Source organism: Algoriphagus chordae (genome assembly GCF_003254055.1).
Lineage (GTDB): Bacteria > Bacteroidota > Bacteroidia > Cytophagales > Cyclobacteriaceae > Algoriphagus > Algoriphagus chordae.
On the sequence record NZ_QKZT01000018.1, the window covers coordinates 57,672 to 104,228 of the forward strand.

Here is a 46,557-nt window from a genome sequence, read left to right on the forward strand (position 1 = left end):
AATGATCTAGTCAGCTTTAGTTTCCTAGCCAGAATAATGGGTTATCAGGACAATGTAAAGCCAGGGCTTTATACCATTGCGCCCAAGATGACAAACTTGGAATTGGTCAGACTACTGAGATCAGGTAAACAAAGCCCAATTCGGGTCACCTTCAACAACGTGCGAACCAAGGAGGACTTGGCTGAGAAAATCACGGCAAACATGGAGATTTCGGGAGATCAATTTCTAGAGCTGCTTCAGGACTCTGTGTATATCAGAAAGTATGATTTCAATGAAGAGACCGTCATGAGCATGTTTATTCCAAACACCTATGAACTCTGGTGGAACACAAGTGCTGAGGCTCTCTTCGACAGAATGTACAAGGAATATGAGAGTTTCTGGACCGATGATCGTAAGCAAAAAGCAAGTACAATTGGCTTAAGCCAAAAAGAAGTAAGTACTCTAGCGAGTATCGTTCAGGCAGAGAGTCAGCAAAAAGCGGATGAGCGACCTATCATCGCAGGACTTTACTTAAACAGACTTAGGATAGGAATGCCACTACAAGCAGATCCAACCTTGGTTTTTGCTGTGGGAGATTTTGAGCTCAAACGCGTATTGAACGTCCACAAAGAAATTGAAAGTCCATATAATACTTATAAGCACTTAGGTCTGCCTCCTGGCCCGATCAATCTACCAGACATCAAGTCTCTAGACGCTGTTCTCAACCCAGATGACAATTCATACCTCTACATGTGTGCAAAAGAAGACTTCTCAGGCTACCATTCATTTGCAAGTTCCTTGGCTCAGCATAATGCAAATGCAAGACGCTACCAGGCAGCATTGAATCGAGCAAAAATCTACTAATCATGTACACCGCCGAAACCCAGATACGTGTTCGCTACGCTGAGACTGACCAAATGAGTTATGTCTATTATGGCAACTATGCGATGTATTTCGAAGTGGCGCGAGTGGAAGCTATGCGGAGCGTCGGCTTTTCTTACAAGGAAATGGAAGACGAAGGGGTAATGATGCCAGTCTTGGAAAGCCATTTCCGCTATCTTAAGCCTGGCAAATACGATGAGCTGCTCAGCATCAAAACTACTATCCCAAAGCTTCCTGGAGCTAGGATTCGATTTGAATACCAAGTATTCAATGAGCAGCAGGAAATGATCACAGATGGCTGGACAATACTTACTTTCCTCAAAAAAGACAGTCACCGTCCGACCAGACCTCCAGAGAATTTGTTAGCTTTATTGAAAGGGTATTTTCAAGAAGTAGGATAACGTGATCAAAACAAAAATCCTTAGGTTAGAAGTCAGGCTACTTTGGCAGGCTAGAAAGCTCAAGAAAATTCATTTCGGAGATCCAGATAAAAACCTATATGATGTAGGTAGAATTTTTTTGATTCAGCTGCAAAAGGATGACATCATCGAACGAGCAGGATCTATGGCTTTTAGCTATACTATTGCTCTTTTTCCGATGATCCTCTTTCTCCTAAACCTCGTGCCCTATTTACAGGATATTTTCCCCTATATCACCAACCAGAACATCCTCACATTTACCCGGGAGATTCTTCCAGAGGAGATTTACACACAATCCGAGGGTACTATCATGGATATTGTGTCCAAACCACGGCAAAGCTTGCTGTCCTTGGGTTTCTTTTTTGCCTTGTTTGCTTCCACTCAAGGTGTGGTTTCCATGATGAACTCATTCAACTCTGTATATCAAACCAAGGAAAATAGAGGCTTTCTACAAAGTCGAGGCATAGCAATCAGTATTGTAATTATCCTTGCGCTAACAGTGATTACAGCGAGTTCGGTGATGATCCTAGGCGGAATTATTATCCGCAGACTGGATGACATGCAAGTGTTCAACTCAGGCTTTATGATTTTCTTATTCTCTAGTCTGAAGTTTCTCATACTGCTGTTTATGTTTTACATCACCACCGCCTTCATCTTTAGGTTTGCCCCAGCAGTCCATGACAAATGGAAGTTCTTTTCTATTGGTGCCAAACTAGCGGGTTTATTGACCACCCTTGGCTTTTATGGTTTCACTTTTTACCTAAACAACTTTGCTAGCTACAATAGACTCTATGGATCCATAGGTACGTTGATTGCTTTAATGCTTTGGCTTCTTATCACCTCCATTATTATAATTGTATGTTTTGAGGTCAACGTAAGCTTGGACCTAGTGGATGAGAAGAAAAAGCGACTTGGCAGGTCAGAAATTGAGGAATTAGTAAAGGAAGAAAAAAAGATTATCGCTAAATAAACTGGGGCTAGGTCCGCCAAGAGCTAAGAAAAAAATCTCTAAATAGGTAAAATCCAGTTGTAGAAAGTAGAATTTTCAAATCTTTTAAAAATTAATCCAAAAGAAATCAGAAGGTTAGCACAAAAAGGCAAAATGTGTTTTGTAAAAGAATACATTTATCCTACTTTTGCAATCCTAATCGGGGACAAAACCTGATGACGACCTAGAGGAGTGGCAGAGTGGTCGAATGCGGCGGTCTTGAAAACCGTTGTACCGCGAGGTACCGGGGGTTCGAATCCCTCCTCCTCTGCACTACAAAACCCTAACTATCTGAAATATTGATAGTTAGGGTTTTATTTTTTTTACTTCAGTAGCGAATCTGAATCAATCTGAGTGTTTTCATCTCCTCTTCTCCCAACATCTCAACTTCCCCTTATTACCGGACTTGATCAATAGGTAATCTTCAGGAATCTCTGCGGCATCGCCACAGTAGGTAACGATTCTGGTACCTGCAGGCAATCTTTCAAACTTTGCACGGATCGACTTAATATAGGTATGATACTGCCTAAGTTCACACTACTATCCTTGTTCAGTTTATCTGTGAGATTAATGTTTTCTTCGAGGGAATTGAAAAAATAAAAGGAATCATAATCTCTGAAATCCAGCTTCACAAAATCTCCATGAATGAAATTCAGGTTCTGGAGTTTACATTTTCCCGCCAGTTTCCTTGAGAGCTGCACGAGGCTTTCTCGTTGTTCGACTCCTGTTACTGTTGAATCGGAAATAGCTGCAGCGATCAAGCAGAATTTGCCTGCTCCAGACCCAACATCTAACACGGAACACTGGCCTTTCTCATTCAAAAACGCCATTCCTTTCTTTGCCACATCCACAGGAGTCCAATGGGTGCCCGAAAGCTTTTTCATTTTGATAGGATAAAGCGCATCAAAGTCATCATCTTTTATCACTTTCAAGTCCATCGTAAAGTTGGATTAATAAATATAGAATATGGTAATACGGAATCTTGTCACTAGATAAATTCCTTAGACAGCTCCACATACTTTGACTGGCTCAGTAACCGAGCTCGGTGTCCGTGTAGATTTGATTTAGTGGAGGGGAGAAAAAGTGCGGCTCCTCCGCACTTTTTCTCCCCTCCTTGTCACCAGCTTACACTGGAGGCCGAGCCTGTCCGGCGACAGACGGGCTTGCCGAGGCCATTTCGCTAAATTTTTACTACTGGCAAAGAAGCGTATAATCTTTGTATAGAATTAATAGAAAGTACTCAATTTTACTCTTCAAGGCTAATAAATTGAAGACCAGAAAGTAATTATAGTACTAGCCAGCGAAGCAACAGTTCCTAATTTGAAATTCTCACTAATTGTACTTGAAATCCCAACAGTCAAAATAGGTTATAATGCAAAAATGATTTTCACGGTTGATTAACTCTTAACCGCGAAAATCATCTTGAATATTTCTATGATCGCTTTTGCCTGCTCATTTTTTTGGTAATGATCAAGTCTACAATCACAACACCGTGACTCAGTCAAGGTCAATCATCGACTTTGACGTATTCCAAAGTACCTGTCTGCTTGCTTGTGATCACCCGTTTTTTGGCGTCAAAGTAATCAACTGTGAAATCGACGGAACCGTATTTCATTTTAACAGTCAATTTTTTTCCATCATCAGATAATTTCCACTTGGCCTTCATCGAATCTCGAGGGGTAATCCCTTCGAACGAACCATTTGCCTTAAATACTTGGTAAGTATCTTCTGGAGTAGTCACTTTCCCATCCATGGTTTCTTTTACAAGCTTCCACTTGCCAACAAGCTCCTTAGAGGTTTGGGCTTGCACTGAAAACGAAGCCGCAAAGAATAATATCACTAATAAATAACGCATGCTTTTTTGATTTAAAGTTTAAGTTGGTAACCCTTTTACATAAATGTTGGCTCAAGTTATCAAAATACTTTAATTCCATCATATTTTAATTACAAATCAATCTTGAAATAACACCAAGTCCTAATATACTAGACTTTGACTTCCAGAAGCCTTTACTTTTCTCTGATCTTCATAAAAACATAGGTGAATCCAAAGCCTAGCAAGCCTAGCAAACAGGATAAAATCACCGCACCAACCAAATATTGATGGATTTGTAGATAAATCGTTTCAACAGATATGTCAGAAAAATCTGGAATTAACACTTTCTCTTTGACAAAAAAACCTCCAAAAAAGTAACTGGATATAATAATCAGAGGAATCATTGGCGGTAAAGAAATATTAGAAAACGTGACGACAATGACACGATTCAGCTTCAGAAGGCTGGCTACAAAAAATGCTGCAAACATCTGAAACCCCCATATAGGGAATACGCCAAAAAACAATCCTAAGCCTACAGCACCTGCCATATGTGTAGGATCGTCCTGATGTTTTTGGAATTCTCTTTTGATTTGCGTGAAAATGTTTTTTTCTCCCTTCGTGAAAAACAAGCGCTTGGGTGCATAGTAACCCAAAGCCAAAATCAACAAAACTATATTCAATACTGAAATCCTGCTGAAGTCTGTAAATGGTCTAAAGTGACTAACACGATCTTCAGGATAATTCACTGCTACTGGCACTTCCTTGATCGGAATTCCTGCCCATGCCAGGCGAACGATGACTTCAATCTCAAATTCGAACTTCTTGGTAAACCACCTTTTCTTAGCAATCGCTGCCAAAGGATATGCTCTAAAACCTGTTTGTGTGTCTGAAAGCTTAATTCCCGTATCCACCCAAAACCAGAAATTACTGAAGTTATTACCGAAACTGCTCTTCTTTGGAATCCCATCTTGAGCCATATTTCGCGAACCCATCAGCACAGTCTCCGTCTCCTGAAGCTGGATTTGCTCCATTAGGTCACTGATATTCTCTGGTTCATGCTGCCCATCGGAATCCAGCGTCACGGCATAATCATACCCTAAGTTGAACAAATGCTCAAAGCCTTTTCGCAAAGCATAGCCCTTTCCACGATTGTTCGGATAACTTATGTAATCCAAGTCAGGAAAGCTTGCCAAAATAGATTCAGTACTATCTGTCGAGCCATCATTTACCACCAATAAATCAGGGCAAATCGTCAATACTTCCGAAATCACTTCACGAAGTGTCGCCTCATTATTATAAGTAGGTATGATAATACAAACTCTATTTTCCATCAAACTGGGCTGTAAAGACATTTAATTCAATTCAGCTTTTAAGGTGAGGTTTCTGCTTTTCAGCGCTATGATCAGGGATTCCAACAATGAAACAGTCAGTTCTTGAGTGTCATGCAAGAGTACAATATCTGATCCTTTTATTTCCTGGCTCAGGTTTTCGAGCAATTTCTTAGGGTCACTTTTGACGGTATCAAAACTCCGCACAGACCAACCCACAGAGCTAAACCCACATTCCTTGAGCGCTGAGGCAATATTCGGGTTGGTCAGACCAAAGGGTGGTCTATACCAATTCCCTGCACTTGGAACCACCTTGAGTAATTCCTCATGTCCTTTAGCGATATCTGTCCTTGTTCGGAGTTTATTCCATAGCCCAATTTTAGAATCATGACTAAAAGAATGACTTCCTAGCAAATGTCCCTCTGCATGGATTCTCTGAACTAGTGCTTCATTGCCTTTTATTTTTTTTCCGATCAGGAAAAACATTGCTGTCGCACCCTGCTTATTCAAAATATCTAAAATCAATGGCGTGTTCAATGGATCAGGGCCATCATCAAAACTTAGTAAGACGTTATTTTCGCTTGTTTTGAATATAGACTCCACAAAAAACTGAGCACGAAGAAACATAGACATCCCAAACAAAAAGAGCACAAGACCCAAAGCCAATGCGATCAAATAATAGTTGGAAATCGAAGTCAGCAATATCCTGATCGCTGCCAAAATCGCTATCACTAAAACTACCTGAGTTTTACTCATGTACAAATAACGTTAATCCCATTCCAAACAAGCCTCGTATTTTCAAATAGAGTCTAAGTTCATTTTTATACCCGCCGCTTTCACCAAATAAAGCTTAAGCTGATAATGATCCTGATAGACATCTACCCAGCCTCCTAAACAATAATTTGCTTTGCCACTAGAAATCAACAAATCGGCTTCTAATGCCCATTCTTCAAAATTGAAATCTGGCCTCAACATAAGCAAATTTTCACCATACCATTTATTTTTGATGGCTATTTCACCCATCATTATATTCGGTAAGGTATAGACAAAGATCGCTGGACTAACCTTTGCCTCTTCGTTGATCAATTGCTGATGCTTGGCATCACTGTCCAAACTGGAAAGTCCATTGAAAAAACACAGGGCTACTTCATCTTCCTTGAAGCTGAAATTACTAGCGTTCAAGAGGTACTCTGCTCCTAGAAATGCAAGCTGGCAAAGCCTATCCATCTTGTAATACTTGGGATATGACGTTTCTAGAGGTTTAAAAGCTGACTTCAAGAACTCGGAAAAACTTTCGTCTACTGCAGCATACACAGATTCTCCATTGACAGTCACGACGCCATTTTCGATGCTACAGGAAGATATCTCTTGAATCGCCATATCCTATTGTTTTTCGATCAATATGGCTGCATTGCAACCCCCAAACCCCGAGGCTGTTTTTAGTGCCAATCCTATTTCAGTTTCTAGGTTTTCGGTCAGAACATTTAATGCTGTTTCTGTTCCAGGGGCTTCACAGCCTTTAGTCTTCAACAGTACATTCTGTCTCATACTTTGCATAGTCATGGCAACTTCCACCAGACTACTTGCCCCAAGAGTATGTCCAAAATAGCCTTTCAGACTATTCAGAGGTATGTTTTGTAAGCCATGTCGCGTAAATGCTTTTGCTTCCATTTCATCATTGAACAAAGTCGCTGTGCCATGGGCGGAAACAAACTGGATTTGATCAGCAGATTTACCACTGTATTTCAAAGCCTTCGAAACTGCTCGACAAAGACCTTCGCCAGTTCGGGAAGGCCCGGAAATATGATTTGCATCATTGCTCGTGGCCCCACCTAAGTATTGCAAAGGAGTAGTTTTGAAAATGGTTGGATCTTTAGAAAGAACTAAACTTGCTGCCGCTTCACCCAGATTCAATCCCTTTCGCTGCTTGTCGAAGGGTTTACATTGCTCCGAATCCAAGGCGAAAAAAGACTCAAAACCCAGACTAGTAAACTCAGATAGTGAATCTGCTCCAAGAACCAAGGCATGATCCACTTGATCTGCAGCGATCTTATCAGCTGCATAGATTAATGCTGCCAATCCTGATATACATGCACAGGAAATAACTTTTCCCTGACTTTCGAAAGGCAATTCCTTCTGAAGTTGTTGCATTAGGTGATGAGGATTAGCGCGAGCCAATTCTCCTTCTTTCAGGTAGTCTATATCTCCCTTGGTAGTGCTGAACATAAATAGCCAACGCTCATCCAATTGATGCTCAAACTGCAAGTCCTCTATACTGCCACGACAACTTTCTCCTGCAAATTCTTCTATCGGAGAGTCAGTAGAAAAGGAAGTATCGTCAAATTTTGCTGCGAATAGGTTTTTGATTCCAGGAAAAGGCTGCTCCAATTCCCGAAGACCAGTTTTACCATTCATAGCATTAGAAAAAGTCTCTTGCACTCCCCATCCGAGAGGAGAAATGATATTTTCAGCGCCCAAAAAAACACTTATTTTTCCAGCCATACCTGTTTTGCCTTCCAATCTTCAAAAACAGGTGGAGTGACTAATTGAAGCTCCATGTCTTCGTTCACAAAGACTTGAGTTGTTTCTCCCACTGCAGCAAGTTTCCCAGTAGTTTCGTTGAAAACAGTGTATTTGTAAATGACTTTGGCAGCTTGATTATATTGTAGTTGTGTCACCAATCTGGCCACATTCCCAAATTTCAGGACAGATTTAAACTTCAAACTGGTCTCTACAATTGGCAGAATCAACTTGTTGTCATACAAGTCATGATAAGACATGCCGTATTTCAAACCGAGGTTTTCACGTCCATCCTCAAAAAATTTAAGGTAATTTCCATGCCAAACGATCCCTAAAGAATCAACTTCAGAAAATCGAATATTAACTTGGATTACGTCTTCTATATATTTCACGGATTGACAACAATTTTCATTTCACATTCCAACAGCAACTCATCCAACAAGAAGCTATTTATCTTCTCTAGTACGGTTGTCTTCGTCATATTTCTTAATAATTAAAGTTGAATTAGTACCTCCAAACCCGAAGGAATTGGAGACGATTTTTGATAATTCAGCCTTCATTGGTTGTGCAATAATATTAAGTTCCGAAGAAACATCATCTGGATTATCAAAATTAATGTTTGGTGCGATGAAATCATTTTGCATCATCAGCAAGCAATACACTATCTCGCTAGCACCTGCCATCCAGCATTCATGGCCTGTCATAGATTTGGTTGAGCTGATTGGTGTTTTAGAACCAAACACTTCACGCAGCGCCATTCCTTCAAACCTATCTCCTACCGGAGTCGATGTAGCATGAGCATTCACATAATCAATTTCTTCGGCATTCATCCCTGCACCTTTCAGAGCCATTCGGATGGATCGAACCTGCCCATCCATATTAGGATTGGAAATATGCTCACCATTGGAAGAAAAGCCATAACCTACCACTTCTGCTAATATCGTAGCTCCTCGGGCTATGGCAGAATCATAACTTTCAATGATCAAAGTCGCCGCTCCTCCACTTGCCACCAATCCATCTCGATCTTTGTCAAAAGGCCGGCAGGAAGCTTTGGGATTATCTTCTCGAATAGAAAAAACTCCCAATCCATCAAAGCTACCAAATGCCATTGGATTCATTTCTTGCGCCCCACCGACTATAATCATGTCCTGAAGTCCAGCCTTGATCATTTGATAACCCAATCCTATAGCATGCGAACCTGAGGCACAAGCTGCACTGACAGTATAATTGATCCCACGAAGCTTATAGATCGTTGCCAAATTCATGGTGACCGTGCTATTCATTGATTGAAAAATCGATCCAGAACCTACGAGCGTCGTATCTCCCTTTTGACGAATGGTATCTGTAGCCTCTACCACCGCCCTAGATGAAGAATCATTTCCATAAATCACTCCAGCTTCATTCGCCTCAAAATAGGAAAGATCCAATCCAGCGATCTTCAAAGCTTCCTCTGTAGCTACCACGGCATATTTTGCCTCTTCACTAAGGGTATTTCGCTGTTTTCTATTCAACACGGATTTCAAGTCGGGTTCATCCACCATACCAGCCAGCCTGGATCGAAAACCCATTTCTTCTCTAACCGGATCAATGGAAATCCCGCTCAAGCCATTTTGCAAAGAATGCAAAACCTCATCTAGATTTTTTCCTATGCAGGAATAAATCCCCATGCCTGTAATCACGACTCTGCTCATGAAATCCCTCCATTTATATTGATTACCTCACCAGTGATGTAAGCAGCTTTTTCGGAAACAAGAAATGAAACCGTCCCAGCAACCTCCTCAGGTGTACCAAATCTATTCATTGGAATTAGCCTTTTCAATTCATCTTCTGGCAAATCTTTCGTCATATCTGTACTGATAAAACCAGGTGCTACTGCATTCACAGTAATTTTCCTCTTGGCAACTTCTTGTGCCAATGACTTGGTAAAGGCAATCATTCCGCCTTTTGACGCAGAATAATTCGTCTGTCCAGAGACACCTTTCACGCCCGCTAGCGAGGCTACATTGATGATTCGACCATATCTTTTTCTTACCATATGAGTTATCACTGCTTTGGTCACATTATAAGTACCGCGCAAATTGATGTCAATCACTGAATCGAAATCATCCTTTTCCATAAACACCAAGAGATTGTCTCTGGTGATGCCTGCATTGTTAACCAATACTTTGATCTGATCCTCTGGATGAGATTTGATCCAAGAGTTTATAGCTGCAGAGGTCTCCTCATAATTCTGCACCTTGAATTGCATCAACTCAGCCGTGCCCCCATTTGCTTCAATTGCAGCTACTGTTTGCAAACCCGCCTCTTCATTACTGGCGTAGTTAATCAGAATATGAAATCCATAATCCTGAGCCAAGGTGATGGCGATGGTTTTTCCAATTCCTCTGGAGGCTCCAGTGATCAAACAACAATCTCTCATTTTATATCCTTCCTTGTTATATGACAACTTAGCTTTTAATCTCGCTAAGCCATCGTAATTAGGGTAATATTCTTCTATCAGCCCTAGATCTTTTCTTACAAATTAATAAACCTTTGGAAGAAGCAAAAAGCTTCTCCTAGCTCCAGTACATACAGTCTATTGTACTTTCGCAAGTCACTAAATATTGCCCTGCATAGCTTTTTAGCTGATAATCAGACTAGATACGCTTTCTTACAACTCCAAAACAGACTTACTATCTCTAACCGCATTCTATTCCTCTGTAGATCTTAGCTGCATACAGTCATCTATTTTAAATAACAAAACTAGGATAATTAGTCAGTACGCTTGTCAGGATCACTTTTTTTTAAACGAATAATTGATCTAGTTTTAAAGACTTCCCTCAAGGAGTATCGAGCTTTTGCTTTGCATAACAGGAAATTTGACAGAAAGTTTAAATTTATTTTAAGAACAAAAACAAGTAAATACCAACATGAGAGGCATAGGAATTGACATCGTCGAAGTAGATAGAATGGCTCAAAAATGCCAAAAACCAGAATTTGTAAAAATGGTTTTCACGGCTGACGAAGAAGCTTATTGCTTGGCGCAAGGTAAATCGAACGAAAGCTTTGCCGCAAGATTTGCAGCAAAGGAAGCTTACATGAAAGCTATAGGTTTAGGCTGGACAAATGACGCCCAGTTCCATGATATCGAAGTTTATAACCTTCCCTCGGGGCAGCCAAAACTTAGATTACATGGAAATGGCAAACTGTTTTTTGAGAACGAAGGCTTCTCGGATATTCTATTGACACTTAGTCACACTAGCCAAACGGCAGTAGCTGTGGTGATTGTAGTTTGAAAATTACTAGTGAGCCTGGCCTAATTCTTCAGTTTCACTAAGCTATACAAATCAACCTTCTTTATAAACCAACATAACAGGCTTTCGCTGCCCTTCTGGAAACTGAAGTTTAAGAAGGGTACTCGCATCAATAAATTCCAGCTTCGGAGTAACACGCAATTTGGCACGTATATGGTCTTTGATGCTGACCAATAGTTCTTCTGATCTGATCTCGGTGGCGACACGGACTAGGATTTCATCTATTCCTAGTGCATTACTGGAGATTTCGATCTGGTAATTTTTAATCTCTTCAAAACCATTTAAGGCATTGTAAATAGCCTGAGGATAAAGCGTCGTTCCTTTATACTTGATCATGTGATTTTTTCGCCCAACCACAGGTCCCAGCCGCAAGGTATTTCTCCCACATGAACAGGGTTCTTTGTGTGCTCTCACCATATCACCCGTTTTGAAGCGCAACAATGGCATGCCTTCTAAGCCTAATGTAGTGACAGTGAGCTCCCCTACTTCGTTCTCAGGAACTTCTTGATTGTTTTCATCTAGCAACTCTACAATGATCAGCTCAGGATGGTGATGACCGCCTTGCTGAGCATTACACTCTGCAAAAGCAGTATTCATCTCCGTAGAGGCGTAAGTAGAATAGAGTTGAATTGGCCATTGGCTGGTAATCTTTTGGGCTAATGTGTTCAAAGAAAAATCTTCATTGCGCACAGGTTCTCCTATACAAATGACTCCTTTGACAGACACATTTTCGAGCTCAATGCCATTAGTTTTGGCATAATCAATAAGCTTTAGCAGAAATGAGGGTACAGAAATGAGGTAGTCGGGTTTGAACTTGAGAATGGAATCCCACTGAAGTTCAGGCACTCCTGCACCTACGCGGATGATCCCCGCACCTAATTTTCGAGCTCCCATGAAATAGGCTAAGCCTGCCATAAATCTCCTATCCATGGTCGTCATAAGTTGAAGCACATGACTTGATTCCACCCCCGAACAGGCTAAGGAAACAGCTTCGTTGTAGGCCAAACGATCCAAGTCTTTGTCAGTCAAAGCAAAAGTAACTGGATCACCCAAGGTGCCAGAAGTTGTCACATAATCGATAAGTTGACTATTGGGCACACAGATAAAATCATCATTGTGACGTTGCAAATCGGTTTTGGTAGTCACAGGAATTTTCTTCAAATCTTCCAAAGTTTGAATATCCTGTGGCTTGATCGCATCCTCGGCAAATAGCTTTTGATAAAAAGGAGATCTTTCGAACACATAAGAAATGGTTTCCCTAAGTTTCTCTTCCTGAAAAGCTTTTATGATTTCTGGCTTTGCTTTTTCTATTTCGGGAATCATTTACGCTTTAGTTTTTTAAGTTGTTTTTCAATGTTCTCCTTATCAGTTAGGGTTGTCACCTCCTTGGTCAAGGCCTCTTCGTAAGCCTTGATGGCTTCTTCAATATTGCCATTTTGCTGGTAATATTGCCCCCTAAGGTAATAAGCTTCCCAAAAATCAGGGTTAGACGCCTTCAATTGCTCAAGGATTTCAGGAGAAACTTCCTCCTTTTCTTCTATTGCTTTGGCTACTTCAGAACTGAGTAGCCTGTACTCTTGATATCTCTGATAGGCTTCTGTATAAATAAAAGGATCTTTTTCGATCAATAAACTTACATCCTGCAAAGAAGTTTTTGAGCTGTCGTTAGGAGCTTGTGCAAAAACCTTATTGAGGTCATAGGCGACAAAATCACCTAGTTGATAAGGATTGGACGAAACCCATACCAAGCCTTGAGCTGGCTTGAAAATCACCGCATGATGTGCCAAAAGTTGATTAAGCGCTTTTTCGTTACCATAACCAATTGCGCTATTTTCCAGCCCTTTGGTATTTCTCAGGATATCAGCGGCTATTTGGGGTGTTACCACAGGCTGTTCACCTAGCAGCTCCTCCAAACGCTCATAGCGGTACAGGGAATGGCTCTCAACAATATGTTTAGCATTGTGTTTATCGTCTGAATAGGCTTCACTTTGGAAGTGGTTCGTGCAAATCAACTGATTACTATTTGGCACCTCAAACACACCAAAATTGTCTGGTGAAGTCTCTATCAAAATAGCTCTATTATCAGAAGCAGACCCGATAAAAATAGACTCGGAGACAAATACCGAGCGTTTTTTGGCAATAGCGATGGCTTCTTCAATATTGGAGGCATACTGGAGTATTTCGCGAGTGACAATAGAAATGGGGGTTTTGGCTGACCAAGGAATGTCTGACTTTCCCGCGTTGATGGTCACGGTGAGCCCTTGCACATTCATCCCTGAAGTAATACCAATCATACCAGCCCAAGTGACAGACATGAATTTGTAACCATCTGTAGGATTCACAAAAGCTATTATCTTATTCTTAGAGAAATCGTCTCCAGCGTAAAAATCGAAATTTCGGCCAATAATCAAGCTGCCGTCCTCGGTTCTGTCTCCCCATGCTGCAAAGGACGAGCAGCCTACTAAGGCTAAATCCTGCAGCGCATGACCAATGTCGTGTGCTCCATGAAGGTACAGGCCTCTCATATAAGCAGGGGCTATATTATCATATTCATCTCCCGCATATTTGGACAGTCCATAGATTTCAGCTTTATATTCCTCGGGAATATGACGGTACATCTTGCGATTGTACCAAGCCAGGAATTTTCGAAGGAAATACTGCTTAAACTTAGAAGGGACAAGGGTTTCCACTTTTCCAAAAAAGGCATCTTCTTGATACTGCAGCAGTTCCTGAGTCAAGGATCCCATGACCAACCCTCTATGATAAGGGTCTCCAGAGACATAAAGCTCCCATTGTCCAGCTACATTTTTAGTAAGGAAATTATCAGCTACCGAAAATACAGAGTCGTTAAGCTCTTCTCTTTGTGGTAGCGTTTGATCATACGAGGTAATGTCTGGGCGGTCATGTAAGGATTTGGATACCCCACAAGAGAGCATCAAGCTCAAACTAAACAAGCAAAGCGTCCCAGAGAAAAGGTTTGTCAACTTTACCAAAGACCTATGTTTTTATTTCGTTTTCCACCTGTTTTATGGCCTTGATATGTTTGTAATCCAACCAGTCTTGGCCCTTCCATTTGCGCATCAAATTATCAAAATGACGCATGAAAAAAACGTTATATAACATGGATACAAAGACTTTTGGCTTACGGCTAAAAGCACGTATGGTCAACGAGAAACTGCCATCCAAATACTTGATATAATGCCAGAAACCGCTTGGTATATATAGCGCGTCACCATGTTCCATATTGGCCTCTATTCCATTTAAATATTTCAAACCAGGATATTTTTCAAAGTCCGGATTGTCCAAATCTATGGTTTCCAAGTTGTGTACGGAATGAGGAATTCGATACATGAACTTTGTTTGTTGTGGTGAAAACAACAGCACATTCTTATGACCATGAAAGTGAAAGTGAAACAGGTCGGATAAGTCCATATCGTAATGCGGCAAGACTTTAGAATTCATACTTCCAAAAAACATCACTGGAAGCCGCTTGAAAAATTTCATACCTAGATCAGGGTAGATAAAATCTTTGGCCAATTCCGGCATATTATCTAAAATATTATAAAAGAAAATACGCAGGTCTGTTGGGTCTTTTTTTAGAATTTCGATGTAATCATATAAGCGCATTTTGGTGGCAGGCTCTGCCGAATACTGTTTGCCTTTAGTGGTCTGATTATTATACAAAGGCACGATTTGATCTCCCGCGCGTTGCTGAATATAGTCAAGATTCCAGTTCTCAAAAGCCTTCCAGTCCTTGGTCAAATTCTTGATAAGAATCGGCTTTTGAGGCTTGTAATAGTCCCTAATAAAATCTTCCTTGGAAATAGAATCGACCACTGTGATCGGAGTAGTTTTAATTTTATCCATGTCAAGAATTGATTACTGTGTTTTCATAATTCAATATCTTATTGACTAAATAATCTCTACCTAAAATCTCGGAACAGGTATTTATCGCTCCAATGGTAACTCCTAGGACACCATGCATATTTAGACTTTGACCAGTAAAAAACAGGTTTGGTATCTTGGTTTTAGGTGAAATAATCGCGCGCATAGGATTTTCAATACCCTTCACATACCCATACATGGAACCACGATGTGAACCAATATAATCCCGATAGGACAAAGGAGTAGAAGTATAAACAGCTTTGATACAATCTCTAAGATCAGGAAACTTTTGTTCTAAAACATCTAAAAAGCGTTCAGTCTTAGCATGTTTAAATTCTTCATAAGTTTGCCCTCTCTCATTTTTATCAGCTGCAGTATTGAATGTACCTGCCCATGTTTCCACTTCCTCAAATCGCATATATGTCATGGCAATTAAGGATTCTCCAAAAGGCCCTTGTTCCTTTTTAACTCCCATGGAAGCCATATAACCCAAGGGCCAGTTTTCTTCAGTATAATCTAGGGCTGCCCAGGGACTATCTTCATCTTTCCAGTGGTAGAAGTTCTTGTTGTAATATGGAAAAGAATCGGGCTTTAGGACGATATAAATGCTAAAGGCACCGATGCCGTTGGAAATACTTTTAATTCGATTGATAAAAGATTTCCTAAAATATTTCTCCCCAACCATTTCTAAGGTCAGCTTAGGTTCTATGTTGGATATGAACATATTACCTTTTACTGTTTTTCCGTTTTTCAGACCTACCGAAATTATTTTATTATCGGTTAGGGAAAAGGTATCTACCTCATGTCGCTTGTATGCTTCGCCTCCATTTTCCTTTAATCTTTTCAGCAGAACTTTAGTAAGCTGGCTACCGCCGTTGATGCAACGATAGGAACTCTGGATATAAGAATTGACGCTTAATGCATGTACGTAAATAGGTGTCTCATTATCACCTGCATACAATATATTGGTGCCTGCCAATACCGCACGAAGTTTTTTGTTTTCAGTTAAGGAATCGATTAAGTCTTTGACTCCCAGCCTAAAGACATCTGAATTGAGATAACCTCCTTCACCGTATTTTAAATTGTATAGAGGAAAACTATCACAAACCGATTTCATGGTTTCAATATAGGCCTCAATGGCTTGACTGTCTTCTGGAAATTGTGCTATCAATTTACTTGCAAAAGCCTCATATCCTTGGGCATAGGCATATTCCCTCGGGTCATCGTCAAAGGTTACAATATCGAAACCATCCTTATCCAAGGCTTGCAATTTCAATTCGTTCATGATGCCCAAATAATTAAAAAAACTGTGAAGATTTTGCCCCTCACTCAGACCTCCGATGTAGTGTACTCCTGTATCAAAAATAACCTTGTCTCTGGAAAAGGTTTGTAGGTTACCCCCAAACTGTTGATTCTTCTCCAACAAGCAAACACTAAGGCCTTCCTGTGCTAGAAGATTCGCTGATACCAAGCCACCTAAGCCACTTCCTACAATGACCACATCATAGCTGTCCTTCATAGGTTATGGTTTTTTATATAGTTGCATTGTCTCATTTCCGAAAACCAATTTCATGTTAGATCGAAGTTGCTGTACCTCATCCAAAAATTCGCCTTGATGGATTAAAATTAACATTTTAAGCGGTTGTTTCAGGGATAACCCCGAATTTATCAAAGGATTGGAATCAAGGAAATTAAGGATAAGAATATCAGGTGCCGAATCTGAAAGACCATTCACATACTTAAGTTTGTAAGGCCCATTGGCTGTTACTGTGTGCTCTGCGATAGTCATTTTAGACTCATCTAGTACAAGAGAAGTTATATTTCGTAAAGGACCATCCAAAGCCAATAAATTATTGAGTTGTCCATAACTGTCGGTAAGATGTAGGATCCTGTCCGATTGCCCAACGTAAGGTAATATGGCAAAATAATTAGCGCTATTTTTCTTCAAATCTTGTTTCACGGTGTTGAAAACAGCATCTCCCTTGTAGCGAAACTCCTCCAAAACCATAGGATGGAAATAGCTTTCCGTTTCCAACTCATCTCTAAAGGCTTCAAATTCAGCCTTAAAATACTTGCTAATCCCCTTTGTTTTTTCGGAATAGCTGATCCCAAATCTAGCGTCATCAGGCTTTATTCGCTCCAATAACTTTATCGTTATGCTACCATCTTTGATGATAAAAGTACCTTTTGGAAGTACTTCAGAATTACCATGAATCAAGACAGGTAAAATATCCAAATTGAAGGTTTCGGCCAAAAGAAATGCGCCTTTGTGGAAGCGTCTCATTTGATGCGTATATGATCTCGTTCCTTCAGGAAAAACCGCAATTGAATAACCTTGATCAATTTTGGTCTTGAGATGATTCATACCCTTTTCTAAGCCATCAGAAACAGGATAAAAACCAGCCAGCTTCACAGCTTTGCCAAAAACTGGAGAATGGTAAACCCAATCACTCACCAAGAAAATGATTTTGGGATGAAGCATACCGATGGCCAGAATATCTAAAAAAGAGCTGTGATTAGCGATGATGACAACCGGGTTTTTAAAGCTTTCCTGGTATGGATTTAGTACTTTTTTGGAAACTAGCGGATTGGTGTACAGCACAGATTTCATAAACTTGGAGACCAAGTAATGAAATATCGGCATTTTCTTTTTCCCAGATACAGGAATAAGCGGAACTACCAGAACACTTATAATCGAGAGAGATAATCCAACTAATCCAAAGTATCCAAAAGACACACTAGAATGAATCAAATACCGCAAAGTGATCGGCCTTTTGCTGTGAGATCCTATCAGCAGTTTGAATAGCAAAGGCTGAATAGCAAAGGTGGTAATCATAGCAGAAAGTATCCCGATCACCGAAATCGTGGACACAGAATATAAGGCAGGATGCTTCGCGAAAATAAGCACCCCCATTCCCAAAATAGTGGTAATGACGGACAGGATAATAGATACTTTGTAGGATCTAAGAACATTCTCACCAGTTTGGTAATGACGAAGCATCCCATTGGTCACGAAAATGCTGTAATCTATGCCCAATCCAAAAATAAAGGTGGAAATGATAATATTGAAAATATTGAACTCCAATCCCAAAACACCCATAATACCAATGGTGAGTAGCCAGGTGAGGCAAATGGGAATAGCGGTAACCAAGGTAAGTGAGACACTTCTGTAAAACAACCAAAGCAATACCAGAATAACCACCAATGAGTATTGCATCAAATGATTGAAATCCTTTTTTAAGTGTCCAAGAAAACGCTCGCTAGTCTGCTGCCGATCAATAGTCACAGTATTAGATAGATCTTCGAATGCATTTTCTAACTGAGACACTTTGCTGTGCTCTATTTTTATCAAATTGCTGACGGTGGACATACCGTCTTTGGAACTGATTAGATCATTATTGTCAATCAGTTTTAAGGCAGAAAAGCCCGATGGATCAGCCGCCGTAAAAGCCGTATTCAAATGCTCATAAAACCCTTGGAAAGTGGTGGGCTTAAAACCTAAGGGCTGACTACTTTCTACTAAAAGATCTGCGATTGAATCTTTCTTACTTCTGGACCAAAAGCTATTCCACTGGGCGATTTTTTCCTTTTGAACTGCTTTAGATTTCACGATTCCTCCTACCGAATTGAATCGAAGGATTTTATCCTCTGCTTTCAATCCCTGTAGACGTTGAAAAACTTGATCATTTTTCCGCAATGCCTCTTCTTCGGTGTCCCCATAGGCCACCAAGTAGATCGATTTAGACTGGCTATTTGTCAGTTTATCCAGTTTGGCTTCGGCCTGTTTTAAATTCTCAGGCTCGAAGTTTAAGGAAGAAATATCCTTATTGAAAACTACACGATCATAGGTGAAAATGCTGATCCCAAAAAAAATCAACAAAAGCGCTACTAACCATTTGCTTTTATGAAAAGGATAAGCTGCCACCCTATCCAAAATAGTTTGCTGAGGCTCCGTACTGACTGTTTTCTTATAAACCTGAGGGATGAAAATCAATGCAAATAAGGAAGCTCCCAATACACTAATTGCTGCAAAAAGACCTAAATCCTGCAAGGCTTGAGAACTCAGAAAAAGCAAGCACAAAAAAGCTAGCGCAGTAGTGAGACTGCTCATCAATATTGGCTGGGTGATCTCCTTGTAAAGCTCCTTGATGTTATTGTTGCTACGAATATGGGTAAGGATATGTAGGGAGTAATCCAAGGTAATCCCCAATAAAACCGATCCAATTCCCAAGGAAATCGCGGATATTTCGCTTCTCACCAAACATAACACTGCCATGGCCAGAAGACCTCCAAAAAGTGTTGGGACAAAGAGAATAATAGGGATATATAACTTTCGATAGAAAACTATCAAGATAAGTAGTAGCAGAAATAGGGCTATACCTACCGTAAACTGGACATCTCTTTTTATTTGGTTAGCATTTGCAACGGCTACCAGTGTTGAACCAAAGGCTGATACAGACACTTTCCCTTGAAAGGTTTCGTTGACATGCCCAATGACACGATCTAATTCATTTACAAACAGCGTATTTTTCTTAGTTTCATTAGTTTCGGTTGCCAGTGAGAGAAACAACAGAATATGTTGCTTATCACTGCTCATCAAATAGCCGTTCTCTAAGATGAAATCACTGTTCAACCCACTTTGCTGTAGATTTTTTAAGGCCAAAAAAGTCAGACCTAAAGGATCTCTCAAAATAGTCTCTCGAGAGACTATACCACTAGGCGAAACCAGCGCATTATAATTAGCTTGGGTAAGAACATCAATACTATCCTTATTCAGTTTTTGACTAATTGTCTCATAGTCTTTGGCTTCAAGAAAAATGGGTAAATGCTCATAAACGAAATCCAAGGTATTGTCAATACTTTCCTCGTCTATTTTCCCTTGAATTTGGGCAATGTATTCAGGCTGAAGTATCGTCAAACTGTCTGTGAGCAGGTTGGCTGTTTCTACTAGATCATCTTCAGACGCCTCGCCCTCTTTGGAAATGTTGATGATGATCTTGTCGGCGAAGTTGACTGTATTTAGAACCTTGTGGTAAACTGCATTCTCCTTATCAACAGGGATGAGTTTGGTGATATCTTCTTCAAATTTTAGATTTTGCACATAAAATCCCAATCCCACAAAACAAGCCACAAAAGCCAGAAGACCCCAAAACTTGTGCGTTTTCAACCACTGGTAACTGTTGAAAAAAAAGTTATCCATTTTTAAATGAAGATTGTATGCTATTGAAAACCTTAAACGAAATATAGCCCAAAAAACCGAAACTGATAGCTGCTACAGCTAGATTGCATTTAGACAGATCAGCTCTGTCCTCAGTCCCAATTATAACAGGATTGTGGCAGTTCCAAAGTCCATCAAGGAGGGAAATCATAGGTTGATCATTCTGGTAGTTTGAAATCACTACAGAGGTCGTATAATCGTCAATAAGGTCTATTACTTGTGGGTTGTACACCGTGCTCTTAAGTTATCAGGCTTAAAAGCAAAAGTAGTGAAATTAAAATTTCAGTGACTCTTTTTCTGCCTCGGTAAAGGCATTAGACTGCATGATGTAATCTCCGATGTACTGCTTAAGACTTTCAGAAGCTATATGCTCAAAATTTTCTAGAAGGAAGGTTTTGTCCTCTTCTATCTCGTTTTTATACTTCATTACGCCAGGAGAGTTTTCCTGGACACTTAGCCTGATAAAGCGTATTTCTATAGCTTCAGGGTCAGTTTTCACAGCATGCTCTATAAACTCTACACCTTTTTTGAATGAGTCAACTTTGTTCTTTATGCCAGTTTCTATTTTTGAGTTGAGTGCTAGTGCGGCTCCTTTATACCCTACCATTACAGGACTATCCTCCTTGGTTACATTCTCCACAAGTGCATAAAAAGCTTCTATTTTAGCATCGTCTTGCCCCGCTTCATAATAGGCAACTCGTACCCCCTTCATGTCTTGCAAAGGAAGAAAGCATACTAAGAGGATATGTAATAAAGATCGTATCACCATAGTACTATTTGACGATGTATAAGGAAGAAAGTTTTAAGGCTAAGATTTCCAAGAAGCGTGTTTCACTTCGAACCTTATAACCTTCTTCGGTCTCAACTATACTTATATCTAAGGTCAAATCTGGTGTTTTTTCTGGGTTGATGAGTGCTAGGAACTTGATGTTGTTAGATGATTGCATAAAGAGTTTCTTTCCAACAACCTGCTCAGTCAATTCTTTAATAATATGCATCATACAAACGCCCGGCGTCACGGGATTTCCAGGAAAATGTCCCAGAAACACCTCGTGATCCTTGTTGATCGTGATCAAGGCTTTGGTTTGATTTCCCTCTGTACTGATGGAATTAAGGGTGTAAAAATTAGTCAACATGAATCTTATATATTGAAATAAATGAGAGCAAGCACCTGTATTTCAGCCTATTACTATAGCACTCAGAACAAACGGAAATATAAGCTATTCTAATGCGCAAACACCTGGTCTGAAATGGATTGGTTCACTTTCCTATTACTGAGTTTAATAATAGTGAAATCGCCTGAAGACTCAACCATTTTCACCTGGCTTACATAAGCTTCTTGATTGATAAAAATATGGAATTCACCTATGTATTTTTTCAATCTGTTGTCCTTGGGAACAAAAACAACTTCATACCCTTCTTCGGCTTTAAGATACGTTATCTCAAAATCCTTCTCCTGAAACATGTCGCCGGTGATGCTATTCACGATTAAGTCATCCAATTGCCCAAAACGTTTATTGGAACTCAGGTTAACATCACTTTTCTTACCATTTTCATCTATATAAAGCATCTGGTCTATAAATAAGACTGAATACTTTATGGGATCTATATATTCCCATTTGACCATATTTGGCTTTCTGAAGGCTAGCTTCCCCGATGATTCAACCGCATTGGAAAGGAATTCCATATGTTTGGTCTGAACAAAATCCAAGGTCATTGTTTGCGTCCTTTGAGCTTGTTCCTGAACCTTCTTTTTCAAACTCGCAGCCTCTGAAGTAGAAAGGGCTGTTTGCGCCTGAATGCCAGAAGCGATAAAGAATAAAAGGAAGAGCAACTTATGCATTGACTTTCAACATTTACGCAATAAGGTGAAGCTATGATTCTCACCCATATATTGATTGTATAGTAAGATGAATTCAAATCCAGAATCTTTCACCTGATTCAGTTTAACTGCTTTTGGTAAGGTTTGGGTTTTAAGAATCTTGTTGGCTAACCAAAACCCAAATGCTGAAGAACTGTGGTATTCTCCGCTTAGATGCTTGTAATACACCTGTTGGGTTTGCGCAAAGACTCCATCGGTCAAAAGCTCATAATAATCATCAAACTGCACATCTCCATTGTATCCGCAGATAATAGCATCGATCTCATCAACTGACAACTGATTATTTTTCAGAAATTCTTGTAGTTCAGAAGTCAACTCCTCTTTCTCAAGTGTATTGAAAATTGCAGTGTCAATTAATTCGGAATAACAATTCTCACTTTTTTCATTGCAAAGCAGAAAGAAATTGGCTCCTTCTCCGTAAACAACTCCCTTGGTCTTACTTTCCAGTAAAGCCTCCGAGGACACTTTTTCAGATTTAATGAGTTTGGCTACTTTGAAAAGTTCAGTAGTATGATCACCCAACTCATCAATCCCACCAACCAAGATATTGCTTGCTTCATCAGTTTTTAATTGCAACTCTGCATCCAATAAGGCGGATTCAAAAGACACCGAAGCTTGCACATAGGTGAAATTATAGCCTTTGCACTGAAGCTCTAAGGCAATTTGTCCCCCTACCGTATTGTGGGTAGATTGGATGAAAGAAGTGGGAGTCAAAAACTGCTCCTTATTGTCAATAATCGCACTCACAAATTTCTCTGAATCTTTCAAACAGCCTAGCCCCGTTCCTGTGATGATCGCATCCGGAACTTCTACACCTGCTCGACTTAGTGCCAACTTTGAAGCTACAATTCCCATTTTCACCCCCTTGGACATTCTTCTTGCAGCCGTGCGGGGAATGAAGTTTTTGTACTCAGGATCAATAGCCTGGAGAACATTATCCTCATAAGACTCCACTTGATCCAAAAAGACACTTTCATCTACTGTATGCTGAGCGGAAATGGAAGCTATGCTGTGGATGTAAACAGGTTTCATGCTTCTTTAGAAAAGATTAGAGTTGAGCAATTGCCACCAAAGCCAAGTGAGTTGGACATCACTTGCTTGAGTTCTTTGTGCTTAGCTTCGGTCTGTGGCTTAAGATCAAACTCCTTCATTGGCGTTTTAAAATTAAGATTGGGGAAAACCAAATTGTTCTGTAGCGCCAAGACCGAATAGACGGCTTCAATAGCACCAGCCGCAGCCAAGGTATGGCCAGTAAAGGCTTTGGTAGAACTGAAATTCGGAACTTTTTCACCAAAAACATTGAGAAATGCCTTGCCTTCAGACAGGTCATTATTCCCTGTTGCGGTGCCATGAGCATTTATATAATCTATACTGCTTGGCTCAGATCCAGCAATTTTCAATGCCTGCTGCATCGCCAAAGTTGCGCCTTCGCCATTTTCTGAAGAAGCTGTTTGATGGAAAGCATCATTAGCATTACCATAGCCCTTTACATAAGCCAATACTTTTTTGTTTTCGGCTTTTACTATCTCATCAGACTCCAAAACAAGAAATGCTGCTGCCTCACCTAGATTTAACCCTTTTCGATTTTCATCAAAAGGAGTATTGTAGGTGTCTGAAAGTATCATTAAGGTTTTAAAACCGTTGATCGTAAACTTGGATAAGCAGTCAGTTCCACCGACAATTACACGATCTAATTTGCCGGCTTTGATGAGTCTAGCTCCTAGCATTATTGCATTAGCAGCAGATGAACATGCCGTGCTGATGGTGGTCACAAACTGTTTTTTAACCCCAATTTGCTCAGCAATTTTTTTGGCAGAATCTCCCAAATGATGTGAGAGAATATACTTTTGACAGGCTGGATTTTCAAAATACTCGTAATAGAATTTCTCTGTCATATCCATACCTCCCACGCTCGTTGCCGACACCAATCCAGTTCGGCAAGATCCCATATCCTCAATACCGGCATTTTTAACTGCTTCTAAGGCTGCTATTGAGCCAAGAAGTGCCGTTCGTGAATAATTATTGTCACTAGGAAGGCCAAGTCTTTGAATGAACTCCTCGTTAGTTGTAGCAATTTCACCCACCATAATGTCGTTGTGGTGAACGGTGTCAATTTTTTGGATTCTAGAAATCCCAGTTTTTTCATGAATAAGGGATTCATAATTTTCTACAACATTGTTTCCAATAGCAGAAATAATCCCCATACCCGTTATACTAACGCCTCGACACATGCTAATTTGTAAAAATACTACTTCGTTCTGTGCTCAGAAATATGTTTTCCCAACACTTCTATCGATTCAAAGATGGCTTTTCCTTCTTTAGGATCAGTCAACTTTATTCCATAGTCTTTGTCAAGCATTACGATAAGTTCCAAGGCATCAATGGAATCCAAGCCTAATCCGTCACCAAACAAGTGGTCAGTATCTTTGATATCTTCTACGCTAATGTCTTCAAGATTCAGTTGATCAATGATTTTAGCTTTCAATTCTTGTTTTAATTCTTCCATTCTAAGCGTTGTATAATTCAATATATCCTTTCGGAGTATGCTAGAGTTCCTTCCACATAAACCGATTCCTCTGTTTCTTGTTCAAAATCTACTCAAGAACATTCTATATTCCCAGCTTACTTACTGTACAGTAGGTAGTTGAAAAAGGCCATATGTTTTTGTGGCAATAGGCTGCTAAAGATAAAAAAACTATTTTCATTATGAAGTTGAACCTGTTACTTATTTCGCCTCGGCAACTGAGTAGGTAAATCCAGCTAGCATTGGCTAGGAAGCTATTGCAGTACTTTCGCAAAGCGGAGTTCACCAACTAATTTTGGCTAATTACTTGAAATTAAACAGCATTCTTTTTCTCATAATAGACTATAGCAATCAAGCTGAGAATAATAAAAAAGCTTATCGACAGCAGTATATTGGGTAATAGATCCCAAATCTCTGCCTGTCTTAAAAACACATCATAAAAAGCATTCAAACCCCAATTCATAGGTGATATCTTGGATACTGTCTGCATGAATTTTGGCATTAAAAACACAGGAACCCAAACCCCACCCAAGGCTGCTAGTATCACTACAAAAGTAGCTCCAAAGGGAGCTGACTGTTCTTGAGTATTAGCTACTGTCCCCAAAAGCAAGCCCATCCCAATGGCTGCAAGACCTGAAGAAGCGGCAACAATAAAAAGGTTCAACAATCTTCCCGATACGTCCAGCGTGGGTAATCCCATGGCAGGGAAAAGAAAAACACCTGTCAGCAACATAAGTATAAACTGAATAAGACAAACCGCTAGATAAACCAAGGTTTTGCCTCCCAGCACAGTGGCATAGCTAACTGGATTAGTCCTCAAACGCACGAAGGTTCCTTGGGTCTTTTCCTTTACCATATTGATAGATAAAGGCACAATTATGAAAAAGATCGCAAATAGTGTCCAAGCAGGAACATTATGCTGAACCGAATTAGGAAAGAGCTCCTTATCCCCTTGCTGAGGGATAATTTCTTTGAAATCAATAAAACCTTGGGAATCAAAAATAATCTCATTTTCATCCTCCGATAGCTGCTCTTGAAATGCCTTATAGATAGAGGCCGTTTCAATTTTAGAAATCATTTTGTCAATGCCGTTCCTTACTGATGACTTGAAGGTGTGCTGAGTGGCTGGGTCAAAATAAAGTCGTATTTCATTCGCCTTTATCTCTGTTTGATTAATACTTTCATCTTCTACCAGATCAAATTTGGCCAGCAGCTTATCCACATTTTGATCCACCTTAATCTGAAGATTATTGGAAAGATTCTCAGGAATCACAATGGCCAATTGATATTCTCCTTTGGCAATTTTTTCACGGGCCTCAGCTTCGGAATCCAGCACTATCAAATCGAAATTCTCAACTAGTTCCTGGTGAATAGACTCAGAAACCGAGCCTTGGTCTTCATTCACCAAAAGGATGGACATCTTCTCCTCTCCTATGGTTTTGAAGGTGCCGTCTTGAATAATCGTAATGGTGATAATAAGTGCCAGAGGCATAATAAAAAGTATGGCAATCCCTCCCCAATCTCTGGAAAGTAACCAAAACTCCTTGCACACTGATGCCCACAATTTATGCATAGTCCCTAAGTGCTTTGCCTGTTATTTGCAGAAACATTTCTTCTAGATTATGTGCGTTTTCATGCGCATCAATCAGCTCTTGCGGCTTCCCTTTGATAATGATTTTACCCTGATCTATGATGGCTACACGAGTACAAAATGCTTCTGCCTCATTTAAATGATGTGAGGTATAAATAATCGTAGCACCTTGTTTATTGAGCTCTTTTAAATAGTCAATTATTACGTTCTTGGATTGCACATCGACTCCAACTGTAGGTTCATCCAGAAACAACACCTTTGGATTGTGCATTATGCTGGCTAGCAAATTCACACGCCTTTTCATTCCTCCAGAAAAGGTATCAATCTTTTTATGTGCGAATTTATCCAAGCCAAGTTTTTCCAGTCCGGCAAAGATTTTATTCTTTAGTTTCTGCCCCTTAAGCCCGTACATACTTCCAAAGTAATATAGGTTTTCGTAAGCGGTAAGGGATGGATACAAGGCATATTCTTGCGGAACAATACCGATAATTTGCTTTAGCTCCTGCTTGTTTTTCTGAAAGGACAGCCCATTAATAGTAAAACTGCCAGAGGTAGGTTTGATTAGATAACAGAGCAAAGAAATTAAGGTGGTTTTTCCAGCGCCGTTGGGCCCTAATAAACCAAAAATTTCCTGTTCCTTGATATGCAGATCAAGATCTACAACAGAATAGGATTCTGCTGATTTGTACTTTTTGGAAAGATGTTCGATCTTAATCATTATGAGTTAAATAGCTTTTTTGAGCTCTTTAAAAAAAGCCTCTTCCAGATTGGCCAAAACAACCAACTGATCTGCTACCTGATTGTATGCATCGGGTTTAGAACTTCGATTTTTATAAATCCTGGAGGCTTCAAGAGCAAAGTCACGCCACATATCACCAATTTCGGTCATTTCTTTGGAAAGATCCATCAGCTTTGGATTTGACAAAACCTCTGATGCTTCTTGCAAAAATGCAGCAAAAATATAACGAAAACCACCGCCGCCTGTGCCTATTTCTTCTTGCATTCTCACAACCTGTCCTAGGTAGTGGTTTGCAACTTTAACGCCTTTTTTTAATGGCCATTTCCTAATGAGTTTGGCTAAATATCTCATCCCCCTCACCCCTACAATTGGAATAGGAGCCAACATCGTTTTACAGGTGTCTCGGATTCCTTTTTTGATAGCTAATGCCAAATCAAAAGATTCTGGAAATGCAATAGGATAATACAAATGCCCGTTGGGAGCAAAGGGTCCCTTGGCAAATCGTACTTTTTCTAGTTCTTTCTCTGTCAAAGTAGATACCGTCTGCATTACCGGATCTGAGATCAAGTAGGTACCATCTTCCTTACCATAGACAACCAAATTATGTGCATTGAAATGGAAACGGTATTCATCAGGAAAATAGGTGAGATTGAACACGCCCACCTGCAGACCAACAGGATTATTCTTCTTAAGATTTTCGTCTAATCTTTCTTGTGCTGCCTTGGGGTTTTTAAACTTTTCCTTTTTAATCTTCACTCCCACACTGGTGGTGAATTTTTTGAATATTTGACCAGGCATTACACGGTAAGTCACAGCAGGTGCGTGGTTGACCTTCAAAAAAGGAATGTAGCAGAATAAGAGCCCCGAACCTATACCAAATACCATTGGCTCGCTAATATCGAAGCCATTGTATTTCATCAAATTTGACACAACTCCATTTTCGCAATGTGCTGCTTGATGGTGTGTAAAATCAATCTTCATGCTTTATGTTTTGTAGTTCTTCGACAGTAATGTCAAATGCGTCAGCATATTTTTGTAATTTATTCGCAGAAAGTTTTTTAAACACAGTGGGTTTGAAATGCCTTTTCACCTGCCAACGGAAAGAACCAACATAACTAGCTAAAATACTTAAATCCATTTTGTTAAGTTCCATATAGTATTCAATGGGACTTGAAAGCCCTTGAACAGCACGCTCTTTAGCAGCTCTTGTGCGCTCTTCAATCTCTTGAATAGCATTATCCAAAGCGATGGTCTTAGGTATCCAACCTGTACTATTTTCAGTTGTATACTTTCCATTTTCATCTACTGCATAGCACAACTCCTTGAAATTGGCTGACTCCAGATTACTTTTATCCTGAGGCACTTCACTTTTTTTCATATTAAGTACTATTCAAGCTCTCGAATGAACAAGTTCAACTCACAAGCTAATAATTTTTGATCACTTTCAAAGATATCACAATTTAGGGTTGAGATACTGTATCCATCCGTATCAAAACGCGATTTCAAATAGGCTTTCGTATAGATTATCTTACCAACTTGGGGCGTTTTAAAAACAGTTACTTTTTTGATAGCACTAATAAAACCAATAAGTTTTGTCCCAGTTCCATGTACATCATGATCAGAAAAATAGCTCTTCCCTACTATAGAAGAGCAAGTTTGGGCAGCATTTTCTATTAACCCGAATTCATTAAAAAAACCATGCTCCACAAAGATGCAATCCTCAGGAATGGCAAAGGAGGTCTCCACGAATTCCTCATTGATATCATGGAGTTTGTCTACCATCAGAAAAGGAAATCGATGGGGCAAAAAGTTCTGTATGTTGATGTTTTCACAGTCCAAATCTCACTTGGCTATCACTGTTTTCATTTCACTTGTAGCAAGGGTAGTGTCGCCGAGTTTGACAAGCACCTCCACCATGGTTACTCCCATAAATTCATGCAAAATAGTCACATGGCTGGTAATTGTTTCTCCACTTCTGGGCAATTGAAATACATGTATGGACTTAATAGAACCTATATATCCGACGGGAGCTTCCTTACCTTCCAAAAAGCAACTGTATCCCGTATGTAATGCTACGCTCTGCGCCATGTTTTCCACAAGACCTTCTTCGGTAAATCTACCCTCTACTACAAAAACATCATCCTCTTTAATGGTAAGAGAGGATATTACCGAAGTTTCGGAGTAACCTAGCAAAGCATCCACCATTTCAAAAGGTGGCTTTTGGGGAATAAGATGTGAGATATTATTGATAGGTAAATCAAGCATACCCTTTTAGTAAACGGTTACCAGAGCAACAGCGTAGGAGAATCTGGAACTTTCAGGAACCGAAAGCAGGATTTTATCTCCTTTTTTCAGTATGCCAGCATTGCGCAATTCTTCCAACATAATGTAAATGGAGCCAGCCCCTACGTTGCCTATCTTATAGAGGTTAAGAAACCATTTTTCCATTGGCACTTCTACTCCTTGCTCCTTCATTTCTTCGTATAAGGAATCCTTAAAATAATAGGAAGAAATATGCGGCAAGTAAAAATCTATGTCTTCAGGCTTAAGCTTATGTTTTCCCAATGCCTTCTTAAGGCTCTCAACACCTTTCTTCAGGATAAACTCACCCAACAATTTAATATCTTGCTTCATGGCAAAAAGTGATTTTTTACCCCATTCGTCAGACTTAAATTCACTCCATGGCTTAAGGTATCCATCTGCAGTTTTGTCTGCCCCAGCATACATGCAAGCTTCCATTTCGTGCGCGTACGAATAGCCTTCCATCCATTCAATTTTCAAAGGCAAATCTCCTTTAGGTTCATTTTGCAATAGAAATGCACCGGCACCATCTGACAGCATCCAGCGCAAAAACTCTTTATTGAAGGAAAGAATCGGTGTTTCTTCCAATGCGACCAAAGCCTCAACCTCTTGCTGAAAAATATCTGCTTTCATCCATGCGGAAGTTCTCTCAGAGCCTGTGCAAACAGCGTTGCTGGTTTGTCCAGATTTCACTGATAGGAAGCCATACTTTAAGGCATTCATCCCAGAACAACATGCGCCAGAAGGCGAATTGATTTCTACATTTCCGTTTTTGAGAAAACCATGGACCATAGCAGCATGTGAAGGCAATATTTGGTCGGGGCTTGAAGTACCACAAGAAATAAGCTCTATTTGCTCAGGCTTAAAAGTGTCATCACATAATAAGCTAATGGCCTCTTTTGTCAACTGGGCGTTGTTGTGAGTAATATCGCCATTGTCATCAATAGCGTAGTATCGCTGTTTTATTTGATTATTTCGCAGGACTATTCGCCGTGCCTTAGACTCAGCCTTATTGATGATCCCCAACTTTTCTTCCATCTCATCATTGCCGATGGGTCGGTTTGGTAAAAATTTGGATATTCTGGTAATAAAAACATCTTTCATTTAAAATCTATTACTTATTTTCGACGGATAAATAATACTGCTTCTCTTTATTGATCTTTCCCATAAAGGGTATATAAGTCAGCAAGTAAAACATAAAAGCTATGGGAGCCATTACCCAAATAGCGAATTGAAGATAGAAGCTGAAAAGATTAATTAACAAACTTCTTTTATCATCGCCTTTTCTACTTTTTGAATGAATTAAATTAGCCCATTTTCTGAATATAACATTTGCCCGCTTATCTACTGTAATCAGAAAGGGCTTTATATTTACGGCTCCTATATTCAGTAATTCATTTTGCAAAGTATTATATTCAGCTGACTTTAAATATGGTAATATAACCTTTCCAAATCTTGTGGCCTCATCAATATCTTTTTGGTCAACTCCAGGTTTTGGGAAAATACCAAGAAAGCGCTTTTTCACCCCTGTAAACATCCACTGAGCGATCGTGATAACGCTTATGTGATTGATATGTCTATCGACCAAAGCTATGTTCCCAACCAATTGAGCATCACAGCTTTTTAATAGTTTCTTCACCTTCTCTTGAGCCATTATCCACATATTGCGGCAACCAATGACCGTAATTACTGGTCTATTGCCAAGTAGTTTTTTGGCTTCAGGCGACATCAAGAAGGAATTTGTAGGCCCAGAGGGGGTTAGATACCAAACTTGATAACCAAGTATCACCAAATCATAGGAACCATCCAAAATCTCCTTTGGAATAGGTTTCAATTTTGAAGGAAGCTGCAGGAATGTTTCTGGAAACACCCCGTAAAACTCATTTCTTGGCCAAGGAAATGGATATTCATTTTCCATTTCCAATTTCAACTGTGTGATCTCAACCTCATCAGACCCCAATAGAGGCTGTGTAACATTACCTAGTATTTCTGTAAGTTGGCCAGATTGTGAATAATGTATCACCAAAACTTTCTTCATTTTTCTGACGTTTTCGCATTCCAAAAATCAAAATAATTAAACCATTGATAGGGATATTTTGACAAAATCCATTCTACGGATTGCGTATATTCTTCTAGCAGGAACTGCGCATCCCGTTTTTTGACAATAGCCGTTTTGGTGTATAGGTGATAATGTTTGTTGGTCTCCTTCATGACATAAACAAAAGCAACGGGTGTATTAAGCCTGGACGCCAGCAAGAAAGGACCTGCAGGAAACTTAGCTACTTCACCCAGCAATTCGGCTTCTAGATATTTTGCTCCCTCAAAATAGCGATCTCCAGTGAAGCAAACCAATTCTTTATTGGACAAAGCATTATTTATCTCAAAAATATGGGATGAGTCATCTTTGATGAGAATGAGTTTCACTTTAGATTTTGAAGTGACAGTTTCTAGATATTCTTTGATTGCTGTATGTTCCTGGTCAGTCGTCACCAGGTTGATTTCCGAATGCTCATCGATTTCCTTGAAAAAGTACTCAGCAATCTCAAAGTTCCCTACATGGGCTGAGATCAAGATCCCTCCATTTTTATTCTGGAGCAGCTCTTTTAGTTTTTCGATACCGTCAAACTCATAGGTAAATTGATCTCTGAGCCCAGCCAATATTGCTGATTTATCTATGAGTGTTTGGCCAAAAACGTAATAGCTTTTGTATATCGAAAAGAGAGATTTTAACTTGGAGTAACCTAGGCGTTTATTGAAGTAGTAGTAAATATCTCTACTGCTATCAAAAGAAAATAAAGTATAATAGGAGGCTACAAAAAATAAAACCAAATAAGCAGCCTGTACACTTACATTCTTAATAAAGAAAATGAATATTTTATAGCCAAAAACAGTCCCTTTGGATTTTCCAGACCATTTAGCCATTTATTTTTTTATCTAAAAGATCATAAAAACTTTGAAGCGTACTAACTCCTTTAAAATCATCAGCGACAAGCTTGACTGAAAAGCATGACTCGATAGCAACTACCAAATCCACATAATCCAAGCTATCCAACTCTAGCGCATCTTTAAGAATAGCAGTAGGCTCTAGATCATCTCGATCTACTTCAAATTCATCAACAAAAACAACATTTACCTTGTCTTTTATTTCTTCAAACTCCATTTTAACCATCTAAACTAAACCTCTTAATTACAAGTGACGAGTTTGCCTCAGCAGACCCGAAAGAATTGGACAAAAATACAGCTATTTTTTTTACTTGTCGTAAGCCTTATCAGTTTTAATTTGGAAGCCCTGCCATCCCCTAGGAAAGGTTTATTTTAGAAGCAGGAAGGAATGTCACCTCTCTACTCAAGGCTGATTCTTGAATGCCTGTACAAAAAACATAGTCCAGCTACCCACGGTTATCCGACTCAATCCTGATGATATCAATAGTCTTTGGGAAATGGAAATCAAACAGCCAGTCAATCAATTTAGACCTTCATAAGCTACTGTAACCTTGTTTGGTTTTCCTGACTCAAATTATTGATTGCTGCCAAACAACTCGGCATTCTCATACCATTTGTCTCCCAACAACTCACCTTTGGTATTCAAAAACCCCCATTGCTTTTTAAACTTCACTCTTGCAAGTCCTCCTCTAAATCCAAATTCACTTTCCCCAGTAAACATGGCTTTGACTCCGCCAAATCCACTATTGATATCATACTCTGTAGGGATTACCACTTTGCCCTCGGTATCAATGAAGCCCCACTTTTTGATTTTCACAGGAGCTAAGCCATCTTTAGAAAAAATCTCAGCATCATCAAACTGATAATCAATTACCACATCTCCACTTTCGTCGATATAGCCCCACTTTTTATCACTATACACTGGGGCAAGACCATTGTAAAATGCTCTCGCCTTTTCAAACTTAGGCTCTATAACCCATTCTCCACTGGTATTGATAAAGCCAATAAGCTTGTCACTACGAGCATAGGTAAGATCAGAATTCGGATTGAAATCCCAAATCTTATCTACACCATCAATAGCACTAAATTCACCATTCTTAAGTAAGCCTAAAGATTCTCCTTTTCTAGCCCACATTGCTGTAGCGGAATAATCACTAATCTCATCATACTCAGCCGGCACAACAACAGATCCTTTATTATCAATTACGCCCCAGAACTCACCTTTTTGCACTTTAGCAAATCCATTCTGAAAGGATAATATCTTATCGTATGTAGGCTCCAACACCACCTCTCCATTGGTATCAAACAGGCCTATTAGCTCTCCTTTCCTGTAAAAAGCAACACCATCTTCAAAGTCATAATATTTTTCGATTTCAGGGACTGTAAGAGTTTCTCCTTTTGCATTTATGTAGCTCCACTGCTCATTGTTAAAAACCAACACATAGCCGGAACTAAAATATTTCACCTTTTCATGCGTAGGCTCAATAACCCATTCCCCTGATGGGTTTATAAAACCCCATTTATCATCTTTAATAACAGCCGCATAGCCCTCCGAAAAATCTTTGGACAAATCATATTGCGGTTCTATAGCATATTCACCTGACTTGTTGATATACCCAAAATGATCACCTTCTTTAACTAAAGCAAGTTCCTGAGCCTTACCATTATACCATGTAAATAGACAGACAATTAAAAGTAGATTTGCTTTCATAAGAAGTAGCGTTTAGGGTTCAACAGTAGTGATATATTCTTTTATTTTGTTAACATAGGGATAAGTCACAGAGTCTTCGGTAAATGCAGGCACCATTGTTCTCACAGCATTATAAACATTCAGTGTTTTGGAGGACACTTTATCTTGAATCTTAAGATATTCTACTGCCTGAACAATCGCAATAAGCTCTATTGCCAAAACCTCATAGGCATTTTCTATTACTTTTTTGGTTATCAAAGCTGCATTCGTACCCATACTTACAATATCTTGATTATCGTTGTTGTTTGGGATACTGTGCACATACATTGGATTAGACAAGGTTTGGTTTTCCGCAGTGGTAGAGGTAGCAGTAAACTGTATCCCTTGCATTCCAAAATTCAATCCTAACTTTCCAAGGTTTATAAACGGTGGCAAAATTTTGTTAAGATTAGGATTGAGCAAATAATTCAGCTGTCTTTCTGCCAACATGCTTAATTTGGTAACTACCATTTTCAGCTTATCCATCTCTAAAGATACATAATCGCCATGAAAATTCCCGCCATGAAATACATGCTCATTTTCAATATCGATGATAGGATTATCATTGGCTGAATTTACTTCTTCAATAAGTATTTTTTCAGCAGAATTCAAAGTATCAAGTACTGGCCCCAAAATCTGAGGTACACACCTTAGAGAATAATACTCTTGCACTTTATCTTCAAATACCAAAGACTCAGAAACCACATTATACAAATGATGATCTCTTTTTCTAGTCAGTTGGCTATCCTTCAAATTGGAACGCATTTGTTCGGCAATTTTCCGCTGCCCCAAGTGCTTTTTAGACTGATTCAATTCAAATGACAAATGATCATCATAGGCTTCCACGATCTCATTGATTGCTGAAGAGCAGAAAACCGCCCAATCCAAAAGTTGTCGAGTTTTAACAATATTGACCAGTCCGATCCCGGTCATCACCGAAGTTCCGTTCATTAAACCAATACCTTCTCGCAAGTGCACTTCAATTGGAGACAAACCTGCTAGTTCAAAAACCTCAAGGGTTGGCCTTCTTTCACCTTTGTAGAACACCTCACCTTCTCCTATAAGTACAAGTGCTAAATGCGCCAGCTGAACCAAATCTCCACTGGCCCCAACACCTCCGTGCTCAAAAATCAACGGAATGATGTCTTTATTGATAAGTTGGTTCATCAAGGCCACTACCGAGGGGTGGATGCCTGAATTCCCCAATGAGAGCGTATTCAAGCGTGCCAACATAGCCGCTTTTACATATATGGGTTCTATTGGAAGTCCAGTCCCTGAAGCGTGACTGCGTATTAAGTTATACTGGAGCTGAATACGATCAGAATCTGAAATTTTATATTGTGCCATAGGACCAAACCCTGTGTTGACACCATAAATCACTTTGTTTTCAGAAAACTTTTTTAGGAAATTAAAACTCTTCTCAATTCTCTTATTGATGGATTCATCAACTTCAAACAATTCATTCTCTAAAATAATTTTACTGAAGTCCTCTATTCCTAATTCCCCTTTAAATGTCAGCATACTGGTTGGTACCAAGAAAATTTAATATAATAATTAATCTATTAAGCAAAATAGCTAATTTGGTTGCAAAACTAAGACAAATTAAACTTTTGAAATAATGCATGCCAAAATAGTTGATGTTTTGATAATAGGTGCAGGACCATCAGGCTGTGTGGCAGCAGCATATCTTAAACAAAAGGGGCTCAACATAGTAGTAGTTGAGAAAAGTAAATTCCCAAGGTTTGTGATTGGGGAAAGTCTTTTGCCTCGATGCATGGATCACTTTGAAGAAGTAGGCCTAATGGACTGTTTGGCCCAACATGGATTTGAAGTGAAATCAGGCGCTAGGTTTCTGAAGGGAGATATTGTTTGTGATTTTGATTTTAGCAAGAAGTTTTCAGACGGATGGGATTACACGTGGCAGGTTCCAAGAGCTGATTTCGACAATTTATTGGCTGAAGAAATCCAGAAAATGGGTTGTGAACTATTCTTCGAGCATGAAGTACTGGATGTGAAACTAGATGCTGAGGGAAACTCCATTACACAGGTAAAAGACGCTGATGGAAACACCTATCAAATTAAGGCAAAATTCATCATCGACTCCAGCGGCTATGGTAGAGTGTTGCCAAGACTTTTGGACTTAGACAAGCCCTCCACTGTTCCAATACACTCTTCCTTATTTACCCATTTGATCGATGAAAAAAGACCAAAAGGAAGAGAAGGAACCATCATTACTTTTGATGTGATTGATACCGATACCTGGTTTTGGGTCATCCCCTTTTCCAATGGAAAAACAAGCATTGGCTTTGTTGGAAAAAATGAACTTTTCGACAAATATCCAGAAAACACTACGCAGAAACTGAAGGAAATGCTAAGCCTTTCCAGTTATTACTATGATCGGGTCAAGGATGTAGACTTTTTGTTTGAACCATACATGATCAAAAACTACTCGAAGTCGGTCAAGCAACTTTATGGAAAAGGCTATGCTTTAACGGGCAATAGTGCAGAGTTTTTAGACCCTGTGTTTTCATCAGGAGTCACCTTTGCTACCGAATCAGGCTTGTTGGCCGCCAAGCTAATTACCAAAGAACTGCAAGGCGAGACTGTCAATTGGGAAACAGATTACTCGGGATATATCATGGATGGTGTGAAGGTATTTGAAACCTACGTCAAGGAGTGGTATACTGGCAATCTTCAGAAAATATTTTTCCATCACAATGTAAATGAAGAGATCAAGAGCCAAATCTGCTCCGTGCTAGCAGGTTACGTTTGGGACAAAAACAACCCTTTTGTAAAGAATCACGACCGATTGGTCAAAACCGTTGCGAATTATATTGATCTAGAAAAGGAGACTACCTAGCCTAGTCTCTTTCTTTGTAACCCCGAAAATCAGATCAGCTCATTATCCCAGACTACTATCAATAAAGCTAGTGCAAGTCACGTTGTAAAAGCTAAAAAAAGCAGAGAGATCAGCCATAAAAGAATTCATTTTGCTTAATATTGAAATTAAATTACTCTTTATATTAACACCATGGGAAAAATCATTGCCATAGCCAATCAGAAAGGCGGAGTAGGCAAAACTACCACAGCGATGAACCTGGCGGCTAGTTTAGCGGTTCTGGAATTTAAGACCCTGGTGATTGACGCTGATCCACAGGCCAATACTACCTCTGGGCTAGGTCATGACCCCAAAGCCATCAACACCAGCATCTACGAGTGCATGGTAGATGGAATTGATGTCAAAGAGATCATTCACAGCACCGAATTGGAATACTTAGATTTGGTACCCTCGCATATTGACCTTGTCGGAGCAGAGGTAGAAATGATCAATCTGGATAATAGGGAAGAGAAAATGAAGGAGGTCATTCAGGAACTGAAAGACCTGTATGATTTCATTATCATCGATTGTTCTCCTTCCTTAGGATTAATCACGATCAATGCACTTACCGCCGCTAATTCGGTTATCATACCTGTACAATGTGAATACTTTGCCTTAGAAGGTTTAGGGAAATTGCTGAATACCATCAAAATCATTCAAACCAGATTGAATCCTGATCTGGAAATCGAAGGAATCTTACTTACCATGTATGATGTTCGACTTCGACTCTCTAATCAAGTAGTAGAAGAAGTAAGAGTTCATTTCAAAAACATGGTTTTCGAAACCATCATCCCTCGCAACGTGAGACTCAGCGAGGCACCTAGTTTTGGTTTACCAGCTATTTCATTTGATGCAGATGGAAAAGGAGCTGTTGCTTACTTGAACCTTGCCGGTGAAATAGCACAAAAAAATGACTCACAAAAAGTGACCAAATAACTATGGCAGACCAGAAACCAAATAGAAAAAAAAGCGTCTTGGGAAGAGGTCTAGGAGCCTTGCTAGAAGATAGCCCAGCCAAGCATAAAACTGAGGAGATTTTGCCTGAGGTAGTTAAAACTGGGATTTTTGAAATTCCACTTACCCAAATTCAGGTCAACCCTTTTCAGCCTAGAGTTCATTTTGACAAGGATGCCTTGTCTGAATTGGCAGAATCCATCAAAGTTCAAGGAATCATTCAGCCTATCACGGTCAGAAAACTCGACACGGATGAGTATCAGTTGATCTCAGGTGAGCGTAGATTTCAGGCTTCCAAAATTGCAGGCCTGACACAGATCCCTGCATACGTTCGTACTGCCAACGATCAGCAAATGCTAGAAATGGCGCTGATCGAAAACATACAGCGTGAAAATTTAAATGCTTTGGAAATAGCACAATCATATCAGCGATTGCTTGCAGAATGTGATCTTAAGCAGGAGGAATTGGGAGATCGAGTAGGAAAAAACAGAACTACAGTCAACAATTACTTAAGGCTACTGAAGCTCCCTCCTACTATCCAAAGTGCTATTCGCGATCAGCAGCTATCTATGGGCCATGCCCGTGCATTAATCAATATAGAAGACGTGGATACCCAACTTGCAATTTTCAAAAAAGCAGTTGAGGAAGAATTGAGCGTACGTAAAGTAGAGGCTTTAGTAAAAGCTCTCAATGAAGGATCTCCTGAGAAGGCTTCGAAACCGGAACTAGATCCAGTAAGAAAATACGAGATCAATAAACTACAGCAGCAACTAGCCTCCCATTTTGGGACCAAAGTAGCGCTGAAGTCAAATCCAAAAAATAAAGGTGAGATAAAAATCCCTTTTAATTCAGCCTCTGATCTGAATCGGATTCTAGAAATCCTAGATATCATCTAACCTTGAAGGTCCAAGTTTCTCATAGCATATTCCAAATCAAAGCCCCGCTTATTTTAGTGGGTCTTTTGCTTTTGTGTTTCAGTCTGAGCACTGTTGCATTTGCGCAAGAATCGAAACCTCCCCCTCCTCCACCAAAAGAAAAAGCTAAGGCTCCAAAATCAAAGCCTGATTATTCTTTACTTCCTAAGAATCCGAAAAAAGCAACTATTCTTTCGGCCATATTACCAGGAGCAGGACAGGTTTATAATGGTAAGTCATGGAAAGTACCACTGATTTACGGTGGCTTTATTACCGATATTTATTTCATTAATTTCAACAATCGTCGCTACCAAATCTTCAAACAGGCACTTGCTGATTTTGACGATGATCTACCCAATGATTTCCCTAGTCTAAATCGTGATGGTCTAGTACGCAACGTGAATTATTGGCGAAGCAACCGAGATCTTTGTTACCTCGTGTTGGTCGGGATTTATGCTTTGAACTTAATAGATGCGAATGTGGATGCACACTTATCTGGATTTGATGTCTCTGATGATATCGCATTGAAATTTGAACCTCACTTCGAAAGTTTTTCATCGGATAACCGATCCGTGGGACTTTCTGTAAAACTCAACTTTTGAACATGAATCCGAGCATTCCGAAGATTATCACAGAGTGGAATGATTTTCCAACTTGCGAGATTCCATGTGCCAATACAAATCAAATTATTAACGAATGAATATTTTACTTCTTGGCTATGGGAAAATGGGTCAGCTGATTGCAGAGTTATCCGAATCTCGAGGCCATAGCATTTCCGCCAAAATCAATATCGACAACCGGGATGAACTGAATTCTCTGGACCCAGCGACTATAGACGTTGCGATAGAATTCAGTCAACCAGAAGCAGCTGTAGAGAATATCAAGTGGGCTATTGAGCGCGGCATTCCGGTAGTCTCAGGGACGACTGGCTGGCTAGATCAGAAACCAGCAATTGAGCAGCTTACTATTGATAAGGATAGCGCATTTTTCTATGCCTCCAATTACAGTATTGGGGTTAATATCTTCTTCAAAGTCAATGAGTTCTTAGCCAAACTTATGAACGAAACTACTGGATACACTAGCTCAATAGAAGAGATTCACCATACTGCCAAAAAAGATGCTCCATCTGGAACTGCTATTACTTTGGCTGAAGGCATTATCAAAAACATAAATGAACTAACAAACTGGAACCTGTCCGAAGGAGCGAACGAAAACGAACAATCACTTCCTATCACTTCCAAACGCATAGATCCCGCTCCTGGAACGCATATTATACGCTATTCGTCTGAAATAGACGATATTGAAATCACACACACAGCACATAGCAGACAGGGTTTTGCTCTTGGCGCAATTTTGGTAGCGGAGTGGATTCAAGGAAAGAAAGGCGTGCTTTCTATGGATGATTTTCTATCTTTCTGAACTTAAAAACCAATCATGAGTAAGTCAACTAAAAAAAAATCAGCTGCCCGCGAATGGGGTGATGCCTTGATTTTTGCAGTAGTAGCAGCCAGTTTGATCCGATGGCTATTGCTAGAACCTTTTACGATCCCTACAGCCTCGATGGAAAAATCACTTTTGGTGGGCGATTTCCTTTTTGTGAGTAAAATGCACTATGGAACGCGATTCCCGATGACTCCATTGCAAGTTCCTCTCACACACCAGAAGGTATGGGGAACAGAGATTCCTTCATATTCAGATGCTATCCAGCTTCCTTATTACAGATTGCCTGGTTTCTCAGATGTGGAGAGAAATGATGTAGTCGTATTCAATTACCCAGTGGAATTCCAATATCCAACTGATCTCAAAACCAATTACATTAAACGAGCAATTGGTATTTCGGGAGATGTAATCGAAGTGAGAAATGGTGACGCCTACGTGAATAACGAACTCGCAGATAAGCCAGCTGAGATGCAATATTCTTATGATGTGATTACTAACAGGCCGCTGAATCAAGATTTCTTCAATGATTATGAAATCAATCCTGAAAGTTATAGGACTTTTACCGATGGCTCCGGCTATATGGTATTCGCCACTGACGAGGTAATCAAAAGATTAGAGTCCTCACCTGTTGTAACTTCGGTTGCAAAGCGTATTGAGAAAATCGGAGGAAATTCCGAGATTTTCCCTGATGGCATGACCTTAGGTTGGAATCGAGACAACTACGGTCCACTAAAGGTCCCAGCTAAAGATTGGACGATCGAAATGACTGATGAAAATGTAATGAAATACAGTTTCACCATAGAAAAATATGAAGGACTTGAAAATGTAGAAGTTAGAGAAGGTCAGCTATTTATAGATGGCCAGAAAGTAGACAGCTATACTTTCAAACAGAATTATTACTTTATGATGGGTGACAATCGACACGACTCCTTGGATTCGCGCTACTGGGGTTTTGTCCCAGAAGATCATATAGTCGGCAAAGCCTGGTTCCTGTGGCTATCACTAGACAAGCATGAATCGATGTTTAGCAAGATTCGCTGGAGCCGAATATTTAGCGGTATAAATTAAGCATTAAGCCCTGAGATTTATTTCAGGGCTTTTTTTTAGACAAACTGAGACTGCTCACTGCGACGGAATACTATCTTACCATTCTATCGGCTTAATCCCATGAGCGACTAAATACTCATTGGCCTTTGAAAAGTGTTGGCAACCGAAAAACCCGCGATAAGAAGAAAGTGGGCTCGGGTGAGGAGCTTTCAAGATCAAGTGTTTATTAGCATCAATTAGCGCTGCTTTCTTTTGAGCATAAGCTCCCCAAAGCAAAAACACGACGTTTTCACGTTGATCACTAATTATCTTGATTACCTCATCGCTAAACTCCTCCCATCCTTTTTTCTGATGAGATCCCGCTTCATGTTCCCTGACAGTCAGCGTAGCATTCAACAAAAACACCCCTTGATCTGCCCATCGAGTTAGATCCCCGTCTGGCGGGAAAACTTTCCCTACGTCAGTTTCTATTTCCTTGAAAATATTCCGAAGGCTCGGAGGAAAGGGAACACCCGGATTTACCGAAAAAGCTAAACCATTAGCCTGATTAGCACCGTGATAGGGATCCTGCCCAAGAATAACCACCTTCACCGCATCCAGAGGACAATGATTGAATGCATTGAACATATCTTTTTGGGGAGGGTAAACCTTTGTACCAGCATACTCGTCTCTTACAAATGCAAACAGGTTTTGAACAAACGTTTTTGCAAAGAGTTGATTCATAACTACTTTCCAACTTGTATCGATCTTGACTTCCATTAAGTTATATTGATATTCAAACTATTAATTGTATATTTGCTAGCTATAAAATTGTTTAATTTATGGTAACTACTGTTACATCCGGCATTCAGGTCACTGTAGAGGTCACCTATCAAGCAGAATTCTCAAGCCCTCATCAGCATCATTTTGTATTTACCTACAAGGTAACTATTGAAAATAAAAGCAACCAAACTGTGCAGTTAATGCGCAGACGATGGGAGATTTCTGATGCTGCAGAAATTAAAAAAATCATTGAAGGTGATGGGGTAGTTGGACAGCAGCCAGTTTTAGAATCTGGTCAATCCCATAGCTACGTTTCTGGATGCAATTTGAAATCTGGTTTGGGTAAAATGTGTGGTGTATACTTCATGGAAAAATTGATTGACGGAAGCACCTTCGAAGTGGTAATTCCAGAATTTCAGATGATTGCCAATTACTTCCAAAACTAATTTGCAGGATATAGTTTACCCGCTTTTTTCCTACCTAGCATATTGGCTACAGAAAGAGGATAAATTCTCCCTTCAATCTCCCTTATTATTCAAAACTTATCAAGATCTTTTCGGCTTTATTAAAGCTAGAAAAGGTGATGATTTGGACATTGAACTTTTCAGAAAAGAGTTACTTGCCTCCAATGAACTGATTAGTGTGGAGGATTATGGCGCTGGTTCCAAACGTGTCAACACTGCCCATAGACGAGTTGCTGAGATCACCCGATACAGCACAAGTAATCGGAAATTTGCACAGTGCTATCAGTTTTTTTGTAGTCTAACTCCCGCCGAGACAGTCCTCGAACTAGGGACCTGCATGGGCATCAGTAGTAGATACCTCTCTAGAGTTACTCAGGGAAAGCTTTATTCCTTCGAAGGCTCTCCTGAAATAGCGAGAATCGCTAAACCTAGCGAAGGCTTTGACAACCTCAATTTGGTGATAGGAGAACTTAGGGACACACTTCCCTCTATCCTAGACAGCCTGGACAAGATTGATTTCGCCTTAATTGATGCGACTCACACCTACGAAGCAACATTGAGCTATTTTGAACTGCTACTTTCTAAAATTCAGGCAAGTTCAATCATTGCTATTGGTGATATCCATTGGTCGCGAGAAATGGAAAAGGCTTGGCAAGAAATCAAAGGCAGACCTGAAGTCAAACTCAGTTTAGATTTCTACGAATGTGGAATTGTGTTCTTTGATTACCCAGGAGAAAAGGCTGAGTACATCTTAGATTTTTGAGTTTTCAAGAATCATAAATACCTCCGAACCCAATCGCTCAGGAATTGAATTGTAACAAGGGGCTAGCGTTTTCACTTTAAAGTACTTTTCAAAAAGCATCCTATATTCTTCGGACTTTCCTCCAAAAGGCGGTCCCTCAAAATCAAATTCTCGATCAAACCAAACGCCTACTAATTTCCCTCCTGGTTTTAAAAGACTGGCCATTTTCTTCGCATAATCTTCTCTAAGGTCTGGATCGAGTGCGCAGAAGAAGGTTTGCTCCAAAATCAAATCATACTTCCCAGTATGCTCAAAAAAATCTTGATGATGAATAAACTTATCAGGATAGCTCGGAAACAGGGATTTAAACCTAGCTAAAGCTTCGCTGGAAAAATCCAAAATATGGAGATTGTTGAAGCCAGATTGCCATCCATAAGCAACTTCATAGCCCAAACCAGCTCCTGGGATAAGGATTTGCATATCCTTATTTTCAATTTGGTCTAAATATTGCACAAGTGGAGGAGAAGCAAAACCTATGTCCCAACCAGTTTTGCTTGTGACATATCTTTCAGTCCAATAATTTTTGTCTAAAAAAGCCATTTAACGCCTTATTTGAATGAATACTGAATTTGAAAATAACAGACCTGAAAAGAAAGACCAAGGCAAAAACATTATCATTATTGTTTTGGTACTCTTAGTGATCATTAGTGGCATTAAGCTTTACACGGATTATGTAGATCGCTCCAAAAAATCAGAAGAAATTCTATTGCTTTCTACTGAAAACAATGATTTGAATAAGCGACTAGACTCAGTCACTTATCAACTTGACCTGAGAATCCAAGAAATTGAGAAGCTCGGTGGAGACGTGCAATCCTTAGAAGAAGTTCGTGATCAATTAATAGCCGAAAGAAACACCTCAAGACAAAGAAGCTCTTCTGAAATTGTCGCCTTAAATGAGAAAATCAAGACCTACAATGGAATGATAGTAGAAAAAGATCAGGAGATTCTGGAATTGAGAGCGGTGAATCAGCAGCTTTTTACAGAAAATCAAGATTTGAAATCCACTCAGGCAGAAATAGAGGAAGAGGTAGCTCAGCTGAATATTCAGAAAGAGGATCTTCAAGCCAAAGTCAATGTGGCTTCTATGCTGAAAGCGGAGAACATTGAAATTTCTGCTGTGAACTCTAAGGGAAAAGAAAGGGTAGAAACCACCAAAGATTTCAAAAACCGCCAGATCGAGCGAATCAAAGTGAGTTTCAACCTTGCAGACAATAAAGTAGCCGAAAAAGGTCCACGAAATATTTATGTGCAGGTATTAGCACCAAATGAACAACCGATTTTTGATGTAGCTAAAGGCTCTGGCACCTTTATGATGGAAGGAGCAGAACAATTCTATACCGTAAAACAGGATGTGATTTTTGACAATACGGAGCAAGAGCTGACCTTCTTTTACGAGAAGGGATCAGACTACACCTCGGGCATTCATCAGGTCAAAATATTCGTTGACAACTACCAAGTCGGCACAAAGACTTTCTCAGTAAAATAATTAAAGCCTCCCCCGGGAGGTTTTTTTGTATAAAGTCAAACACAGGTTAACTCGAATCAACATATCTCCGGTACCTATTTATTAAATTTAATCCACAAGGATCATTTTGCCACAAATTGCTCATCCTACTTATTACTTTCTACTTTTCACCAAATAGGATATCTGGAATCATACTAGGCCATAGCTTACCATTTCGTAGGCCAAGACTAGCATTCTTCAGCCTCCCCTATTTTTGACTTTGCTATTCGCTTGGAACACAGCAAGATTTTCTCTACTTTTGCGATCTGTTTATTAAATTCCTTAAACACATTAAAAAAATGTTCCAAAGAAATTACGAGACGGTATTCATTTTAACTCCCGTTTTATCTGATGTTCAGATAAAGGATACTGTCGACAAGTTTGTGAACTTGTTAAAAGAACTGGGGGCAGATGTCATTAATGTGGAAAATTGGGGTCTTAAGAAAATGGCTTATGCTATTGAGAAAAAGACTACAGGTTTCTACGCAATGGTTGAATTCAAGGCCGATCCTACGCTCATCCACAAGTTGGAAGTAGAACTAAGAAGAGATGAGAAAGTGATGAGATTCTTGACTACTGTTTTGGATAAGCATTCAATTGTTTATGCCGAAAGAAGAAGAAAAGGAGAGTTTAACAAAAAAGTTGAAGCTAAGGAGGAAGCCACCAAATGACATTAGTTAACGAGCCAATCAATAGAGGCGAAATCAGAAAAAAGTATTGCCGATTCAAAAAGCACGGCATCAAGTACATTGACTACAAGGATCCTAATTTCTTGTTGAAATTCGTCAATGAGCAAGGTAAAATTCTTCCAAGAAGACTTACTGGTAACTCTGCGAAATTTCAGAGAAAAGTGGCTCAGGCCATCAAAAAAGCAAGACATTTGGCTTTGTTGCCATTCGTAACCGATGGGTTGAAATAATTCGGTCTTGTATCGTCCAATCACAAAAGATCATTACAAATGGAAATCATACTAAAAACAGACATCAAAGGTCTTGGCTATAAGAATGACTTGGTAGCTGTAAAACCAGGGTACGGAAGAAATTACCTGATTCCTCAGGGATTCGCTGTACTTGCAACTGGTTCTAACAAGAAAATTCACGCTGAGAATATCAAGCAAGCTGCTCACAAAGCAGAAAAGATTAAAACTGAAGCTGAGAATATCGCAGAAAAACTTGAAGCTCTTACTTTAGAGATCAAGGCGAAAATCGGTGAATCAGGTAAAATCTTCGGTAAAGTAACTACTCTTCAGATTGCTGATGCATTGGCAGCTCAAGGGATCGACATCGACAGAAAGAAAATCTCTATCAATACGCCAGTGGATGGCGCTGGAGAATTCCTTGCTGAAGTTGACCTTCACAGAGAAGTGAAAACTAACGTTAAATTCAACGTGTCAGGAGAGTAATCTTAACACAGAGATATAATTAAAAAAACCCCGAATTATCGGGGTTTTTTTTTCTGAAAGTCTCAGCAAATACCCCATAGTAATTCCAGGACATCAGGATCAGCTAAAGGATTTCTCGAGAGAAAAATTTTTTCTACGTGCTCTATGGCAACAACTGTGGGTTCTTAGCGTCTGATATCAGTTTTATGCACGGGGTATAGTCCACCAAAAAAAAGACGACCTTTTTTTAATTGGACGCTAATGTTTTTAGTTTTTGGATCCGTCTTTCCAGACGTTCCAGTTCTGATTTTCTTCGTTGATCTATAATTTCCTGCCTTAATTTTGGTTCCCGATAAGGGGTTTTGTCCTTTAGGATA

Annotated in this window: 50 protein-coding genes and 1 tRNA gene (1 of these 51 cut by a window edge); 17 read left to right on the top strand and 34 right to left on the bottom strand. The window is 39.7% G+C overall.

Annotated features, from left to right (window positions below; genetic code table 11):
* The 4 genes from mltG to LV85_RS17455 all read left to right on the top strand — a co-directional run.
* A protein-coding gene (gene mltG / locus LV85_RS17440; RefSeq protein ID WP_111321800.1) for an endolytic transglycosylase MltG crosses the window boundary here: on the top strand, nt 1–843 show its 3' portion. It extends 204 nt beyond the left edge of the window; the window shows 843 of its 1,047 coding nt (coding positions 205–1,047); its start codon lies beyond the left edge, outside the window; its stop codon occupies nt 841–843.
* Nucleotides 844–845: 2 nt separating this feature from the next.
* Nucleotides 846–1,262, top strand: coding sequence for an acyl-CoA thioesterase (locus tag LV85_RS17445; protein ID WP_111321802.1), 417 nt, complete (start codon nt 846–848; stop codon nt 1,260–1,262).
* 4 nt (nt 1,263–1,266) lie between these two features.
* Nucleotides 1,267–2,250 (top strand): YihY/virulence factor BrkB family protein, encoded by a 984-nt coding sequence (locus LV85_RS17450; RefSeq protein ID WP_111321899.1) that lies wholly within the window; start codon nt 1,267–1,269, stop codon nt 2,248–2,250.
* A gap of 204 nt (nt 2,251–2,454) precedes the next feature.
* Nucleotides 2,455–2,539, top strand: a tRNA-Ser gene (locus LV85_RS17455).
* 139 nt (nt 2,540–2,678) lie between these two features.
* Here LV85_RS17455 and LV85_RS17460 read toward each other — a convergent pair.
* The 9 genes from LV85_RS17460 to fabG all read right to left on the bottom strand — a co-directional run bounded on the left by LV85_RS17460 (nt 2,679) and on the right by fabG (nt 10,348).
* A complete protein-coding gene (locus tag LV85_RS17460) occupies nt 2,679–3,194 on the bottom strand; it encodes a class I SAM-dependent methyltransferase (RefSeq protein ID WP_245942362.1) in 516 nt (171 codons plus the stop codon).
* A 581-nt stretch (nt 3,195–3,775) separates the two neighbouring features.
* Complete coding sequence (locus tag LV85_RS17465; RefSeq protein WP_111321806.1) at nt 3,776–4,123, bottom strand: lipocalin-like domain-containing protein; 348 nt, start codon at nt 4,121–4,123, stop codon at nt 3,776–3,778.
* A gap of 152 nt (nt 4,124–4,275) precedes the next feature.
* Nucleotides 4,276–5,433, bottom strand: coding sequence for a DUF2062 domain-containing protein (locus tag LV85_RS17470; RefSeq protein WP_211318436.1), 1,158 nt, complete (start codon nt 5,431–5,433; stop codon nt 4,276–4,278).
* Nucleotides 5,434–6,165 carry a polysaccharide deacetylase family protein gene (locus LV85_RS17475; RefSeq protein ID WP_111321808.1) on the bottom strand — a complete coding sequence of 244 codons (732 nt, stop codon included), beginning with the start codon at nt 6,163–6,165 and terminating at the stop codon, nt 5,434–5,436.
* Nucleotides 6,166–6,207: 42 nt separating this feature from the next.
* Nucleotides 6,208–6,789: a beta-ketoacyl-[acyl-carrier-protein] synthase family protein gene (locus tag LV85_RS17480; protein WP_111321810.1), complete on the bottom strand. Its 582-nt coding sequence runs from the start codon at nt 6,787–6,789 to the stop codon at nt 6,208–6,210.
* A gap of 3 nt (nt 6,790–6,792) precedes the next feature.
* Entirely contained in the window at nt 6,793–7,911 is a 1,119-nt protein-coding gene (locus tag LV85_RS17485) for a beta-ketoacyl-[acyl-carrier-protein] synthase family protein (protein ID WP_111321812.1), read from the bottom strand.
* Nucleotides 7,896–8,321, bottom strand: coding sequence for an acyl-CoA thioesterase (locus tag LV85_RS17490; RefSeq protein ID WP_111321814.1), 426 nt, complete (start codon nt 8,319–8,321; stop codon nt 7,896–7,898). Before LV85_RS17490 ends, LV85_RS17485 begins: the two co-directional genes overlap by 16 nt.
* A gap of 54 nt (nt 8,322–8,375) precedes the next feature.
* Nucleotides 8,376–9,620, bottom strand: a complete 1,245-nt coding sequence (locus LV85_RS17495) for a beta-ketoacyl-[acyl-carrier-protein] synthase family protein (RefSeq protein ID WP_111321816.1) — start codon at nt 9,618–9,620, stop codon at nt 8,376–8,378.
* Nucleotides 9,617–10,348, bottom strand: a complete 732-nt coding sequence (gene fabG / locus LV85_RS17500; RefSeq protein WP_111321819.1) for a 3-oxoacyl-ACP reductase FabG — start codon at nt 10,346–10,348, stop codon at nt 9,617–9,619. The genes LV85_RS17495 and fabG overlap by 4 nt, the downstream gene beginning before the upstream one ends.
* 490 nt (nt 10,349–10,838) lie before the next feature.
* On the opposite strand from fabG, the gene acpS reads away from it, so the two are divergent.
* On the top strand, nt 10,839–11,204 hold the full coding sequence (gene acpS / locus LV85_RS17505) for a holo-ACP synthase (protein ID WP_111321821.1): 366 nt from the start codon (nt 10,839–10,841) through the stop codon (nt 11,202–11,204).
* Nucleotides 11,205–11,255: 51 nt separating this feature from the next.
* Here acpS and LV85_RS17510 read toward each other — a convergent pair whose 3' ends face one another.
* The 23 genes from LV85_RS17510 to LV85_RS17625 all read right to left on the bottom strand — a co-directional run bounded on the left by LV85_RS17510 (nt 11,256) and on the right by LV85_RS17625 (nt 35,555).
* On the bottom strand, nt 11,256–12,545 hold the full coding sequence (locus LV85_RS17510; protein WP_111321823.1) for a phenylacetate--CoA ligase family protein: 1,290 nt from the start codon (nt 12,543–12,545) through the stop codon (nt 11,256–11,258).
* Nucleotides 12,542–14,215 (bottom strand): C45 family autoproteolytic acyltransferase/hydolase, encoded by a 1,674-nt coding sequence (locus LV85_RS17515; RefSeq protein WP_245942359.1) that lies wholly within the window; start codon nt 14,213–14,215, stop codon nt 12,542–12,544. Before LV85_RS17515 ends, LV85_RS17510 begins: the two co-directional genes overlap by 4 nt.
* 4 nt (nt 14,216–14,219) lie before the next feature.
* A complete protein-coding gene (locus LV85_RS17520; RefSeq protein WP_111321827.1) occupies nt 14,220–15,089 on the bottom strand; it encodes a cupin-like domain-containing protein in 870 nt (289 codons plus the stop codon).
* Nucleotide 15,090: 1 nt separating this feature from the next.
* Entirely contained in the window at nt 15,091–16,626 is a 1,536-nt protein-coding gene (locus LV85_RS17525; RefSeq protein WP_111321829.1) for a phytoene desaturase family protein, read from the bottom strand.
* A 3-nt stretch (nt 16,627–16,629) separates the two neighbouring features.
* Nucleotides 16,630–20,307, bottom strand: a complete 3,678-nt coding sequence (locus LV85_RS17530) for an MMPL family transporter (RefSeq protein WP_111321831.1) — start codon at nt 20,305–20,307, stop codon at nt 16,630–16,632.
* Between the two features lie 292 nt (nt 20,308–20,599).
* Entirely contained in the window at nt 20,600–21,037 is a 438-nt protein-coding gene (locus LV85_RS17540; protein ID WP_211318437.1) for a hypothetical protein, read from the bottom strand.
* A gap of 61 nt (nt 21,038–21,098) precedes the next feature.
* Nucleotides 21,099–21,461: a hotdog family protein gene (locus LV85_RS17545; RefSeq protein WP_111321837.1), complete on the bottom strand. Its 363-nt coding sequence runs from the start codon at nt 21,459–21,461 to the stop codon at nt 21,099–21,101.
* A gap of 89 nt (nt 21,462–21,550) precedes the next feature.
* Complete coding sequence (locus tag LV85_RS17550) at nt 21,551–22,168, bottom strand: LolA family protein (protein WP_111321839.1); 618 nt, start codon at nt 22,166–22,168, stop codon at nt 21,551–21,553.
* Nucleotides 22,169–22,174: 6 nt separating this feature from the next.
* The gene (locus LV85_RS17555) at nt 22,175–23,239 is read right to left on the bottom strand and encodes a beta-ketoacyl synthase N-terminal-like domain-containing protein (protein ID WP_111321841.1); all 1,065 of its coding nucleotides are present in this window, start codon (nt 23,237–23,239) and stop codon (nt 22,175–22,177) included.
* On the bottom strand, nt 23,236–24,438 hold the full coding sequence (locus LV85_RS17560; protein ID WP_111321843.1) for a beta-ketoacyl-[acyl-carrier-protein] synthase family protein: 1,203 nt from the start codon (nt 24,436–24,438) through the stop codon (nt 23,236–23,238). Before LV85_RS17560 ends, LV85_RS17555 begins: the two co-directional genes overlap by 4 nt.
* Before the next feature lie 17 nt (nt 24,439–24,455).
* Entirely contained in the window at nt 24,456–24,713 is a 258-nt protein-coding gene (locus tag LV85_RS17565) for a phosphopantetheine-binding protein (protein WP_111321845.1), read from the bottom strand.
* A 331-nt stretch (nt 24,714–25,044) separates the two neighbouring features.
* Entirely contained in the window at nt 25,045–26,304 is a 1,260-nt protein-coding gene (locus tag LV85_RS17570) for an ABC transporter permease (RefSeq protein ID WP_111321847.1), read from the bottom strand.
* Nucleotides 26,297–27,040: an ABC transporter ATP-binding protein gene (locus LV85_RS17575; protein WP_111321849.1), complete on the bottom strand. Its 744-nt coding sequence runs from the start codon at nt 27,038–27,040 to the stop codon at nt 26,297–26,299. The genes LV85_RS17570 and LV85_RS17575 overlap by 8 nt, the downstream gene beginning before the upstream one ends.
* A 6-nt stretch (nt 27,041–27,046) precedes the next feature.
* A complete protein-coding gene (locus tag LV85_RS17580; RefSeq protein WP_111321851.1) occupies nt 27,047–28,042 on the bottom strand; it encodes a BtrH N-terminal domain-containing protein in 996 nt (331 codons plus the stop codon).
* Nucleotides 28,032–28,439, bottom strand: coding sequence for a hypothetical protein (locus LV85_RS17585; RefSeq protein WP_111321853.1), 408 nt, complete (start codon nt 28,437–28,439; stop codon nt 28,032–28,034). The genes LV85_RS17580 and LV85_RS17585 overlap by 11 nt, the downstream gene beginning before the upstream one ends.
* A gap of 8 nt (nt 28,440–28,447) precedes the next feature.
* Nucleotides 28,448–28,843, bottom strand: coding sequence for a Rho GTPase-activating protein (locus LV85_RS17590; protein ID WP_211318438.1), 396 nt, complete (start codon nt 28,841–28,843; stop codon nt 28,448–28,450).
* A gap of 60 nt (nt 28,844–28,903) precedes the next feature.
* Nucleotides 28,904–29,326: a hypothetical protein gene (locus tag LV85_RS17595; RefSeq protein ID WP_111321857.1), complete on the bottom strand. Its 423-nt coding sequence runs from the start codon at nt 29,324–29,326 to the stop codon at nt 28,904–28,906.
* A gap of 6 nt (nt 29,327–29,332) precedes the next feature.
* On the bottom strand, nt 29,333–30,466 hold the full coding sequence (locus tag LV85_RS17600; RefSeq protein ID WP_111321859.1) for a beta-ketoacyl-ACP synthase III: 1,134 nt from the start codon (nt 30,464–30,466) through the stop codon (nt 29,333–29,335).
* A 10-nt stretch (nt 30,467–30,476) separates the two neighbouring features.
* A complete protein-coding gene (locus LV85_RS17605) occupies nt 30,477–31,400 on the bottom strand; it encodes a hypothetical protein (RefSeq protein WP_111321861.1) in 924 nt (307 codons plus the stop codon).
* Complete coding sequence (locus LV85_RS17610) at nt 31,397–32,284, bottom strand: LpxL/LpxP family acyltransferase (RefSeq protein ID WP_111321863.1); 888 nt, start codon at nt 32,282–32,284, stop codon at nt 31,397–31,399. The genes LV85_RS17605 and LV85_RS17610 overlap by 4 nt, the downstream gene beginning before the upstream one ends.
* Complete coding sequence (locus LV85_RS17615) at nt 32,277–32,522, bottom strand: phosphopantetheine-binding protein (RefSeq protein WP_111321903.1); 246 nt, start codon at nt 32,520–32,522, stop codon at nt 32,277–32,279. The genes LV85_RS17610 and LV85_RS17615 overlap by 8 nt, the downstream gene beginning before the upstream one ends.
* A gap of 357 nt (nt 32,523–32,879) precedes the next feature.
* Nucleotides 32,880–34,016: a WG repeat-containing protein gene (locus tag LV85_RS17620; protein ID WP_111321865.1), complete on the bottom strand. Its 1,137-nt coding sequence runs from the start codon at nt 34,014–34,016 to the stop codon at nt 32,880–32,882.
* A 12-nt stretch (nt 34,017–34,028) separates the two neighbouring features.
* Nucleotides 34,029–35,555 carry an HAL/PAL/TAL family ammonia-lyase gene (locus tag LV85_RS17625; protein WP_111321866.1) on the bottom strand — a complete coding sequence of 509 codons (1,527 nt, stop codon included), beginning with the start codon at nt 35,553–35,555 and terminating at the stop codon, nt 34,029–34,031.
* Between the two features lie 97 nt (nt 35,556–35,652).
* Here LV85_RS17625 and LV85_RS17630 point away from each other — a divergent pair, with 97 nt between their 5' ends.
* The 6 genes from LV85_RS17630 to lepB all read left to right on the top strand — a co-directional run bounded on the left by LV85_RS17630 (nt 35,653) and on the right by lepB (nt 41,288).
* Entirely contained in the window at nt 35,653–36,894 is a 1,242-nt protein-coding gene (locus LV85_RS17630; RefSeq protein ID WP_111321868.1) for an NAD(P)/FAD-dependent oxidoreductase, read from the top strand.
* Nucleotides 36,895–37,065: 171 nt separating this feature from the next.
* On the top strand, nt 37,066–37,848 hold the full coding sequence (locus LV85_RS17635) for a ParA family protein (protein ID WP_111321870.1): 783 nt from the start codon (nt 37,066–37,068) through the stop codon (nt 37,846–37,848).
* A 2-nt stretch (nt 37,849–37,850) separates the two neighbouring features.
* Nucleotides 37,851–38,762 carry a ParB/RepB/Spo0J family partition protein gene (locus LV85_RS17640; protein ID WP_111321872.1) on the top strand — a complete coding sequence of 304 codons (912 nt, stop codon included), beginning with the start codon at nt 37,851–37,853 and terminating at the stop codon, nt 38,760–38,762.
* A 2-nt stretch (nt 38,763–38,764) separates the two neighbouring features.
* The gene (locus LV85_RS17645) at nt 38,765–39,382 is read left to right on the top strand and encodes a DUF5683 domain-containing protein (protein WP_245942361.1); all 618 of its coding nucleotides are present in this window, start codon (nt 38,765–38,767) and stop codon (nt 39,380–39,382) included.
* 94 nt (nt 39,383–39,476) lie between these two features.
* Nucleotides 39,477–40,199: a 4-hydroxy-tetrahydrodipicolinate reductase gene (dapB, locus tag LV85_RS17650; RefSeq protein WP_111321874.1), complete on the top strand. Its 723-nt coding sequence runs from the start codon at nt 39,477–39,479 to the stop codon at nt 40,197–40,199.
* 15 nt (nt 40,200–40,214) lie between these two features.
* Nucleotides 40,215–41,288: a signal peptidase I gene (lepB, locus tag LV85_RS17655; RefSeq protein ID WP_111321876.1), complete on the top strand. Its 1,074-nt coding sequence runs from the start codon at nt 40,215–40,217 to the stop codon at nt 41,286–41,288.
* Between the two features lie 75 nt (nt 41,289–41,363).
* Here the strand turns inward: lepB and ung are convergent, their stop codons facing one another.
* Nucleotides 41,364–42,026 (bottom strand): uracil-DNA glycosylase, encoded by a 663-nt coding sequence (gene ung / locus LV85_RS17660; protein ID WP_111321878.1) that lies wholly within the window; start codon nt 42,024–42,026, stop codon nt 41,364–41,366.
* A 62-nt stretch (nt 42,027–42,088) separates the two neighbouring features.
* Between ung and apaG the strand changes: the two genes are divergently transcribed.
* Together apaG and LV85_RS17670 are read left to right on the top strand one after the other, a co-directional pair.
* The gene (apaG, locus tag LV85_RS17665; protein WP_111321880.1) at nt 42,089–42,475 is read left to right on the top strand and encodes a Co2+/Mg2+ efflux protein ApaG; all 387 of its coding nucleotides are present in this window, start codon (nt 42,089–42,091) and stop codon (nt 42,473–42,475) included.
* A gap of 1 nt (nt 42,476) precedes the next feature.
* Nucleotides 42,477–43,256, top strand: a complete 780-nt coding sequence (locus LV85_RS17670) for an O-methyltransferase (protein ID WP_111321907.1) — start codon at nt 42,477–42,479, stop codon at nt 43,254–43,256.
* Here the strand turns inward: LV85_RS17670 and LV85_RS17675 are convergent.
* On the bottom strand, nt 43,245–43,835 hold the full coding sequence (locus tag LV85_RS17675) for a class I SAM-dependent methyltransferase (protein WP_111321882.1): 591 nt from the start codon (nt 43,833–43,835) through the stop codon (nt 43,245–43,247). The genes LV85_RS17670 and LV85_RS17675 overlap by 12 nt on opposite strands.
* 16 nt (nt 43,836–43,851) lie before the next feature.
* Between LV85_RS17675 and LV85_RS17680 the strand changes: the two genes are divergently transcribed.
* The 4 genes from LV85_RS17680 to rplI all read left to right on the top strand — a co-directional run bounded on the left by LV85_RS17680 (nt 43,852) and on the right by rplI (nt 46,201).
* Nucleotides 43,852–44,781, top strand: coding sequence for a GumC domain-containing protein (locus tag LV85_RS17680; protein ID WP_111321884.1), 930 nt, complete (start codon nt 43,852–43,854; stop codon nt 44,779–44,781).
* 317 nt (nt 44,782–45,098) lie between these two features.
* Nucleotides 45,099–45,470 (top strand): 30S ribosomal protein S6, encoded by a 372-nt coding sequence (gene rpsF / locus LV85_RS17685; protein ID WP_111321886.1) that lies wholly within the window; start codon nt 45,099–45,101, stop codon nt 45,468–45,470.
* Nucleotides 45,467–45,718, top strand: coding sequence for a 30S ribosomal protein S18 (gene rpsR, locus LV85_RS17690; protein WP_057937597.1), 252 nt, complete (start codon nt 45,467–45,469; stop codon nt 45,716–45,718). Before rpsF ends, rpsR begins: the two co-directional genes overlap by 4 nt.
* Before the next feature lie 39 nt (nt 45,719–45,757).
* The gene (rplI, locus tag LV85_RS17695) at nt 45,758–46,201 is read left to right on the top strand and encodes a 50S ribosomal protein L9 (RefSeq protein ID WP_111321888.1); all 444 of its coding nucleotides are present in this window, start codon (nt 45,758–45,760) and stop codon (nt 46,199–46,201) included.
* Nucleotides 46,202–46,557: the final 356 nt, after the last annotated feature.

Coding starts and splice junctions, on each gene's coding strand:
- LV85_RS17445 (WP_111321802.1), top strand. CDS start 846: ATGTACACCGCCGAAACCCAGATACGTGTTCGCTACGCTGAGACTGAC.
- LV85_RS17465 (WP_111321806.1), bottom strand. CDS start 4,123: ATGCGTTATTTATTAGTGATATTATTCTTTGCGGCTTCGTTTTCAGTG.
- LV85_RS17470 (WP_211318436.1), bottom strand. CDS start 5,433: ATGTCTTTACAGCCCAGTTTGATGGAAAATAGAGTTTGTATTATCATA.
- LV85_RS17475 (WP_111321808.1), bottom strand. CDS start 6,165: ATGAGTAAAACTCAGGTAGTTTTAGTGATAGCGATTTTGGCAGCGATC.
- LV85_RS17480 (WP_111321810.1), bottom strand. CDS start 6,789: ATGGCGATTCAAGAGATATCTTCCTGTAGCATCGAAAATGGCGTCGTG.
- LV85_RS17485 (WP_111321812.1), bottom strand. CDS start 7,911: ATGGCTGGAAAAATAAGTGTTTTTTTGGGCGCTGAAAATATCATTTCT.
- LV85_RS17495 (WP_111321816.1), bottom strand. CDS start 9,620: ATGAGCAGAGTCGTGATTACAGGCATGGGGATTTATTCCTGCATAGGA.
- fabG (WP_111321819.1), bottom strand. CDS start 10,348: ATGAGAGATTGTTGTTTGATCACTGGAGCCTCCAGAGGAATTGGAAAA.
- acpS (WP_111321821.1), top strand. CDS start 10,839: ATGAGAGGCATAGGAATTGACATCGTCGAAGTAGATAGAATGGCTCAA.
- LV85_RS17510 (WP_111321823.1), bottom strand. CDS start 12,545: ATGATTCCCGAAATAGAAAAAGCAAAGCCAGAAATCATAAAAGCTTTT.
- LV85_RS17520 (WP_111321827.1), bottom strand. CDS start 15,089: ATGGATAAAATTAAAACTACTCCGATCACAGTGGTCGATTCTATTTCC.
- LV85_RS17525 (WP_111321829.1), bottom strand. CDS start 16,626: ATGAAGGACAGCTATGATGTGGTCATTGTAGGAAGTGGCTTAGGTGGC.
- LV85_RS17530 (WP_111321831.1), bottom strand. CDS start 20,307: ATGGATAACTTTTTTTTCAACAGTTACCAGTGGTTGAAAACGCACAAG.
- LV85_RS17540 (WP_211318437.1), bottom strand. CDS start 21,037: ATGAAGGGGGTACGAGTTGCCTATTATGAAGCGGGGCAAGACGATGCT.
- LV85_RS17545 (WP_111321837.1), bottom strand. CDS start 21,461: ATGTTGACTAATTTTTACACCCTTAATTCCATCAGTACAGAGGGAAAT.
- LV85_RS17550 (WP_111321839.1), bottom strand. CDS start 22,168: ATGCATAAGTTGCTCTTCCTTTTATTCTTTATCGCTTCTGGCATTCAG.
- LV85_RS17555 (WP_111321841.1), bottom strand. CDS start 23,239: ATGAAACCTGTTTACATCCACAGCATAGCTTCCATTTCCGCTCAGCAT.
- LV85_RS17560 (WP_111321843.1), bottom strand. CDS start 24,438: ATGTGTCGAGGCGTTAGTATAACGGGTATGGGGATTATTTCTGCTATT.
- LV85_RS17565 (WP_111321845.1), bottom strand. CDS start 24,713: ATGGAAGAATTAAAACAAGAATTGAAAGCTAAAATCATTGATCAACTG.
- LV85_RS17570 (WP_111321847.1), bottom strand. CDS start 26,304: ATGCATAAATTGTGGGCATCAGTGTGCAAGGAGTTTTGGTTACTTTCC.
- LV85_RS17575 (WP_111321849.1), bottom strand. CDS start 27,040: ATGATTAAGATCGAACATCTTTCCAAAAAGTACAAATCAGCAGAATCC.
- LV85_RS17580 (WP_111321851.1), bottom strand. CDS start 28,042: ATGAAGATTGATTTTACACACCATCAAGCAGCACATTGCGAAAATGGA.
- LV85_RS17585 (WP_111321853.1), bottom strand. CDS start 28,439: ATGAAAAAAAGTGAAGTGCCTCAGGATAAAAGTAATCTGGAGTCAGCC.
- LV85_RS17590 (WP_211318438.1), bottom strand. CDS start 28,843: ATGGTAGACAAACTCCATGATATCAATGAGGAATTCGTGGAGACCTCC.
- LV85_RS17595 (WP_111321857.1), bottom strand. CDS start 29,326: ATGCTTGATTTACCTATCAATAATATCTCACATCTTATTCCCCAAAAG.
- LV85_RS17600 (WP_111321859.1), bottom strand. CDS start 30,466: ATGAAAGATGTTTTTATTACCAGAATATCCAAATTTTTACCAAACCGA.
- LV85_RS17605 (WP_111321861.1), bottom strand. CDS start 31,400: ATGAAGAAAGTTTTGGTGATACATTATTCACAATCTGGCCAACTTACA.
- LV85_RS17610 (WP_111321863.1), bottom strand. CDS start 32,284: ATGGCTAAATGGTCTGGAAAATCCAAAGGGACTGTTTTTGGCTATAAA.
- LV85_RS17615 (WP_111321903.1), bottom strand. CDS start 32,522: ATGGAGTTTGAAGAAATAAAAGACAAGGTAAATGTTGTTTTTGTTGAT.
- LV85_RS17620 (WP_111321865.1), bottom strand. CDS start 34,016: ATGAAAGCAAATCTACTTTTAATTGTCTGTCTATTTACATGGTATAAT.
- LV85_RS17625 (WP_111321866.1), bottom strand. CDS start 35,555: ATGCTGACATTTAAAGGGGAATTAGGAATAGAGGACTTCAGTAAAATT.
- LV85_RS17630 (WP_111321868.1), top strand. CDS start 35,653: ATGCATGCCAAAATAGTTGATGTTTTGATAATAGGTGCAGGACCATCA.
- LV85_RS17635 (WP_111321870.1), top strand. CDS start 37,066: ATGGGAAAAATCATTGCCATAGCCAATCAGAAAGGCGGAGTAGGCAAA.
- LV85_RS17640 (WP_111321872.1), top strand. CDS start 37,851: ATGGCAGACCAGAAACCAAATAGAAAAAAAAGCGTCTTGGGAAGAGGT.
- dapB (WP_111321874.1), top strand. CDS start 39,477: ATGAATATTTTACTTCTTGGCTATGGGAAAATGGGTCAGCTGATTGCA.
- lepB (WP_111321876.1), top strand. CDS start 40,215: ATGAGTAAGTCAACTAAAAAAAAATCAGCTGCCCGCGAATGGGGTGAT.
- ung (WP_111321878.1), bottom strand. CDS start 42,026: ATGGAAGTCAAGATCGATACAAGTTGGAAAGTAGTTATGAATCAACTC.
- apaG (WP_111321880.1), top strand. CDS start 42,089: ATGGTAACTACTGTTACATCCGGCATTCAGGTCACTGTAGAGGTCACC.
- LV85_RS17675 (WP_111321882.1), bottom strand. CDS start 43,835: ATGGCTTTTTTAGACAAAAATTATTGGACTGAAAGATATGTCACAAGC.
- LV85_RS17680 (WP_111321884.1), top strand. CDS start 43,852: ATGAATACTGAATTTGAAAATAACAGACCTGAAAAGAAAGACCAAGGC.
- rpsF (WP_111321886.1), top strand. CDS start 45,099: ATGTTCCAAAGAAATTACGAGACGGTATTCATTTTAACTCCCGTTTTA.
- rpsR (WP_057937597.1), top strand. CDS start 45,467: ATGACATTAGTTAACGAGCCAATCAATAGAGGCGAAATCAGAAAAAAG.
- rplI (WP_111321888.1), top strand. CDS start 45,758: ATGGAAATCATACTAAAAACAGACATCAAAGGTCTTGGCTATAAGAAT.